The sequence below is a fragment of the Dyella mobilis genome, from assembly GCF_016904945.1.
GTDB classification, from domain to species: domain Bacteria; phylum Pseudomonadota; class Gammaproteobacteria; order Xanthomonadales; family Rhodanobacteraceae; genus Dyella_B; species Dyella_B mobilis.
The window spans coordinates 171583-219832 of record NZ_JADIKF010000036.1; the positions used below are offsets into that span (position 1 = coordinate 171583).

36 protein-coding genes and 1 pseudogene (1 of these 37 cut by a window edge) are annotated in these 48250 nt (G+C 57.5%); 20 read left to right on the forward strand and 17 right to left on the reverse strand.

The features are described 5' to 3' along the window. On the reverse strand, nt 1–61 hold the start of the coding sequence (locus tag ISS99_RS05755) for a DUF802 domain-containing protein (RefSeq protein WP_204630635.1). The gene continues 2036 nt to the left of window position 1, outside the view; the window shows 61 of its 2097 coding nt (coding positions 1–61); it begins with the start codon at nt 59–61; its stop codon lies off the left edge, out of view. A gap of 10 nt (nt 62–71) precedes the next feature. Next, nucleotides 72–806: a DUF3348 domain-containing protein gene (locus tag ISS99_RS05760; RefSeq protein WP_204630636.1), complete on the reverse strand. Its 735-nt coding sequence runs from the start codon at nt 804–806 to the stop codon at nt 72–74. Nucleotides 807–1200: 394 nt separating this feature from the next. Here ISS99_RS05760 and ISS99_RS05765 point away from each other — a divergent pair, with 394 nt between their 5' ends. Beyond that, the gene (locus tag ISS99_RS05765) at nt 1201–1563 is read left to right on the forward strand and encodes a hypothetical protein (protein ID WP_204630637.1); all 363 of its coding nucleotides are present in this window, start codon (nt 1201–1203) and stop codon (nt 1561–1563) included. 345 nt (nt 1564–1908) lie between these two features. On the opposite strand, the gene pyrC is transcribed toward ISS99_RS05765, so the two are convergent. Both pyrC and ISS99_RS05775 read right to left on the reverse strand, forming a co-directional pair. After that, the gene (gene pyrC / locus ISS99_RS05770) at nt 1909–2940 is read right to left on the reverse strand and encodes a dihydroorotase (protein WP_204630638.1); all 1032 of its coding nucleotides are present in this window, start codon (nt 2938–2940) and stop codon (nt 1909–1911) included. A 52-nt stretch (nt 2941–2992) separates the two neighbouring features. After that, a complete protein-coding gene (locus ISS99_RS05775) occupies nt 2993–3418 on the reverse strand; it encodes a winged helix-turn-helix transcriptional regulator (RefSeq protein WP_204630639.1) in 426 nt (141 codons plus the stop codon). Between the two features lie 186 nt (nt 3419–3604). Between ISS99_RS05775 and ISS99_RS05780 the strand changes: the two genes are divergently transcribed. Beyond that, complete coding sequence (locus tag ISS99_RS05780) at nt 3605–4906, forward strand: hypothetical protein (protein ID WP_204630640.1); 1302 nt, start codon at nt 3605–3607, stop codon at nt 4904–4906. A gap of 571 nt (nt 4907–5477) precedes the next feature. On the opposite strand, the gene ISS99_RS05785 is transcribed toward ISS99_RS05780, so the two are convergent. Together ISS99_RS05785 and ISS99_RS05790 are read right to left on the reverse strand one after the other, a co-directional pair. After that, nucleotides 5478–8318 carry a protein kinase domain-containing protein gene (locus ISS99_RS05785; RefSeq protein ID WP_204630641.1) on the reverse strand — a complete coding sequence of 947 codons (2841 nt, stop codon included), beginning with the start codon at nt 8316–8318 and terminating at the stop codon, nt 5478–5480. Between the two features lie 63 nt (nt 8319–8381). After that, nucleotides 8382–8918 carry an ECF-type sigma factor gene (locus ISS99_RS05790; protein ID WP_204630642.1) on the reverse strand — a complete coding sequence of 179 codons (537 nt, stop codon included), beginning with the start codon at nt 8916–8918 and terminating at the stop codon, nt 8382–8384. 147 nt (nt 8919–9065) lie between these two features. Between ISS99_RS05790 and ISS99_RS05795 the strand changes: the two genes are divergently transcribed. Further along, the gene (locus ISS99_RS05795; RefSeq protein ID WP_204630643.1) at nt 9066–10091 is read left to right on the forward strand and encodes a hypothetical protein; all 1026 of its coding nucleotides are present in this window, start codon (nt 9066–9068) and stop codon (nt 10089–10091) included. A 283-nt stretch (nt 10092–10374) separates the two neighbouring features. Here the strand turns inward: ISS99_RS05795 and agaR are convergent, their stop codons facing one another. Further along, nucleotides 10375–11181, reverse strand: coding sequence for a transcriptional repressor AgaR (agaR, locus tag ISS99_RS05800; protein ID WP_204630644.1), 807 nt, complete (start codon nt 11179–11181; stop codon nt 10375–10377). 989 nt (nt 11182–12170) lie between these two features. Between agaR and ISS99_RS05805 the strand changes: the two genes are divergently transcribed. The 6 genes from ISS99_RS05805 to ISS99_RS05830 all read left to right on the forward strand — a co-directional run bounded on the left by ISS99_RS05805 (nt 12171) and on the right by ISS99_RS05830 (nt 24612). Further along, nucleotides 12171–15008, forward strand: a complete 2838-nt coding sequence (locus ISS99_RS05805; RefSeq protein ID WP_204630645.1) for a TonB-dependent receptor — start codon at nt 12171–12173, stop codon at nt 15006–15008. A 110-nt stretch (nt 15009–15118) separates the two neighbouring features. Further along, the gene (locus tag ISS99_RS05810) at nt 15119–17497 is read left to right on the forward strand and encodes a hypothetical protein (RefSeq protein ID WP_204630646.1); all 2379 of its coding nucleotides are present in this window, start codon (nt 15119–15121) and stop codon (nt 17495–17497) included. Between the two features lie 268 nt (nt 17498–17765). Next, nucleotides 17766–20525 carry a DUF5107 domain-containing protein gene (locus ISS99_RS05815; RefSeq protein ID WP_204630647.1) on the forward strand — a complete coding sequence of 920 codons (2760 nt, stop codon included), beginning with the start codon at nt 17766–17768 and terminating at the stop codon, nt 20523–20525. Nucleotides 20526–20677: 152 nt separating this feature from the next. Continuing rightward, a complete protein-coding gene (locus ISS99_RS05820) occupies nt 20678–21394 on the forward strand; it encodes a FadR/GntR family transcriptional regulator (RefSeq protein WP_204630648.1) in 717 nt (238 codons plus the stop codon). Between the two features lie 911 nt (nt 21395–22305). Beyond that, entirely contained in the window at nt 22306–23190 is an 885-nt protein-coding gene (locus tag ISS99_RS05825) for a hypothetical protein (protein ID WP_284343824.1), read from the forward strand. Nucleotides 23191–23628: 438 nt separating this feature from the next. Continuing rightward, nucleotides 23629–24612, forward strand: a complete 984-nt coding sequence (locus ISS99_RS05830) for an NHL repeat-containing protein (RefSeq protein WP_204630649.1) — start codon at nt 23629–23631, stop codon at nt 24610–24612. A gap of 119 nt (nt 24613–24731) precedes the next feature. Here the strand turns inward: ISS99_RS05830 and pdxR are convergent, their stop codons facing one another. Beyond that, nucleotides 24732–26210 (reverse strand): MocR-like pyridoxine biosynthesis transcription factor PdxR, encoded by a 1479-nt coding sequence (gene pdxR, locus ISS99_RS05835; protein ID WP_204630650.1) that lies wholly within the window; start codon nt 26208–26210, stop codon nt 24732–24734. Nucleotides 26211–26314: 104 nt separating this feature from the next. Between pdxR and ISS99_RS05840 the strand changes: the two genes are divergently transcribed. Next, complete coding sequence (locus ISS99_RS05840) at nt 26315–26887, forward strand: hypothetical protein (RefSeq protein WP_204630651.1); 573 nt, start codon at nt 26315–26317, stop codon at nt 26885–26887. A 258-nt stretch (nt 26888–27145) separates the two neighbouring features. Here the strand turns inward: ISS99_RS05840 and ISS99_RS05845 are convergent. Continuing rightward, a pseudogene (locus ISS99_RS05845) lies at nt 27146–27649 on the reverse strand (integrase); the annotation flags it as partial. A 105-nt stretch (nt 27650–27754) separates the two neighbouring features. On the opposite strand from ISS99_RS05845, the gene ISS99_RS05850 reads away from it, so the two are divergent. Together ISS99_RS05850 and ISS99_RS05855 are read left to right on the forward strand one after the other, a co-directional pair. After that, nucleotides 27755–28633 carry a DNA-binding protein gene (locus ISS99_RS05850; RefSeq protein ID WP_204630652.1) on the forward strand — a complete coding sequence of 293 codons (879 nt, stop codon included), beginning with the start codon at nt 27755–27757 and terminating at the stop codon, nt 28631–28633. 592 nt (nt 28634–29225) lie between these two features. After that, entirely contained in the window at nt 29226–30368 is a 1143-nt protein-coding gene (locus ISS99_RS05855; protein ID WP_204630653.1) for an alpha/beta fold hydrolase, read from the forward strand. Nucleotides 30369–30440: 72 nt separating this feature from the next. On the opposite strand, the gene ISS99_RS05860 is transcribed toward ISS99_RS05855, so the two are convergent. Further along, on the reverse strand, nt 30441–30728 hold the full coding sequence (locus tag ISS99_RS05860; RefSeq protein WP_204630654.1) for a hypothetical protein: 288 nt from the start codon (nt 30726–30728) through the stop codon (nt 30441–30443). Nucleotides 30729–30864: 136 nt separating this feature from the next. Here ISS99_RS05860 and ISS99_RS05865 point away from each other — a divergent pair, with 136 nt between their 5' ends. Next, nucleotides 30865–31299 (forward strand): HisA/HisF-related TIM barrel protein, encoded by a 435-nt coding sequence (locus ISS99_RS05865; RefSeq protein WP_284343821.1) that lies wholly within the window; start codon nt 30865–30867, stop codon nt 31297–31299. 125 nt (nt 31300–31424) lie between these two features. Here the strand turns inward: ISS99_RS05865 and ISS99_RS05870 are convergent, their stop codons facing one another. Both ISS99_RS05870 and ISS99_RS05875 read right to left on the reverse strand, forming a co-directional pair. Continuing rightward, a complete protein-coding gene (locus tag ISS99_RS05870; RefSeq protein WP_204630655.1) occupies nt 31425–32615 on the reverse strand; it encodes an FAD-dependent monooxygenase in 1191 nt (396 codons plus the stop codon). A 4-nt stretch (nt 32616–32619) separates the two neighbouring features. Then, nucleotides 32620–33576 (reverse strand): CPBP family intramembrane glutamic endopeptidase, encoded by a 957-nt coding sequence (locus ISS99_RS05875; protein WP_204630656.1) that lies wholly within the window; start codon nt 33574–33576, stop codon nt 32620–32622. 474 nt (nt 33577–34050) lie between these two features. On the opposite strand from ISS99_RS05875, the gene ISS99_RS05880 reads away from it, so the two are divergent. Then, entirely contained in the window at nt 34051–34959 is a 909-nt protein-coding gene (locus ISS99_RS05880) for a DinB family protein (protein WP_204630657.1), read from the forward strand. A gap of 217 nt (nt 34960–35176) precedes the next feature. Further along, a complete protein-coding gene (locus ISS99_RS05885; protein WP_204630658.1) occupies nt 35177–35443 on the forward strand; it encodes a cupin domain-containing protein in 267 nt (88 codons plus the stop codon). 416 nt (nt 35444–35859) lie between these two features. On the opposite strand, the gene efeB is transcribed toward ISS99_RS05885, so the two are convergent. From efeB to ISS99_RS05900, 3 genes are read right to left on the reverse strand one after another with little or no spacing between them, the layout of a single operon-like run. Continuing rightward, on the reverse strand, nt 35860–37149 hold the full coding sequence (gene efeB, locus ISS99_RS05890) for an iron uptake transporter deferrochelatase/peroxidase subunit (RefSeq protein WP_204630659.1): 1290 nt from the start codon (nt 37147–37149) through the stop codon (nt 35860–35862). After that, nucleotides 37146–38309, reverse strand: a complete 1164-nt coding sequence (locus tag ISS99_RS05895) for a YncE family protein (RefSeq protein WP_204630660.1) — start codon at nt 38307–38309, stop codon at nt 37146–37148. Before ISS99_RS05895 ends, efeB begins: the two co-directional genes overlap by 4 nt. Before the next feature lie 10 nt (nt 38310–38319). Continuing rightward, on the reverse strand, nt 38320–39771 hold the full coding sequence (locus ISS99_RS05900; RefSeq protein WP_204630661.1) for a carbohydrate porin: 1452 nt from the start codon (nt 39769–39771) through the stop codon (nt 38320–38322). A gap of 350 nt (nt 39772–40121) precedes the next feature. Here ISS99_RS05900 and ISS99_RS05905 point away from each other — a divergent pair, with 350 nt between their 5' ends. Together ISS99_RS05905 and ISS99_RS05910 are read left to right on the forward strand one after the other, a co-directional pair. After that, nucleotides 40122–42236 (forward strand): TonB-dependent siderophore receptor, encoded by a 2115-nt coding sequence (locus ISS99_RS05905; protein ID WP_204630662.1) that lies wholly within the window; start codon nt 40122–40124, stop codon nt 42234–42236. Nucleotides 42237–42328: 92 nt separating this feature from the next. After that, a complete protein-coding gene (locus tag ISS99_RS05910; RefSeq protein ID WP_204630663.1) occupies nt 42329–43468 on the forward strand; it encodes a PepSY-associated TM helix domain-containing protein in 1140 nt (379 codons plus the stop codon). Between the two features lie 211 nt (nt 43469–43679). On the opposite strand, the gene ISS99_RS05915 is transcribed toward ISS99_RS05910, so the two are convergent. Continuing rightward, complete coding sequence (locus ISS99_RS05915) at nt 43680–44810, reverse strand: FAD-dependent oxidoreductase (RefSeq protein WP_204630664.1); 1131 nt, start codon at nt 44808–44810, stop codon at nt 43680–43682. 103 nt (nt 44811–44913) lie between these two features. Here ISS99_RS05915 and ISS99_RS05920 point away from each other — a divergent pair, with 103 nt between their 5' ends. Further along, nucleotides 44914–45504, forward strand: a complete 591-nt coding sequence (locus ISS99_RS05920; protein ID WP_204630665.1) for a TetR/AcrR family transcriptional regulator — start codon at nt 44914–44916, stop codon at nt 45502–45504. Nucleotides 45505–46219: 715 nt separating this feature from the next. On the opposite strand, the gene ISS99_RS05925 is transcribed toward ISS99_RS05920, so the two are convergent. Continuing rightward, nucleotides 46220–46921 (reverse strand): hypothetical protein, encoded by a 702-nt coding sequence (locus ISS99_RS05925; protein ID WP_204630666.1) that lies wholly within the window; start codon nt 46919–46921, stop codon nt 46220–46222. 279 nt (nt 46922–47200) lie between these two features. Between ISS99_RS05925 and ISS99_RS05930 the strand changes: the two genes are divergently transcribed. Together ISS99_RS05930 and ISS99_RS05935 are read left to right on the forward strand one after the other, a co-directional pair. Next, complete coding sequence (locus ISS99_RS05930) at nt 47201–47509, forward strand: hypothetical protein (protein ID WP_204630667.1); 309 nt, start codon at nt 47201–47203, stop codon at nt 47507–47509. A 93-nt stretch (nt 47510–47602) separates the two neighbouring features. Further along, the gene (locus ISS99_RS05935; RefSeq protein ID WP_204630668.1) at nt 47603–48061 is read left to right on the forward strand and encodes a hypothetical protein; all 459 of its coding nucleotides are present in this window, start codon (nt 47603–47605) and stop codon (nt 48059–48061) included. Nucleotides 48062–48250: the final 189 nt, after the last annotated feature.

Consider the following 48250-nt stretch of genomic DNA (forward strand, 5'->3'; position numbering starts at 1 on the left):
CCCAGCCGATGGCGGCGAGGCCCAGGAGGAAGGCGGCTGGAAGGACGAAATGTTTGAACATGCTGTTCTCGTTAGCGGGTGCGAAGTGCTGCAAGCAGCCCGTCGACCGGTTGAAAGCGAAGATCCAGTTCGGCCAGCAACACGCTCTGCATGTCGCGGCGAAATACATCCAGCCACGCTCCCGATGGGGTGGCTGGGTCCTGCGATGCAGGTTCGTCGGCCGGGGAGGAGTCGCCGGCCTGGCGCAATCGTTCGAAATGTTCGCCGAGCAGGGCTGGCACCGCGGCCAACAGGGTGTGCTCGCGCGGGCTCAAGGCGCGCTCCATGACCGCATCCACCTCGGCGAGGCGGACCATGTCGGCGGTTCCCTCAGCGAGCCTGTCGCGCAAGCGACCACGCAGCCTGCCGGCGACCGACTGCATCGAGCGCTGCATGGTTTGATAACGCTGGCGAAAAGGTGCGTAGTCGGCCTGGGCGTCGGCGCTGCCTTCAACGGCGGGCGCCGGCTTGGCTGCGGGAGCGCGTGCGCCAGGCCCGTCACCCTTGATGGCCTTGGCCAGGGCGGCACGCGCAAGCGCGCATTCCTCTTCCTCGACACTGGCCGACGGCAGCACCGACCCGACGCCCGCGGCCGGCTCACTGTCAAGCGCCGTGGAAAGGGCGATCGAATGCGTCCAGTCGAGCCACTGGCTCAGGCGCTGGGGTAGCGACTGCTGCGCGGGCGTGACGCCCACGTCGATCATGCGCGCAAGGTGGCGTATGAACTGCGGCCCACGAATCGCGGCGTTTTGTGCTGTTTGCACCATGCTTCTGGCTAAAAATCGGCCATTTTACCCAGTAAAGGGGGCGGACGGCTATCAAAGCGGCACGAAACTCATTGGAGGTACACATTTCCCAAGTCAGCGTCGCGCTGCGGTTGGCCAAAAGAGGGGGCTGTCTGATTGAATCCGATACGGACTGGGAGACAAACATTCGCAAATCGTTACGCCCCTACGTTCCGAAATGCAGAGTCGGGCGCAGTTTGTCTTCGGGAATGGAGCCAACCTCCGCCCAGTCTGGTCGCGCTAGTGGAAACCTTTCGCCAAGGTACTTACATTGCGATGCGTGGCGGATGCCTGGTGTGCTCAATCTCAATTCGAATGAGCGAATGATCAGATCACAAAAGCGATGTTTCTTAGCTTTAATCAAAGGAGAAGATCAATGCCTAAGGTTCAAAAGCTTGGTGCAAGCATGTTGCGTGGGAACGAAAACAATTTCTATATACGATGCAATGATGACCTCGACGATCAAGACTGCCACACAAACAGAGGAAACTTAGAATATCCGCACATTCACGTGAAGACCGATGGCCCCTATGCGCACAACGATATTCTATATATAGGAATTACTTTCGGGCCTTACGGAGGACGCAATATTGATATCTATGATAATGGGCAATACATGCTTGAGCGCCGCAGGTTGATGGAGCTCATGCAGAGACATTTAAAAGGCCTGTCACCCGACCGGCATGAGCCGCTTTCGCAATATCTGTTTGGCACACACGTGCATGATTCCAATCAATGATAGACGATTTATTGCCACATTGATGGTGAAGCTGAAGCGTCCTCGCTGATTCGAATTACTGGCAAGTAGAGGCATCACGATCAGGAATCGTTATCAGAGGCAGGTAAGCACTACTGCCCTGCCTGCTTACGCCACATCACGGCCCATGCCAGGTGATTGAGTCGATCAAGGTCGCTGGTGGTTTTTGCCTCGATCGCAGACTTTCGCTATCACGAAAAGCTCGCGTGACTTCGACCACTTTGTGTTTTTCTCGAAACCGTTTTCGACTCAAAAGCACGTGAGCTTTTCGCGCTTCTTGCGATGCTGCGCGCGCCATCCTTGGCACGTATTCCTCGCTGGGCAAGGCTATTGGAGGCGCCAGGCCAACGTTTCTCCGGCGAGAAAGGGCACAACGGGCTGACCGCCGACATCCACCACATCAGGCACCTGCCAGGGGCTGCGCGTCAGCGTGACCCTGCCTGGATTGAGGGGTAATCCATAGAAGCGGGGGCCGTATTCGGAGGCAAAGGCTTCGAGACGGTCGAGCGCACCTTCCTCATCGAACACGTGCGCATACACTTCGAGCGCAACCGGTGCATTGAATATCCCTGCGCAGCCACAGGCGGATTCCTTCATCGCGCGCGGATGCGGCGCAGAGTCCGTTCCGAGGAAAAATTGGGGCGAGTTGGAAGTCGCCGCTTTGCGCAGGGCGATGCGATGTCTTTCACGCTTCGCCACGGGCAAGCAGTAAGCATGCGGGCGTAGCCCGCGCTGGAACATCGCGTTGCGATTTATCACCAGGTGATGGGGCGTGATGGTTGCCGCGACCTGATTGCCGCTCTCCTTGATGAAATCGACCGCATCGGCCGTGGTGATGTGTTCCAGTACGACCTTGAGTCCGGGAAAGTCCCGTACGATCGAGGTAAGCACCTGCTCAATAAAGACAACCTCGCGATCGAACACATCCACATCTGCATCCGTCACCTCGCCATGGATGAGCAGCGGCATGCCGATCCTTTCCATCGTCGCCAGTACCGGATGAATTCGGCGAATGTCGGTTACGCCATGAGCCGCATTCGTGGTGGCGTTTGCCGGATAGAGCTTGCACGCGGCAAAGACGCCTCCTGCATAGCCCGCCGCCACTTCATCAGGGTCGATACCGTCGGTCAGATAGCAGGTCATCAACGGGTGGAATGAGCTGCCCGGCGGAATGACGGCGTTGATCCGATCACGGTATAGGCGAGCGGCCTCCACGGTACACACCGGTGGAACCAGATTCGGCATGACGATGGCGCGTGCGAAGCTGCGTGCCGTTGCCGCGACGGTCTGCGTGAGCTGAGCGCCATCGCGAAGATGAACGTGCCAATCATCCGGTGTGCGGATCGAAAACGTCGTCATTGATTGCAAATCTCTTGATTGATGTCTGTGAAACCGAGAGCAGCTCAGCCGCTCATTCTGATGCCGGAAGGTGTGCTTTCCGAAGTTCATCCATAAAGGCTGCGCGCAGTTCAGGCCCGCCTTCTTTCAAGGTGCGAGCCAGGCCCTGCAACTTGGAAGCGGGCAAATACTCCTCTCCCCATGCCGCCATTTCCAGCAGAAGAGGGACTAGCGCGATGCCTTTTTCCGTAAGGCTATAAATCGCCTTCTGTTTGTGGGTCGGGTCGTCGGACTTGGTAATGATCCCTTGCTGGACGAGCTTTCGAAGTCGGTCGGCAAGGATATTCGATGCGACACCTTCCAGGGATTGGGTCAGGAGTTCGCGAAAATGCCTTCGATTGACGAAAACGATGTCGCGGATGACGAGCAAAGTCCATTGATCGCCAAGCACTTCGAGCGTTTGGTTGATGACGCATTCGGATCTATGACTCGTGCGCACGCTGATTCCAACTCGAAAGGGAATGCCAGCGCCATTCTACGACAACAAAACCAGTTGCACTATAAAACCAGTTGTGATATTCAACCATCCGCCATGACGCGAGCGCCATCCAGCCCGCGCTCGCGCGGAAGGCTGCGTCGTCAGGAACCTGAGGGTTGGGACCGAAACTTCGTGGGAGGCAAAAACATGAATATGTTCAAGCAGCTGCGCAGTCTCTGGATGCCGAGCGCTACGATTTTTGCTCTGACTTGCTTTGGCAATGCCTTCGCCCAGGTGAGCTACCAAGTTACCGATCTGGGCGTTCCGAAGAATGACAATTATTCGATGGTCATGTCCGTCAACAGCGAGGGCTGGTCGGAGATCATGGCCGGGAACTTCCTGCCAGGGCAGGGGGATTCGCTATCCGGGGTGCCTCTAAACGGACGCGCACTGATAAACGTCGACGGATACTACGTCGATCTCGGCACGCTCGGCGGACCGAACAGCTGGATGAACTTTGGCGAGATCAACGACCTCGCGCAGGTAGTGGGCGATTCCGAAACAGCTGTCCCAGACCCGAACGGCGAAGACATCTGCGGATTCGGCACCCACCTTACGTGCCTTCCGTTTCTTTGGCAGCCCTTCCAGATGAGCGCCCTCCCAACCCTGGGCGGCAATAACGGGGAGGCGAGCGCGATCAATAACCGCGGGCAAATCGTCGGCATGGCAGAAAACGGTGCCATGGACCCCTCGTGTCAGGCCGGCACCATGAATAATCGGGTTCAGCTGCCGGTGTTGTGGGAAAACGGCAAGGCCAACGCCCTTCCTACGGTGGATAAAGATCCGGACGGCTTCGCATTTTGGATCAACGATCTTGGTCAAGCCGTAGGCTATTCGGGAAACTGCAGCGGCCCCATTCACGGCATCGTGTGGGAAAACCGCACGGCGTCTGCGCTTCCCGACCTCGGAACCGGCGGCTTCGGCGAGAACATCAACAACCAGGGCCAGATTGTTGGAACAGTCGGCAGTGCTGACGGCACCACCCAGACTGGCTCGATTTGGCAGATTGCCAAAGGCACAGGCACCCCAAAACTCACCACGGTGCTCGGACTGCTGCCGGGAGACGCCGCTGGCATAGCTTTCGGTAACAACATCGAGGGCCAGGTAGTGGGAGGCGAGTGGAACGCCAACGGCTACTGGTCGCATGCCTTCATCTGGCAGAGCGGCGTGATGACCGACCTCAACACACAGTTCCCCGCCAGTTCCAGCTTGTTCGCGACCTTCGCCGCCAAGATCAACAACCGCGGACAAATCGGCGGCATGGCCATCGTTTGCAGCGGGCCGCACCAGGGCGAAATGCACGCCTTTCTGGCAACCCCTGTGCAGCAAAGCGCGGGTGAGTCGATTGCACAAGCCGCGCCCAATTGCCTGCAATCCAATTTTCCCGCAGCGGACGCGGTTACACGACTTTTGAAGAAAACCGCACCTGGCGGTCGATTTGTGCGTTAACGAGCGTTTTCGAAGCGCAGTGGACCACCTCGGGAAGTTCGGAGGCTGCTTGGTGCATATCCGATCGGCACCGGCAGCCTTCGATGGCTGAGCCAGTCCGCCCAGGCCAACAGCGCTGCCCGGCGCAAAACGAAAAAGCCCCGACAGGGTCGGGGCTTTTGACACATCCTGTGCATGATGCCTCACTCGTCAAATCACTACATCCTGTGGTGACTGACATCCTTGTCGCCAGCCGATACGTCGGCCTGGACTTACGAGGCATGGCGCTATTCTCTATAACCGCAGGCGACTGGGCTATCAGGCGCCTCCTCTTTGTTATGTAGGCGGATTCCTACAAGCAGCCCAACCAAAACCCTGGCGCAGCTTGCGGTGCCGTTGGCGACGGAGGTGCAAATCCAGATGCCGCCCCCCAACCTGGTTACGGAGGCGCTGGAGCGCCATTTGCGCTACCCACACAGCGGGGAGGATCGCCTGGGTAAGCCATGCGCAAAGCCATTGTCGCAGTCTCACTAAATTGAGCTGCTGAAGCTATGTCATTTAAAAATCAATGAGTTGAAAAATTTTCCGCCGCTTACTGCCTGCTCGAGCGCGAGTGCGTTCGATTCAGAGGGGTTTCGCGGTTATCCGCGAGTATGTGGACCGTCGCATCGCACTCGCCATTCTTCTCTCCGCCCATTCCTGCGAGCAATCTCTCTGCCTCTGTGCGGAGGCGGTCGGCTGCAGATCGATCCCCCAACAAAGCTTCCGTGCCAGCAAGGTCGGCATCGATGTGCGCGATGAGCGAAGCCGGCTTCGGCGCAATCAGATTGGCCGCCGTGAGCGCGCTTTTAAATTCCCGCTTTGCTTCCGTGCTGCGACCGACCAACCCGAGCGTTTCACCGTACAGAACACGCGCCCTGATTGCGTTTTCCGAGCTTTGCTCCGCAAGTGCGTCATACATCGCGACAGCTTCGCCAGCGAAGGTGACGGCGCGTTCGCGGGCGCCGCGTGCTGCGGCAATCTCGGCCTCGACGGTAAGCGCGAAGGCGATATCCGGATGCGCCTCACGATGGTTTCGCCTTGATTCCGCAAGTGCCTGATTGGCAGCCAGTTCGGCATCGCCGATGCGCCCGCGCGCCACGAGAATTTCCGCCAAGCTCGCGCTATCGAGGCTTTGACCGTTATCGCCATAGTCCTCGCCAAGGAGACGCTGCTTCTGGTTGATGGCATCGCGGAGGTCTGTTTCCGCATCGGGGTAAGAACCCTCGCTAAAGCGGACATGCGCCAGATGGCCGAGTGTTATGGCTTCGCCGAGCGACGGCGTCGCTGCGAGCTTTCTATCCATTTCCAGTGATTTTTCATAGAACGCGCCTGCCTCCGCGAATTTGCCTTCGCGCACGAGGATATTCGCAAGATTGTTGAGGTCGCCGGCGACGTGGGCATTGGGGCCTGTGTATGCGCTTTCGTCGATGTCGAGGGCGGAACGCATGAGCACTTCGCTCTCGGCATAGCGGCCGAGTGGAAGCAGTGCCGTTGTAAGGAGCGTCATTGCATCAGCGACTTGCGGGTGCCCGGCACCAAATAGAGCGCGTTTGCGCGCGAGCGCTTCCCGCAGCAATGGCTCGGCCTGGCCGGGGTGGCCGGCGTCCATCCATATCCAGCCAAGGTTCGTTATGGCTTCGGTCAGCGCGTCACTGTCATCCGGAAGGATGCGATGCGCGAGCGCGACAGAAGTCGTGCCAATATCGATGGCCTTTTTTGACTCGCCCAGGCGCTCATCAAGGCCGGCAAGCCATGCAAGAGCCTGCACTTCTTCAGGCGAATTGCGGTTTGGCCCCGATTGAAACGCTTCGATGGCGTTCTGCAAACGCAATCTGCCGCTGCGAACGTGACCAAGCTCATCGGCTTCTTCCGCGAGCAGATATTCGACGTGCAAGGTGCGCCTGTCGGTAGCTCCAAACTGGGTTTGCGCCAGTGACGCCGCCTCTTCGAGCGGTTGTTGTGCACGATCCGCGTGACCACTGCGGCGCTCGAGGTCACCGATCAACGCGAGAATTTCAACGTGAAGCGCGGGTTGTTTTGCGAAATCTCGATCAGCGCGATCCCGGCCTTGCGCCAGCAGGACCTCCGCACTGGCTTCTTCTCCACGCGACACATTGTCGAACAGGCCCTCCATGAATGATTTGAGCGCATCCTCGCGCTGCACCTCACTTTTGGCCGCGAGTGCTTGCGCCTGTGCATCCTTGGCGGCATGGCGTGCCAAATGTGATTCGTATAAGCCGGCTGCTGTTGTGCCGGCGAGCAGCACTACCGCGACCATACTGGCCGAGACAGCCAGAGCATGCCGTTTTGTGAAAGTGAGCGTGCGATACGCAAAGGTATCCGCCCGGGCATGCAGCGGTTTGCCATCGAGGTAGCGCTCGACATCCTCACGCAGCGCTGCTGCGCTCGCATAGCGACGAATAGGGTCCGGCCGTATCGCTTCGTGCACGATCGCGTGGAGGTCGACACCCAGGCGTTGCCGCAACTGTCCATCGTCGAACACCGACGTCGCCGCACCGACGTATTGATCAAGCCTGCGTGGCTGGAGACCGGATAGAAGTTCCGCCAGCAAAACACCGAGTGCGTATACATCTACCGAGGTTGTCGTAGCGTCGCCGATAATTTGCTCCGGCGCCGCATATGCGCGCGTCAGGCGGCGTGCTTCAGTGCGTGTCTGCGCACCCTCACCGTCGCCGACGAGGAGCTTGGCGATGCCGAAATCGACGAGCTTTACGCAGCCATCCTCGTCAATGAGCACGTTGCTTGGCTTGAGATCGCGATGCACGATCAAGCTGCGATGTGCGTGCTCGACGGCCTTGGACACGTCTATAAACAGCGCAAGGCGTCCTCGCACGTCGATACCGTACTTCTCGCAATGTTGGACAAGGTTGCCGCCCGCAACAAATTCCAGTGCCAGAAACGGCGTGCCGGTCGGCGAGAACCCCGCGTCGAGCAATTGGGAAATGTGTGGATGCTGAAGTCGCACGAGAATGCTCTGTTCATGAAGAAAGCGCCGACGCTCTTCGACATCGTGAACATCGATACGTAACAGTTTGATGGCGACCTTCTGGGGGCCGCCCGGCAGTTCACGCTCCGCCTCGAATACGCTGGCCATGCCGCCGGCCCCCACGAACCGAAGCAGGCGGTAACCTGGAATGGTAGGCAGCTTATCGGCCGCGCGGCGGTCCGGCGTCGACATCCATTGCGACATGCCGCGCTCAAGAGCCTCCGCTACGGGCACGTGATTTAGGGCCTGCGTAACGAGTACCCGGAGTGCCGCGTCTTCGCAGTTTCGACGCAACCAATCGGCCTGCTCGGTAGCGGGCAACTCCAATAGACGGTCGAGCAGCGGCTCGGCCTCGTGCCATCGTTGGATAAAATCGACGCTCATCGGCAGCTTGGGGTCGGTTACGTGACTATATAGCGCAGTCGCGTGGCTATTACCGACATGACCTCACGTTTCCGGAGCCAGGCAGGCTGCCAGAAACGTGCGCGCCTTCAACCAGTCACGTTCGACAGTGCGTGCATTGACGCCGATGGTGTCGGCAATTTCCGGGCTCGAAAGCTCGGCGAACAATCGCAGCTCGGCAACTCGAGCAAGGCGCTCGTCCAACGCCGCGAGCTTTGTCAAAGCCTCGTCGAGCGCCAACACGTCAATGATGTTCGATTGCGCCACTCCCTCCGTCATCGCGGGCGCCTGGCGTTTCTGGGCCATCTTCCGCCTTGCACGGTCGATCAGGAGATGACGCATCGTGCGGCTCATGTACGCATACAGGTGTGCTTGATCCGCGAAGGCGATACCGCTGCCGTCGAGCAGCTTCAGGCAGGCCTCGTTGACCAACGCGGTCGTCTGGAGCGTATGTGCGGCTTCGTACGACCGTTGCCGGTGCGCAAGCTGCCGCAGCGTGGCATAGACCTGCGGGATCAACGCATCCAGTGCTACCGGATCGCCATCCGCAAGAATTTCGCTCATTCGAGGCTTGGTGGTCATGGACGCGATAGGCCTGTTGCCAGGAAATGGTCCGACCGTGTCGGAAGAGGCGAGCCATTTGCGCTGTAAGGAGGGATGGCGCCATTCCAGGCGACCGCAAGTTGTTGACGCGCCATCGCCCATCTCCTCAAAACAAGGATTGAAGTCATGTCAAGCCATCACTCTTCACGCAGCCGGCTCATCGTGGCGGCTGGTCTGTTCACCCTGGTCGTTGCCGGGTCCGGCAGCGTTGCGGCCAGCCCCGGGACCGATGCAACCCCCTCCGCACTCACCCCGATAGCGGCTGCCTGCGCCAACGCCCATGCCCGCATACAGGGTATCACCGCGACGACTCCCTGCCGGCATGGTATACCCGCCGCGAATTTAGCGAGTGGCCCGGGGACTTACAGCTATCAGACGATCGACTACCCCGGCGCCTCGCAGACGACCTTTTGGGGAATCAACGATCTGGACGAACTGAGTGGGCAATACTCGGTGGGCAGTGGCGTAGCCCACGCCATGGTTTATCGCCATGGACGCTTTGAGCCGCTGGATCCCTCGGTACTGGGCACCTATTTCAGCGCTTCCGGAGGGCCCACCGACCTCGGCACGACGTTTGGTGGCTATGCCGATGAAACGGGGCTGCAGCACGGCTTCCAGATTCAGCACGGACAGTTCTCCACCGTCGACTTTCCGGGTCACCTCAACTCGAACGTGGATCAAGTCAACCTGTTCGGAGCGATAGCCGGCGTGTACTGGGATGCCGACGGAGCCTTCCACGGCGTACTTCGTGAGGGAACGGGCCACGACACACCCATCGACGTAGCCGGCGCGCGCGAAACCTATCCCCTTGGCATCAACGACGAAGGCGAGATGGTCGGCTATTGGGATACGAATCCAGCCCAGACACACGGCTTCTATCGCAGTGCAGATGGGCAGTTCTCGACCATTGACGTGCCGGGCGCTGCAGCCACGGTCATCTTCGAGATCAACGATGCAGGGCAGGCCGTTGGCTATTACATAGACGCTTCCGGTAATACCCACGGTTTCATTGAAGCGCGAGGGCAATTTCAGAGCCTGGACATGCCCGGAGCGGCAGCAACCCTTGCGACTGCCATCAACAATCTCGGCGTGATCGCAGGGGAGTATTTTGACAATGCCGGCATGAGCCATGGGTTCGTTGCCACGCCCTAGCTCATCCCGTCTTGAAATCAACTCATGCATCTACCTCCTGCAAAGACAGGGGGAGGTAGATGCGATTGCCTCGTGGCGCAGGCGTCGCAGGGAAGCCGCGGCATCCGTCCGGCGGGCATGGGATCAGGCTACTAGCCCCACCGAACCCACCGCCTGATTGGCTACGTGTTTCCGGCGCAGGTCAGGAAGGCCACGCGGATCACTTCGCGCACCGGGGGCGGCGATGGTTGCAGACCGGTTTGGTTAGCTCTCGTTGCAAACAGGGCGCAGCTCAATGCGAGGTTTAGACCAGCACTACATTCACGCCAGCGTCGCGCAGGGCATCGACCATGTCGGACGGAGCGCTGTGATCGGTGATGACTTTGTGCAGGCCATGCACAGGTGTAATGACGGACAAACTGCGTTGGCCTAGCTTGCTGGCATCGAACACTGCAATCGTCTCGCGAGATACGCGAATCATCAACGCATTGAGCGACGCTTCCAAGGGTTCGGGGGTGGTGACGCCAACTGCTGGATCGATACCGTCCACACCGAGGAATAGCCGGTCGGCGTAGATGCGAGAGAGAATTTGTTCGGCATCCGGACCAACCAGCGAATAAGACGAATGCCGCAGTAGGCCGCCCAGCATCACCACGCGGATATTGGGTAGTCCGGAAAGTTCCATGGCTATATTCAGTGCATTGGTCACCACGGTCAGCGATTCAAACCTCATTTGCCGAATCTGCCGGGCAATCTCCACGGTCGTAGAGCCGGAATCGAGAATGATGGTCTCGCCATTCTGGATGATCCTGGCTGCGGCTTGACCAATGTGCAGCTTTTGCGAATGTGAGCGGTGTTCTTTAATGTTTAGCGGAATATCGTTGACGGCTGTCTGCATGATGGGCAACGCGCCGCCATGCGAACGCGCGATCATGGCATTGCGCGACAACGACTCCAGATCGTTGCGTATGGTGACAGCCGAAGCGCCGAAAAGATGGGCCAGTTCTTCAACGGTGGCCCTGCCATGACGCTCAATGTATTCAACGATCAGGCGTCGACGCTCCTCCACGAGAAGGCGTTGGGGAGGAGCCGTTGTGTGGTCTTCACTCATGGGTAGGCCTCAAGACTCTGGCGGAATGTGTGATGGCACGTGCTGCATTGCACCGTGTATCTGCCAGGACCAGGCCCCGGATCGACCAACGGCCACGTATCGGGCGCACCGAGAGTTGCCTGCTCCGTCGCTCACGAATCGCCTCGCCTATAGCGTGGGCATTTCTCGCACATCTGCGCAGCGGGATAAAAAACCGCAATAGCGGCGCTGGCGCATCAGAAGAAGAGCGTGTCGTTGCGAGGGCAGAGCAGGTTGTTTCTCTGATCAGACGCACCTGAATAGCCCCGCAGATTTGTGCAGTGCGGAAAATTGGGCGTGCCTTAAACCCTTTCGAAAAATTCATATTGAAAGCACTTGAAAGTTTCATTTATTTATTATTATTGTAATACCATAGACCAAGACAAGCGTCTTCTATCGTTTTCTTTCTTAATGCTGACACCTGTTTCCACCACTGCGTCCTCTAAGGAGCCTGATCTGCTCTGTAGCTCATCGACCTTTGCCGCGCTCATCTGGGCAAAGGGTATGTCGTGCGCAGAGTGAGTTATCGAACGGGGATTTGATAACGGGTCTTTGGCATCTCTGGATGAAAAAGGAGCCGTGGATGCGTGTTGCTTCGTTATCTGTCGTAGTGCAGCTGCACCTTGAATCAAGAGATGAAGTGCGAAGGAAGTGAGCGGCTTGAAGCGTTGCTTGGAAAGCGTACGCGCGGGAGGAAGGAGCCAACACGATGAACCATGTCGTGAGGCGCGCTCAAAAAAATGAATGGGTCTCGTTGAAAAGATGGGCATGCGCCCATTGGCGCAGGTGGGAATGTTTATGCACTTCCAGTGCGATACGTGTAGCTGAATACGTGAGGCAACTAATTGAGGCGATAAAGCCAAAAGAAAAGGGGAGATAGCGTTATGCAAGCGAGTGTGAACCGTTGTCCGGCTCGTTGGAATGCCCGTCAATGTGAACGTGGAAGAGATTTCGCCATACGACGCACAGCCTTGTCGATCGCACTAGGTCTGAGCTTTTTGATGCCGCTTGAAGCTGTGTCGGCCCAGTCCGTCCAGGCTGCCAACGCAGGCACGCAAGGTGCGGCCGCCGGCACAACCGGTGCACCGGCTGCTCAATCGAAGAATGCTTCTGAGGCACCTAAAAATTCCTCCAATGGCGGGAAAAAAAACGCAAATAGCAAAGGCAATCCGACCGAGCTTAGTGCGGTAACTGTCACCGGAATCTTAGGAAGCATCGACAGAACCATCGATGTAAAGCGCGAGGAGACGGCGATCGTCGACGCCATCTCCGCCGAAGATGTCGGCAAATTTCCCGACACAAACCTCGCGGAGTCCTTGCAGCACATAACCGGTGTTGAAATCACTCGCGATAACAACGGCGAGGGGCAGTACGTCACCGTACGCGGCTTACCTACGGATTTCACCTTGGCGACGTTCAACGGCTTGTCCGCGACAAGTGTCGATCTTGGCGTACGCACATTCGACTATAACCTCGTATCGCCAGACTTCGTTTCCACACTCAAAGTCTACAAGACGTCTCGCGCCGATCTTGATGAAGGCGGCATTGGCGCCAATGTCGACATGGAAACTGTCACGCCATTTGGTATTGGCAAAGAAAGCGCCACTATCACCGCCAAGGGGCAGGGGTCGCCAGGTGAGCCAGACAATCGCTATTACCCCAACCTTACAGGTCTTTTCAGCGATGTGTTCGATGGCGGAAAGTTTGGCGCAACGTTCGGTTTCGATTGGAATAAGCGCGCCTTTTTGAATCAGTCGTCAGATCCGTCGCCTTTTTACGGCGTCACCCTCAACGGCAAGGGACCTTATTACGCATATTCCGAAACCGGCTACAGCAACATGGAGTCGAAAGTCGATACGAGGACGGTATATACATCGTTGCAATGGAAGCCGCTCGATTCCACCACTGCCACGTTGACCGGTTTCTACGCGCATAGAGACAGTTTCTACGTAACCGCCGACAATGGCGTGGTTCCCCTTGAACCGTTTGGTGCGCCTTCCTACAACGGCCCAGGCGCGAGTTATGCGGTCGATCAGAACGGAGTGCTCAGTCGACTCTCTGTGCCTGTCGTTGCCTACACGTTCTACAACACGTATTCCGACGATCGCGCAACCATGAAGAACCTCAGGTTGAACGTCGACACCAATGTCGGGAGCTGGGAGTTCAGCGAAACGGCTCAATACAGCAAGTCAGGCGATACGCTGGAATGGATGCGACCGTTGTTGATCAACTCTACGGTTGGCGGCCAGACCCCAACGACGGGATCTCCCGTCTATGGCGGTTACCAAATCTATCCTGGGGCGCCAATCCAAGGTTACGTCTTGGATCCCTCATTCAATGTCTCCGATCCCTCGCAGTGGGCCAACCAGCAATTCAAGGATGTCACTGAAACCGGCAACGACACCATCAAGTCATTGCAGTTCGACGTTACCCGTTATTTCGACGATGGCATTCTCGATTCAATCAAGTTCGGCGCCAAGGCTTATGATCGCCCGCGCTCTTACGATTATAACTACTGGACTTACGCTTTTCAGCCGGGCCAAACGAGCGATTCGCTCGCTACGGCGGTGCAATCCCCATCCTGGGCCACGAATGTCCTGAGCGGCTACAGCGGGCCGGGCACGCGACCGTCGCAACTGTTTTTCATCAATCCGAACCTGTGGCTCAATCAATATTTCGGCGGCTCGCTAAACAATTTTAGAAGCAATCCGCAGACTGTTTATTACAACAATCCCGGAAATAACTGGGACATGGTCGAGCGCGGTCGCGACGCCTATGCCATGGCGAATTTCAAATTCGACGGAAGCGTACCCATCTCCGGGAATGTCGGCTTGCGCTACGTCAATACCTTCGAGGAGTTTCTCTACGACTCCTACAATATCGCCGACATCACTTTTCCTTCGTGCCACATTGGCATAGCGGGCTGCGAAGGCGCCATCTTTCCACCCATAAGCCGGCAGGATACGCGCGGTGCAAGCCACGTGTTGTTGCCGAGTTTGAACGCGTCCGCCGACCTGACGGACAACATGGTCTTACGGTTTGGTGCCAGTAAGACCATTTCACTTCCCACGATCGATAGCATGGTTCCCGTGCCAACCATTACCGTCGATTCCTTCCAGATTGCCGAGGGCAACGCCAACCTCAAGCCGTTCTCGTCGATCAATTACGACTTGTCGTGGGAGTGGTATTTCCGCCCATCATCGGTCCTTTCCTTGGCCGGTTATGACAAGCAGATTCATGGGTTCATCCAACAAGGATCAACGACGCAGAATATCGGCGGTTACACCTTCTACGTCACCTATCCGGTGAATGCCAGTGACGGATATGTGCGTGGGTTGGAGGCCGATTACAAACAGGCGCTGGATTTCCTGCCGTCATTCTGGTCCGGGCTTGGGTTTGAAATTAACGGGACGATTTCAGATGGCCAAACGGACGCCGCACCTCAATACAACGTCATAGCCACGCAATTTCCTGGCTTGAGCAAAAAAATATTCAATGCCACGGTGTTCTACGAAAAATACGGGTTCAGCGGCATGATGACGCTGAATCATCGCAGCCAGTATGTTTTCGATCCCAACTTGTGGGGCTACAACACAACCGAACAGATCGCCAACGGGCGCAATCAGGTGGATATGCACCTGCAATACGCCTTTACTCCGCACCTGACGGTGTTCGTCGATAGCAAGAATTTGCTCAACACCCCCATTGTGTATAGCGAAAAACTCAGGAACGGACCTTCGACTGAGTATCCAGGGGAGTGGCTGCTCAATGGCCGTACCGTGATGTTGGGAGCCACGCTGAAGTTCTGACCTTGTGTTCCGAGGTCGTTGGCTGGCGGTAGCAGGAAGAGCCGGGGAGGCGGATTCGTTGCCTAGGCATCCCGCTATCGCCATTTCATCAACGTAACTGGAGTACGCAAATGAAGACGCTTTATTGTCGCGTCATGGCATCGTTCTATTCGCGGATGCTGATGGCCTTTCTCATTGTTCTTCTTGTCGGCACTGGATCGGTCGATGCGAAATCGCTATCCGCGTCAGCACCGAAAGCCGTCACGTCGAGTTGCGCCGCACAGCCCATCACGCCTTACATATGGACGTCAGCGGGTGGGTGGCAAAACATATCCACGATTGTCGTATCAGCAGGCACGGCGGTCGATCTTGGTCCACAACCCCAGGGAGGGACGTGGAGCTGGACCGGGCCGAACGGTTATACGTCGTCGGCCAGAGAGATCGACAATATTTCTCTCGGCAACGGCGCTAATGACTACTACGCGACTTATACGGATTCCAACGGCTGCACCAGCTCACAAACCTTTGAGGTGGCGGCCACGCAGAATTGCACCGCTCAGATTACGCCATACATATGGACGCAGTCCCAGGGATGGCAAAATATTTCCAGTGCAGCTGTCTCTGTCGGTGCCGTCGTGGACCTTGGTCCACAGCCCCATGGAGGCACCTGGATTTGGAGCGGTCCGAATGGCTTTTCGTCGAGCGAGCGCGAAATCGACGGTATCCCGCTGAGCACCGGGCCTAACTCATATACGGCCACTTACATCGATGGGTCGGGCTGTACCGGTACGCAAGCGTTTGTAGTCACCGTCAACACGGCTACCTCATCGAGCATGAGCTTTACGGCAACGGGAAGCGTGGTGGCTTCATCGCCTTCCAATGACACTCCCAATTACCCGTTCATTGACTCGAACGGGACTTTTTTCCTGCAAAACGCCTACAGTCAATACGACCAGGTTCCTGGCGACCACGTGTGGGACTTCTACACAGGAAGCAACGCGAATGCGTCGCTTACCTTGTCAACGACCAACTCCCAATACAACACCCAGACTTTGTGCGCCAGTCAAAACCCCGTATACACCGAGTTTTACCAAGGGACTGGAGACAGCCCCGGGTCGGGCGCGTACTCCGATGGAGATTTTTGCGATGTGATAGGAATCTGGGTCGATCCGGATACGGGGAACTGGTACGGACTCGTACACAACGAGATCTACCCGAACAACCCGCGCATAGATGCGATTTCGTATGCCATATCTACCGATAAGGGCAATACGTGGTCACAGCAGGTTCCCCTGTTCACCTCTCCCTATGGTGTTGGCGACAACAACGAGGACTACTACTATTACGGAGATGGCGATCCACGCATGATCGTCGATACGGCTTCAGGTTATTTCTACGTCTATTACTTCAGCCGCATCATGACACCCGCCGGGGACGGATTCGGCAATCACACCTGGGAACACGTTGCACGGGCGCCAATCAGTCAGAAGATGGCGGCGGGATCCTGGCAAAAATACTACAACGGAAATTGGAGTCAGACGCCCGGGATCAGCTGGACGTGTGACCCGTACACCTCGGCCTGCGGCCAAGGCAATGCGGCGGCCTCAATGGAAAGCAATGTCGGCGCGGATAACGACCCGGTCATCAAACAGAGCATGGTTTGGCCTGTTGCTGCCCAATCGCCCAATGACCTGCTCACCTACGGCAGCAGTTCCCTCACCAATACCAATGTTGCCTGGAACGTTTATCTGCAGAAATACCTGGCAGAGGTCATCGGCAACAACCAGATTCTGTTCTATGCGTCCAGCGACCTTTCCGGCCAGCAATGGACCTATGCGGGCAGTATTCCCTACACCAACAGCGGCGCCTGGTATTGGTGGATGATGGATGGAGGGAGTCTCACGTCATCGAACAACCTGGGCAGTTCCTTCCTGGCTTACTGCACCATTGATTGCAGCACGTACGGCTCGGAATATCAGGCGATCAATGTCGGGTTCAATCCTGGTGTCAGCTTGCCCGTTTACTACACGGGTGTGAATGGCCAAAGTAGTCCGACAAACACCTACGTGATCGAGCATCCGAATGGATCGTCTGTTTCCGGCACGGACAGCAATCGCTGGACGTTCGTCCCCGCAGGAGATGGCTTCTTCTATGTCGCTCAGGGGACGAACTATTTGCAGGTTGCCGATGGCAATGGCGGACGCGCCTGGGGGGCACAAGCAAGCCTGGCTGCGCCAATGGCATCTTCGACAGCATCCAGCGAACGGGCACGCCAACAATGGCGTTTCGAGCGGATTACCGCGATCGGCGGTGTAGCGCCTTCCACGCCGGAATATCGCCTGGTCAACCGCTATAGCGGATTGGCACTGAGCTTTGCGTCCGCCGCATTCGATTCCTCGCAGGATGGTCAGTCGGTGACTGCCCCCATTCGCGATTGGGATGCAAACACAAGTGGTTCAGTATCGGTGTGGCCGATGGCTGATCAGATCCTGGTATTTGCGCCGCAGTGAACGAGCCCTAGCTCTGGAGCACGTTAGGCGCTACTTGTGATGTTGTGAAAAGGCAACTCCCATCCTGGCGAAAGCCAGGGCGGGGGGCTGCCGAGAGGATTGGATCAATGGGGGGCGGCTGAACGCTGCTTGGACGCCGCCTTGATCTGCGATCTACACCTTGTCTCCCCGTCACTACGTCCATGGATGGAGAGAGAGGCAGGGTAGGGAGCTGCGTTCCCAGGAAACGCACTGGGTACGAGAAAACCAGAAAGCTGAGGACTCAAAAATGCGTCTCGCGGCAACGATCTTGATATTGCTTCTCCTGCCATCGCCATGGCTGCACGCCCAGACTCGCGTGTGGCAGGGCGAGTTGCCACTTGCGACGTCCGACGAAGGTCCGCCGAATGAGAACCCTCCCTTCGACATCTTTGCAACGGATCGATTCGTCTATCCCTATAGCATGCGCGAAGATGTGCGCAGCTCGGAGACGGTTCACAACTGGCGTGCAGTCTTCCTGGAAAACGAGTACATCAAGTGCACCGTTCTTCCCGATCTAGGCGGGCACATCTATACGTGCATCGACAAGCTCAACGGCCAGCCGATGTTCTATGCCAATCCGACATTGAAAAAAGCTTTGATCGGATATCGGGGAGCATGGTCCGCGTTTGGCGTCGAATTCAATTTCCCCGTGTCTCACAACTGGGTTTCGCTTTCTCCGGTTGACTACGCCTTTTCCTCGGCAGCCGACGGCAGTGCCTCGGTCACGGTGGGCAATCGCGATCGTGTCTATGGCATGGAGTGGACCGTGCAGCTGATATTGCGACCGGGCAGTACGGTTCTGGAAGAGCGAGTCACGCTAACCAATCGCAGTGACCTCAGGCATCGATTTTATTGGTGGAACAATGCCGGTGTTCAAGTGTGGGACGATTCAAAAATCTGGTATCCCACGCCATTTACGGCCGCCCATGGGTTTGCCGACGTGGACACCTGGCCGGTCAACGCCAAGGGAGTCGACCTCAGCTTGGTGGCCAATCACAAGGATGGGCCTGTTTCCCGCTTTGTGTATGGCAGCCGTGAACCCTTCATGGGCATCTACCATCCCCACACGGATGCCGGGGTGGTGCATTATGCGAACTACAGCGATCTGCCGGCAAAAAAGATATGGAGCTGGGGCGAGGATGCAGCCGGTCTTGCATGGCGCAAGGCACTTTCCGACAACGACAGCGCTTATGCGGAAGTGCAGGCAGGATTGTTTCGAAATCAGGAAACCTACGGTTTTCTGGAGCCGCAACAGGTCATCCGATTTTCCGAATACTGGATGCCGGTGAGGCATATCGGCGGCATTTCATCCGGCAATTTGAATGGCGTTGTGTATCTGTCAAGAAAGGCGGATGCCAACGGAAAGATTGCGCTTACCGCGGCGTTCAATACCAATCGAAAAGTGCAGCACGCCCGCATCGCGATTTTGGATGGCGGCAAGGCCGTTTTTGAAGAAGTCGCCTCGCTCGATCCTGCAAAAACGTGGTCGCATACCTTGAACGATCTTCCATCCGATCGCTCTTACACATTTTTGCTTGAGGACGACAACAAGGCGGTTCTTCTTAAACATACGGAAGGCGTCTATGACTGGACGCCACGCGACGAGGTGAAAACCGGACCGCAAGTTGCTCACAAGCCCGACCTGGATACCGCCGCCGGCCTGCTTGAGCAAGGCACCAACGAGGAATTGCAGGGAAATCTGCTGGCAGCCCGGAAAACCTACCAGCGAGGTCTTGCCGCATATCCGGTGAGTTTGGAATTTTTGAAAGCGGAAGGGCGTCTCGACGTCAATCTATTTCGATTCGAAGAAGCGTCAAATTTCCTAAAGCAGGTGGAAGATCGAGCGACGTGGGATGGGGAGACCCGCTATTACCGTGGTATCGCCGAACGGGCGCTTGGTCATCCACGTGAAGCGCGAACTGAATTCGAAGCAGCCTACCGTGATCCATCTTACCGCGTCGCGGGCGGCCTGATGCTGGCAGAGCTGCTTGCACAGCAGCATGATGTGCACGGCGCACTGGAAGTGCTTGCAAAAGCATGCCCCGAGGCTTCCATCGCATCAAGTTCGCAACGCTGTTCGGAAGACATCGTGGCGCTGAAACGTTCTGCAGGTCAAACCGACGAGGCGAGGAGCCTGGCCGGGACCTTGCTCGAAACCTATCCCACTGACGCCTTCCTGCAGCATGAACTTGTCCGGCTTGGATCCCCCAATCCGGGGCTCGACCGGTATCTGGGCAGCGATGTCGATCGGATACTGGCACTGGTTGTTCAATATGATCGGCTCGGGCTCTATGCTGATTCGCTTGCATTGCTCTCGCGTCACTATCCCGCCGCGTCTGCGGATGAAACAGAGCCAGATGCCGTGCCGCCGTCCCAGAATCCGCTACTAGCCTATTACAGGGGCTATTGCCGCGAGCAGCTTGGCGAGTCCGGGCGAGCCGATTATCAGGCGGCGTCCAAGATGTCGCTGCGCTACAGCTTTCCCAGCCGTGCTGAAACGATTCCCGTTTTGCGCGCCGCACTCGCCAGCAATGCTGCCGACGCATCGGCGCATTTTTTGCTCGGGTCGCTGTGGTTTTCCAAGGGAATCATTGAGCCTGCGGAGGATGAGTGGCGCCGTGCCGCCGCGCTCCGTGCTGATATTCCGACCCTTGATGCCAGTCTTGGGCGCGCGCTCTTGCAAATCAATCAACAACCCGCCGAGGCTGCAGCGGTATTCCGACATGGCTTCCAGGTCGATGCATCGAACCCGGCGCTTTACATCGGCATGGATAAGGCCATGCAGCAGATGGGCAAGCCTGCAACGCAACGAGTGGCCATGCTTGAGCGTTTTCCAAAACACGTCGACATGCCAGCCGAACTGGTGCGTGCGCTTGTCGATGCCTTACGCGAAAACGGCCAATCCGACCAGGCTGACGCATTGTTGGCAGAACACTTTCTTCCCCGCAAGGAAGGCGCTCCACCGCTTGAGCCAAAGGCCAACGCCAAACCAAAAAAAGCTGATTAGGAGATTCAGGCAGGTTGTTTCCCATTTTTCAACTTCCAAGGATACGGGTATGAATCATCGTCGATTCGGTCAGGCCGGGTTGGTGGCTGTTTCGAAGAGCGTCGTCACGCTGAAGATTCAGTTCGCCACTTAAAAACAGCCCGATCTCATCCATGAGAGCTGCGGTCACCCGAAACCTGCACGGACACGTCACACGAGATATTGGCGTGCGCATCGTTAGTGGTGAGCTGCGTCCGGGTGATGTGCTTCCGCCTGAAGAGGTGTTGGCAAAGCACATGGCGGTAAGCCGTGGAGCGCTGCGCGAAGCCATGCGCGCACTTTCCGCCAAGGGGTTGGTCGAGACAAAGACGAGAACCGGAACTCGCGTACGTAAAGAGGAGCATTGGCAACAATTCGATAGTGAGGTGCTAGCGTGGCGCTGCGCTTCCATGCCGACCGCGGATTTCGTAAAAAATTTGGCGGAAATGTGCGGAATATTCGAACCGGCTGCCGCTGCGTTAGCGTCACGCCGATGCACCGCACACCAGTTCAAACGCATCGAATCCGCCTACAAGGCCATGGAGTCCGCCCGCAGCAGCAATGAATGGGCAGCCGCCGACTTCGCCTTCCACGAGGCCATATTGCGCGCCACTGACAACGAGTTGATGATTTCCCTGCTTCCTGCCGTGGAGGCCTCGCTCGGCTTCTATTTCTCGCTTCCCGCTCATAAAGACGGCAATTTCAAGCATTTGCTTCCTTATTACTACAAGCTTTGCGAAGCCATTTGGTCGCGCAACCCAACACTGTCACGCCAGGCCATGCAGGATGTGATTTCAATTTTTCGCGCTTTTATTGTCGAAAATTCGCAAAAGCAGGGGAGGTGTGCGTGATCCAGTGGATGCGATACCGGCCAGGACTTGGGTGCCAGGCAAATGGTGCCAACGCTGAACCGTACCCCACTCAGGACCTCGCAACTGGTCGGCGTGAGCACCTCATCCGCGTTTTGGAGGTAGGCCGATAGCACGGCGGCCGTGAAAGCCAACCCGCATTGAGCCTCCAGGCAGGTGTTGGTTTCCAGGGTGCGAAAGTCGGTGACCCAACAAACGCAAAAGGGATGACCAACGATGAAAAACCTCAAGCACAGCATGCTGCTCGTTCTTTGTGCTCTGATACTTGCCGCATTGAGCGGTTGTGTCGAAGACGCCAGGACGGGATTGATTTGTCCCCCAGGCACGCATCCGGGCCCTCATGGGCACCAGTGTTTCGCCGATTGATCCGTTGGATAGGCGCCTGGGGGAAGATTAGCGACGGTTATCGAGGGTAGGGTGGGCGCCTGCTTTCGCCCATAGTTGCCATTGCCCGGCGAGAAGAAGCAAGCTGAGGTTATCGATCCACAGATTTAAGGACACACTCGTTTACGAGCTTCTGATCGAGGCATTAAAACTTGGCAAGCATGAAGGCTGCGGGATTTGCTCCCGTGGCCCATGCGTGCTGATCGCAAATCAAAACGAATGGCGAATGCGTGGCGCATTGGACTTAGCCAGATGGGCCCTGATTTCGTTATAACCGTTTATTCGAGGAACCTCGGTCAACGTGGCCGGTCTATCGGGCTGGCATGCAATACATGCGTGGATATTAGCGTTAGTGTTGTGTGGGCAATCAGCTTGAATGAGGCTGGGTTATCGAAGCTCCCGGACAGGATCGCAATCAAGCACGTGCGCAAGACGCTGCGCGTGGCAAGATTGATACGTACAAAAATCAGGCGCCCCGGGCCACGCGATCCTTGAATCCGCGAGTGAGGGTGCTGGTGCTGGCCGTAGTGTTGGCTCTACACGCGCTTTTCGCCCTGATGCTCTGGAACGCGATGCGATCGCCCTCGGAAGATAGAGAGCAGTCGCTAAGCGTGCGTTTGATCCACGTAGCAACACCAGCGAAACAGTCGCCCTCGCCCACGGCACCCGTCATGGTGTCTCTTGCACCGGCGCCGCCTGTGAAACCCAAGCCGACTGAAAAGCCGCATAGAGAGTTGAACGACTCGTCGGCTACAAAGCCCGCGCCAACGTCGGCTCCACCTGGCAACAAACCGGACGCCAGCCAAGTATTTTCCGCCGACGGCTCGATCCGCCTGCCACCCGAACACATCCAGTACTCGGCCAACACACCTTCCGAGGTAAAGACGAGCAAGCCGAAGGATGACCGCAAGATCATGGAGCATACCGACTTCACGCATTACCAGCCGACGCGCTTCAACAAATATTTCCCGCCGCCGAACGAAACCCTTGGTGGCGCGGTAGGCCGGCACATTGACGACGCGATCAAGGAAATAGCCAAGAACATGTGCGACCCGGAAAAGCGCAGCACGGCTACTAATCTTCTGTGTGGTGCGCCACCGATCCCGCCTGATCCGAAGGACACCGACGAGCGCCTCGATCTGCCGCCACCGGCGTTGGTTGGAGGCGGCTCGCCAACCCAGTCGGTGCCGCTTTCAACCTGTATCGATGAGTACGGCCAAGGCAAGGGCCTGTCGCAAGGCTGTCCGGTCAATACGCCTGACATTATTTTCCAGGCTCAAATGCGCGAGTGCATCGATCTCTATCGGGCTGGCAAACGCCTCAAGAGCTGGTGTCCGACTGATACTCCCAAGCGCGCAGCGGCGGAGGCGCCGGCAAACGCCGATTCGCATTGATAACCCTGAAGCTCACAATGCAAGAGCGGCCCTTCGCTTCCGAGCGGTAGCCAGTATGAGGGCAGGGCGATCAACCAGTGTTATCACCTACGGCTCTGCAGGTCGATGCCAGGCTGTCTTCGTAAGGCGGTAGGTAGAAGCGCGCCTCCAGATACATGTCCAGTCCCATGCCATGCACTGATCCACCTTGAAGGAAGAGTACTTGCAGAACCATTTGGATCGTGACAAATTCCTGCAAAGCTGTCATAGAGACTTCATCGACGAGATCCGTCACGCGATTCAATGCGCAGTGCACTGAAGCACCCTCGTTGCTTCGAGTCGCTCAGAAGCGGAGGTGGGGTGTCAATTGAACACTGGGAAAATCCTATAGATCCCTGCTGCCTGCTGCCTGCTGGACTGGGCAAAAGGTCACCTTCCTGAAGAGGCTGCGTATTTATAATGAAAATTGTCTTGGGGACGCTCTTCGCGCTTTTTTATGCAAGCACAGTCCTTGCAGCATCGCCAAAGTTCGCGATAGATAGCCACTTTCTTCAATCGCCCGCTGATCCAGGCGCCATTGGTGACAGTCACGGTGACATTGCCGTAGCGCCGAATGGGGACATCTATCTCAGTGTGCAGGGTGGCAGCAGATCTGGCGTACAAGTTTATGCGGCGAATGGTCGATACATCCGCAATCTACCCAATGCACCAACCGACTTCCACGGCTTCATTATTACAAACGCTGGCGGCCAATCTTTTTACCTTTTGGGTGTGCGCCTGGAAGGGCAGCAAATTATCAAGCTGGATCTGGACGGCAAGCCGCTCTTGCACATCGACGCTTCGGCGATTCCCGATCAATACAAAACTGAGGCCAAAGGCGGCCAACTTGTCGTATCCCTGACAGGAGTTGCCGCCGCGCCAAATGGGGATATTTACGCTGTAGATGGCTACGGGCGAGACTTCATCCATCACTTCGATGCAACCGGCCGCTACCTCGGAACGTTCGGAGGTGATGGTGCTCCCTGGAACTTCCATCAATGCCACAAGATCGCCATCGATCCGCGATTTCAGCCCGTCCGACTCCTCTGCACTGATCGTCTGCACGACCGCATAGTAGCCATGGGCCTCGACGGCCACGTGATAGGCACCGTCGCCACCGGACTTCGCTGGCCCAGTGCGCTCGCTTTCCATGGCAGCGAAATGGCTGTAGCGGAGTTAGGCGGCCGTGTGACAGTCCTTGGCATCCATGGCGAGGTGCTAGCCGAACTTGGGACCAACGATAACGCCGCTCAAGTCAAGACAAATGAAGTCCCGCCAAGTCAGTGGAAAGATGGCGTCTTCTATGCTCCGCATGGGATCGCCTATGATCACCACGGAAACATTTTAGTGAGTGAATGGAGTAAGTGGGGGCGAGTGGATTTCCTCCGCAGGGTAGGCGATTGATGATCTTTCCCCTGAGTCGTATCTATGGTTCGCAATAACGCTCATTCCTTCCCCTCATCCGCACTAGGATCGACGTCATTCCGGCCTTCGCCGGAATGACGATTTGCTCTGAAACAGTATTACTGCGAACTTTTGTTCCGGCTGGAATGACGCATCGTCTGCGCAGCGAACACCAACTGCTCAACACCAGCGCGAATGGCAGAAATGCTGAGCCCACCAAAACGCAGCAGCAAACCATCGCCGCCGGCAGATTCATGCCGATAAGAACTCAATAAATGAAGCGCCAGTCCGCTCGCCTCTGCCGTGCGCTGCACTTCTTGCGCATCCGGATGGCGCAACAGTATTTGCAAACCCGCCGTGCCTTTTTCCCAGCTCCACCCATGGTTGGCGAGCGGCATCAAGCCTTCCGCCAGCACGGCGGCTTTCTCGGCATACACATTGCGCATGTGTCGCACGTGCGTGGAAAAATGACCTTCATCCATGAACCGGCTCATGGCCAGCTGTATTAATGGCGCACCAAACGCATCGAGTTGGGTGCGGATGTTGGCGAGCTGCTCCACCATCGCCTCCGGCACCACGGCAAAAGCCAGCCTCAGCGACACGAACATGGACTTGCTGAGCGTGCCGAGATAAAGCACGCGTGCATGGCGGTCAAGCGAATGCAGCGGCGTCGCCGGTTGGCGCGCGTGACCGAACTCGCCGTCATAGTCATCTTCCAGTATCCACGTGTCTTGCCTGTGCGCCCATTCCAGCAACGCAGTCCGTCGCTCCGCGCTCATCACGAAGCCGCTGGGAAACTGGTGTGATGGCGTTACGCAAGCCAGCCGAGCATGCGGCGCGCGTCGTAGTCCTTCTTCAACCTGCAAGCCCTGTTGGTCGACAGGCACGGGCACGATGGTGGTTCCCGCAAGCTCCAGTGCTGCGCGCGCACCGGGATAGCAGGGGTCTTCCACCCATGCCGCATCACCCGGATTCGTGAGCAGCAACGCCAACAAGTACGACGCTTGCTGGATGCTGTTGAAGACGACTACCTGATCCGGCGCGCAGCGCACGCCACGCAGTTGCGCAAGATGGTGCGCGAGCGACCGGCGTAGCGCAGGAACGCCACGCGGATCGGTAAAGTTCATGTCGGCGCGCCGAAGGTCCCGCACGGCACGCGCCTGGATACGCTGCCATATCTGCCAGGGAAACGCCGTCGTATCGGCCACGCCGGCGTTGAAAGGTTTGAACTGGCGCATGATGCGACAAGCGACGTTGCCTGCAAGCTTATGCCCGCGGGTCGATACCGATGACACGCCCTGTATGGTTTCTTCATGCCGGTCTGGATCTGTCGGCTTCGTTGCGCGCTTGGCAATGAATGTGCCGCGCCCAACAATGCGCTCCAGCAGGCCTTCCTCCACGAGTTGACTATAAACCTCCTCCATCAAGCCACGCGACACACCGTAGTCGATCGCGGCTTTGCGACTGGATGGCACGTTCTCGCCAGGAGCAAGTGTTCCTTGCAGTACGGCATCGCGCAAGGCGAGGTAGACATCGGTGCGCCGGGGACGGCTGCCAGTTACCGGCGGAAGTAATACTCCTCGGGAGCTGCGTGGCATAAGTCCCCTGATATCGGTCCGATTTAGCCATTCAATACGGTACTGGAACACTGTTCACGCCACAGTAGCATGGCTTCGACTCCCCAACTCCCACGAGGTGCCGAATGTCTTTCAAAACGTCTGCTGCATGCACGCTGGCTTTGGCGGTGATGTGCGGTGTGATGGTCGCCGTGCAACCACTGCGGGCAATTGCCGACACGCCTGCAGAACAAGACGCGCAACACGATTTCGACTTCCATCTGGGTAGCTGGAAAAGCGACATCTCAAAGCTGCAGCATCCACTGACGGGCTCCACCACGTGGATCAGTTGCCAAGGCAAGCTGGTGGCGCGCAAGGTGTGGGATGGACGCGCGCAAATGGAAGAATTGGAAGCCGATTGCCCAACTGGCCACATGGAAGACTTGCTGCTGTTTCTCTACAACCCGGACACGCATCAGTGGAGCCTCAATGCGGCCGCCGTCGGTGACGGTGTCATAGGCAAGCCCATGTTCGGGGAATTCAAGAACGGACGCGGCGAATTTTATGACCAGGAGACCTACAAGGGCCGAACCATCCTGGTTCGACAGGTCTGGGAGGACATCACCCCGACATCACATCATTTTGAACAGTCGTTCTCGGATAATGGCGGCAAGACGTGGGAGCCCAATTTCAGGGCGACGCTTACCCGGATGCAGTGAGGGGGGCGGTCTTGGGCGGCCCAGTGATGTCACTGGGCCTTGCAAGATGCGTTTCAAAGGAACAAACCGCATCCATTACTGTAGGCGTTAGCAATTTGCTCAACCCGTTTCGCCCAACCCATCGCGGCAGGTCGTGCTGAGGGCCGCAAGGAAAAAAAAGACGGCCAAACCGGCCGCCCCTTTACCGCCAAAAAGCATCCCGCTACTCAAGGCGGGGGCGCTGCCCCCAAGCACCGTCTAACTACCGTGGAGCCCGTGTTTTGGGGCCTCCCCTCGGTCAGGCCTATGTGCTTTATCACCGGGCAGGGAGGTCGCTTCCCTACGCACCGCAGGTTGCTCGCATGGATTGATCACGTGCTTCAGCCGGTGCGCGGTCGACAGCACGGCCACCCGATGACGGACCGTTGCCAAGGTCCACGAACCCAGCTTGGCCTTGAGGCCGGCATCGACCAATGCATGGTCGACGGCCGGCGGCAATTCCCACGCCAATTCACCCTCGGCTGCGCGCCGCACCACGTGATCCACCACGAACTGCAGCACCGTGGCCTCGGCCACCGTCAGCGCCAACTCAATGCCGTAGCGCGCTGCGTGTCAGCCGGCCCAGTAGCGCAGGGCGCTGGAATAGCTGCGAGTGGTGTTGGCGGCAGCCGCTTCGGCCAGCAGTTTGCGCACCGCGTCGGCGGCCTGCTGGGCTTGCTGGATGGGCAGTGCCAGGCTGAAAGCCGGTTGGGCGAGGACGGGAATAGTGGAATTTTCTTTCATATTATGTAGTTTATATTATGAAATAGGGTGCCTAGCCACGATAGTCATCACTTATCGCGAGTACGCCAAAGTAAGGGTAGGGCACCGATCGAGGAGACGCTGGAAATGCGCAAAGGCATCACCCAAGAGCAGGTTAGCGCCGCCGCGGATGCACTCGTTGCTGCCGGTGATAAACCGACGGTCGAGAAGATTCGCCAGGCCTTGGGCACCGGCTCGCCCAATACTGTGACGCGCATGCTGGATGCTTGGCGTGGCACGTTGGCGCAGCGTCTGCAGGAAGTGATCAAGCTGCCGGAGGTGCCGCCGGAAGCAGGGCAGGCGTTTGCCGAGGTGTGGCGCCTGGCCATCGCACATGCTGACGTCCTCGCCCAGGCAGCTCTTACCGAAGAGCGGAATACCCTCTTTGCTTCGCAATCCGACCTGGCCCAGGAACGCAAGGTGTGGGAGATTGCGCTGGCCGAGGCACAAGCCAACGTGACCGAGCATGCCGCTCAGCGGGTACAGGCCGAGACGCAACTCCGCGAACGCCAAGTGCTGGTGGATCAAATGGAAGCGCAACGAGTCGACCTGGTGCAACAACGGGATCGTTTACAGGCGCAGATCGACCAGCAACAGCTGGAACTCCATACCTTACGAAGCGAGCGGGCGACCGCGCTTGACCAGGTGCGTAGCCTGGAAGATCGAGCACATCAGCAGATCGATCACACCCGTCAGGAGGTCAAGGGGCTGCAACAACTACTGGAGCGATCGCAGCGCGAGCACATCAAGGCTGTGGCGCAACTCAACACTCAGCAGGATTCGTTACGGGCGGCCTTACGTACAGCCGAGCAGGCGGCCGCACATCAGGCTGGCCGGGTGGCGGCATTGGAAGTCACACTCAGTCAATGGCGTAGCCAGGTATCACCGTCTAAACGGCAATCGCTCAAAGCGACGCCAGTGGACAAAAGCAAGCCGCGAAATCGAGCAAAAAAGACCCCACCATAGTTACGTGGACCCAGCTGGGCCGGCATTTCCATTTTGCGTCAAGGGGAAGAAAGGAAAATGGATAAGAGGCAAAGCATCCTGGAGGTAGCCACCCTTTGGGGCATGAGTGGACTATTCGCGTTACCGTTCGTTTACTGCTTACGTGGCGCACTTCGCGGTGAAATAGAAATAGGTCGCCTATCACGTAGCCCCGACCTTGAGGGCTATCTTCACGGGCCGAGAGCCTGGCTGCTCACCGCGTGTGCGTTCGCTTTTTCAGCGTCCTTGTTATTGATAACGATAGTGGGCACTTGGAGACTCCTATCGCTACTCTTGAACAAAAACATCGAACCCACTAAGACGCAGAGCGGGTTGATCGCTTGTTCATTGGGGATCATCGCCTTGTCCAGCCTTATTGCAGTAACGGACATGTATCTCATCGGGAGCTAGCGACCTTATCGAAGTCGCCCTCGACGATGTGGGTATGGTTGTTCCCTGTGGCCTGCAAATTCCCGACAAGCCGATATCCAGGGGATGTGCGTATCCTTGGGCACATTGACTACACGTGTAGTTACGAGTTAGCGTGACTACACGTGTAGTCACGGAGCGTGAGATGTCGACAATATGCAGGGCGTGGGCGGCTGTCATCCTTGGCATGGTCTCCATGCATGCGGCTTCAGGGGCCACAGCTTGTTCGGCTACCGGCTCGACTTTCCAGGCGGAAAGCATCAGCTACCACCGTCAATTTGTTCCATTGGCAGATGGAGTCCGGCTGGAAGTGCTCGATTGGGGCGGAACCGGGCGGCCACTGGTGCTCTTGCCGGGACTTGGCAATACGGCGCACGTATTCGATTCGATTGCTCCGGAACTTGCGCACCATTTTCACGTTTATGGCATCACTGGCCGCGGTTTCGGAGCATCGTCCGTGCCCAAGAGCGGCTATGGCGCGAACCGGTTGGCTGATGACGTCATGGCCGTCGTCAAAGCACTCGACATTCATCGCCCCATCCTCGCCGGTCATTCCATCGCCGGTGAGGAATTAAGCGCGATAGGGACCCATTATCAAGACAAAATTGCCGGATTGATCTACCTCGATGCCGCGCACGAATACGCGATCTACGATCAGGAACGCGGAGCCTATCTTCCTGACTTGAGTCATCTGGCCACGCAGATATCGCGCATGCATGATGACCCGACAGACAAGTCGCAGATGACTCAGCTGTTGAACGAAGTCTCCGCGCTGCAGCGAAGTCTTGGAAGCGAGCTTGCGGCGATAGCCACGGATGACGCAAGTACAGCCGGGGCTGCGCCTTCTGAACCTACGCCCAAAGATCTGGCCAGTTTCCCCGCGTTTCGTTGTTTCGTCTCTGCGCAACTCGGAGGAGCGATTCCGGAAGATGAGATACGTCAGACGTTTGCGACAAGCGCCTCCGGTGGCGTCGGAGAACAGAAAGCACCGGCGTTCGTTTACAACGGCATCCTTGAAGGCGAGGAGCGCTTCCACGCACCCTACGTGCCCATACTCTCCATCGTCCCCGTCCCACGTGCGTCAGATATTCCGGTCGGCAGTGATGCGGCGAAGCGCCAGGCAGCGGATGCGATGCACACTCGAATGCAGGAGCAAGAGATCGCTACGCTTCAGCGTCAACAACCATCAGCAAAGATCGTGCGGATACCGCACGGCCATCACTTTGTGTTCCTGTCCAATCCGAGGGATGGCAGGGAAACGTCCAAAATCCGGCAGTTTGCCCCGTAACTATTTAATACTAAAGGTTAATTTTACGGGATTGGCGAAGGCTTTGATGGTTCCAGTCTATGTCGTTACTGACTATTCGCAGATGCCATTTTTACGCCCCCTACCGCATGCGACTTCATAGTTCCCATAGCGGCTCGGTCCTTGATCAGTTGGACTGGGGGCGCGCACCCAGGGAAGCATCGCGCGCAAGCGTGCGATCGGCGCCTGCATCAGGAGTTGGACATTGCTGGTCCGGTAGTAGAAGTTCGGTGCCCAGGTCGCGCCGACACGGGAAGCGACCTGCTGCTTGGGGATCCGCCGAAAGAAATCGATGTTGCCAGCGGCCGGGTCACGCTCGACCTCGTCCAGGTTCGGATTCATCCGGAACCGGTCGTAGTAACCCCCTTCAAGTACGGGGACCGAGTGGGAACCAAAGTGGATCTGGGTGAACCGCAAAGCGCCGGCCATGCAAGGGCAAGCGCGTGATGGCCGAACGCTGGCGAGAGAAGCGTATTTTGTGGAATTCGCGCGGGACATTCAGACAGTGGCGAACATGCCGGTGATGGTCACCGGCGGCATTCGACGTCGACAGGTGGCCGAGCAAGTCATCCAAAGTGGCGTGGACATGGTCGGCATTGGCACCGCGTTGGCGATCGATCCCTATTTGCCGGCCGATTGGCGCATGGGCATCGACAACACACCGGAATTGCTACCCATCACCTGGAAGAACAAGCCACTGGCATCCTTGGCCAACATGGCGGCGGTGCGCTTCCAGATGCGAAAGCTCAGTCACGGAAAAACACCGAACCCAAAGGTATCGCCGTTGCGCGCGTTGATCGAGCAGCAAGCCGCCATGGTGTGGCGCACGCAGCAGTATCGAAAGTGGACCATGCGACGTTCCGAAGACCCGAGTGGGAAGCGATCCTTGTCGGCTCCTACCGCCATTTGGTAGCAAATGCCAAAAATATAAATGGTTGATTTTGATAAATATTTCGACAAGCAAAAACAAAAGGGCCGCCCATTTAGGCGGCCCTTTTGTTTTCTATGCGCAAGGAAGTTGAGCCTCAGCGATTGGCCTTATGTGTAATCCCTGAGTGGAGCGATGCTGGCGACTTTGTTGGGCTGGTCGATCATCAATTCTTTCAGGGTGGCCTTCGGCATCCAGGACCAGAGCTTGCGACTGAACCAGAGCCTGAGACGGCTTCGCGGGACGAACCATTCCACAGATCCCTGTCCCATTTTCTGGGCCTGGGCGACGAAGGGACGCAGGGTCGCCTCGTAGTTCGCAAAGGCCGTGGCGTAGTCGTCGCCCGCTTTCTTCAGCTCACCAGCAAGCGTATAGGCACCCGTGATGGCGATGCTGGTACCCATGCCGGCCAGTGGCGAGGCGCAGCAGGCAGCGTCACCGAGTAAGACGATGCGCCCATCTGACCAGCGGTCCATGCGGATCTGGCTGAGGGAGTCGAAGTAAAGATCGGACGCTTGATCGAGGTGCGCGAGCAACCGCGGTGCCTCCCATTTCACATCGGAAAAGATGTCGCGAAGCAACTGCTTCTGTGCGGCGGGATCGCGACGAAGCGGGTCACTGTCGGTACGGTCGAGGTAACTCGAAGCAAAATAGAAGGACGCCTTGGCACTGCCGTCGTTCTTGCTGCCGAAGTAACCGACGCGCTTGCCAAGCTGCGTGTAGTAGCGGCCTTGGTCGTGAAGACCAAGGTAGTCGGGCACCGTGAAGATGGCCAGGTAGTAGCCCATCTCGTGGAGAATCTCCGCCTCGTTGCGAAAGGCCAGCGCGCGGGTATTGGAGTGAAGACCATCGGCGCCGACCACGAGATCGAAGCGGCCACGTTTGCCGCTGGTAAAGGTGACATCGACACCCTCGGATGTTTGCGTCAGGGCGCTGATGGAATCGCCGAAGACGTAGGCAACGTCTTCGCGCGTTGCGTCATAGAGCAGCTTGACGAGATCGCCGCGGAGAATCTCGATATCGCCGCTGGTGAAGCCGTCGGGCAACTGGGCAAGTGTGTCCCCGCGCTCGTCCACCATCGCGATGGCACCCGTCCGTGTTTCGCACTGTTTCACGGCGGCGGTCAGGCCCATGCAATCCAGCACGTGCGTGGCGGTGCCACGAAAGTCGACCGCATAGCCGCCAGGGCGGATGGTCGGCGCGCGCTCGACGACGGTGACGTCGAAACCGTAGCGATGCAACCAGAAAGCCAACGCCGGCCCCGCCACACTGGCGCCCGAGATGAGGATTCGCTTGGGCATGGAATTAGCCATTCAATCCTGCCTGATCTTGCGCTGGCATGTCGCGGTAAGTTGCGGCATCACGCACTCTCGCACGAGGTTTTTTCGATACGACGGACGTGATCCAGACCGCCATCAGGGCAAGGAGCGGCAAGGCGATCAGACTGCCTTCCGGTCCGGCAGACCCGCCGCTGAGCCACGTCGGCCCTACCGAGTAGGTCGTCAGCAAGTGCCCCTCCATGACGTTGCCACTGTCGGCGGCGCCGAACAGGAAGGATTCACTCCAGTCCCAGGCTGCGTGGAATCCCCACGCCCACCACAGAGAGCCGGTGCGCCATACGGACAGGCACATCACCAAACTGAACGCGATCACTTGCAGAATGCCCGCAACGTTCTCGCCATGGTTGCCCAGATGGGCGATGCCGAATGCCAAAGACATGGTGATGGCCGCGAAGCGTGGGCCACCCCGTTTGGCCAGGAGAAAAAACAGGTAGCCGCGGAATACTGTTTCCTCGGTCAATGCCACCAGGGCGAAGCCAAGAACCCATGCAGCGCCTGATGCCAGTAGGGACCCATTGCCGCCGTCGTAATGAATTCGGGCGCCATGCGTGACCACGAGCGCGCCCATGAGAAGTGCCATCAGTACGCAGCCGGCCAGCACACCATGACCGAACAGCCCGGCACGACCCGGCCCCCTCCAGCCATAATCGAGCCACGACCTGTGCTCGATCCTGCCCATGGCCACGGTGGCTATCAGCACCGAGAAAACGAGCGCTGATTCGGTAAAAATCAGACGGCCTGGCGTCATCGCCAATCGCATGGGCAGTGGATGGTGAAGCATGAAGGCCACGTGCCCGATCACCGCTAGCACGGCCGCGGTGACTACCATGAACAGCAGTACCGACCAGCTGGTGTACAAGCCGTCGGAGTCTCGAAAAATCGCCCTGAGGCGGGAGCGCGCGGCGGTAGTTGGGATAGCCATGCTGCCAGTGTGCAGGTTCTGCGCGTGACGCCGACAGTGATGGTCGCAAGCGAAGTGAGCTGACATTTGTCATGCCCCAGCCTGCGATCAACGTGGAGCGAATGGCTCGATGGAGCTGGTGGCCGTCTTGATCTGGCTGGCTGAGCCACAAAGTGCGCATTGGGCCTGGCGATTAGCTGTCGGAGGGTGGTGCGATGCTTACGCCCGCCAAGCGAGCGATCTTATTTGTGCTTGTACGTTCGCGGACCTCTTTCACCAGAATGTGAGCGGTAGCGCCGAGGAGTGCTCTGAGCGCGCGACGCGCTTGCTCTCGATTCGAATATTTCCTCGATGTAGTGCGCGATTTCGAAAGCCATCGATGCCTCTATCGAATGCGAGTACACAAAGCGAGTCATGACTCGTATTATTTTTTGATGGCACCAATGTGCAAGCGTTCGCCACCACTGCTACCCACGGGCAACATGCGGGATGGATATGTTGGATACCAAGACATTGCAGCGTCTTTTCAAGTACAAGCTTTGTGCGAATGAAGAAATACTGGCGGCTATAGAGAAGCTGGATAGTCTCTCTCCGGCGCGAGAAGTTGCCATCAGAACGCTCAGCCACGCCTATGTCGTCGATCAAATCTTTGCGGCGAACATGGAGCGTCGCCCGCATGCGTATGCATCGTCTAATGACGATCTGGCGCCGAGCCTGGAAGAATTGTTCAGAGATACGAAGGCGAGTGATCAATGGTATGTCGATTACGTATCGGCACTTGACCGCCGGCAACTAGAGGAGGTTATCGATTTTACGTTTACAGATGGTGCGCCTGGCCGGATGTCACGTGAAGAAATGCTCATGCACGTGAGCCTCCATGGCGCTTATCACCGGGGACAGGTGAGTTGGATGTTGGCGCTCAACGCCGTGGATCCGCCGGTGGATGGGCTGACGAGTTATCTGCACAAAGCCGAGGCCTCAAGCCGCCGCCGGCCCGAAGTCACTACGGAGCTTTTCTCGCTCGATCTGGCCAAGCACGATGTAGCCGAAACCGTATCGAGCAATCGCGTTCTGAACGACGGAGCGGCAGAAGCCCCGACATGTCTCGCAGAAATGACGGAGCGCGTGAAAATCGCAGTGGGCAACGATGCCGGACTCGGAAAGACCTTGAAGTTCGACCTGCGTGGCGAAGGCTTCATTCTCATCGATGGAAGCTCGGTCACGAATGAAGATAAGCCCGCGGACCTCACGTTGAGTGCCACCATCGATGACCTGCGCGCTATCGGCCAGGGGCGCTTGGCACCTATGGCCGCTGTCATGACGGGGCGGCTCGGCCTGTCCAGCATGAGCGTCGCAATGGGTCTTCGAAGCAAGATGCAAGAACTGTTCGTCAAAATGCGATAGCACGCCTCGCATATCGAGGAACACGTGAACCCATTTGTTTTTTCGTAACTCAGGAGCGATCAGAATGACCGTACAAGACAGTCACATCGATCAGGGGGCCGTGAGTCTCCAAGATCACTGCATTTATCTGGCAGGGGGTGGACGCATGCGTTCCTATCCAAGGACTGTCGAATTTCTCAGGAACACGAGGCAAGATCCCTCGTTGGTGGGAGGTCGCATGCTCACGCTCTTTCATGCGAGTTGTTCTGAGGATGTGCACTACCCTACGTGGGAGATGCATCCTCATGGTGATGAACTCCTGATCCTTCTATCGGGCTCTCTTTCCGTCGAGTTCCGTGACAGCGGCCGGGTGGAGGCAAGCCTGTTGCAGCCACAAGCCGCATTTATCGTCCCATCCGGTGATTGGCATCGACTGATTGTCCACGAGTCGTCGACGCTTATTGCAATCACACTGGGTCACCAGACCGTTCACGAAGCTGATTGATGGTCAGTGGTTAGACCCGAACGAAGGGGTTGGTGTCATTCGCCAGCTTGGTGCTCAACATCCATTGTTGCAACCGTTCGGCGCCGTCTGCTTCATCGAGATCACGGGTCCCCCGCAATCCTCTGGGACTGCTTTTTGCAAGCGTTCGCCCGATGGCATTCACCGGAGTCGAGGGCGTACTGAGAGCACGATATCAATATCGACTAGCCTGTGTTGTCGAGGGCGGAGTGGGAGGCGGCGTGAGGGTGCGATAAGAGATGCATAGCGTCTGGACCCCGTGCGAGTCCATGCCTTCAGGCTAAGACGGACTGTGATTGAGGCAGAAAAGATCAACGTAGGCGTGGCAGACACGACCAAGCACCCCGTCGCCTCAACGAGGCTTCTCGTCCAAGGCGACGTGCTGCACTTTCCCACGATCAAGCGATATCGAAGAGGGCTTGCCCCACGTAGCCACCTTCTTTCGCACCTGGCGGGCAGGCAAACACCCCACCACCAATGTGAGTGACAAACTGATTCAACATGTCGAACTTGGACATATTGTCGAATATCTTGATGAAGCCCGTGCGTGGGTCGCTCTGGTAACACAGGAAAAGTAAACCTGCGTCGAACTCCATCGCCTGGCGCCATGGTGGCCAGCGTTCGGCCGTAAAGCTCAGGCCGTTATCGTAGGAATAGGATCGACGCAGTATTTGGGCCCCATCGTTAACGGTGGGAGCACCCAAGCGCACGTGCGAGTTGTCGGGAATGATGGGGTTGCCATCGGCATCGTTGGCGTCGAGATCCAAAGCATCTTTTTCGTGCTTGCCACCCAGCGGCGCACCGGTGTTCTTGTGACGCCCCATGACTTGTTCCTGGAAGCCGAGCTTCATGCGGTCCCAGTGCTCGAGCGCAATGCGGATGGGGCGCGCAACCAGGTAACTGCCGTGATTCATCCAGCCTGCGTCGTCACCAGCCCAAACATAGCGATCCAGTGTCGCCGAGCTGTTGATCGGCGGGTTCATCGTGCCGTCCTTGAAGCCCATCAGATTGCGCGGCGTGCCCTTGTCCTTCTGTGCGGCCAGGAAGCCCGGCTGCGCCCAGCGCATTTTCGCGGCGTCGTAGGCGAGCCGAGCGAGTTGGCGCACAGCGTGGAATGCCACCTGAGGATCGTTCGAACAAGCCTGGATACACAAATCACCACCGGTGCGCTCAGGCACCAGTTGGTCACCGTTGAACCGTGGGAGGTCTACCAATGCTTCGGGACGATGTTTGTTGAGGCCGTAACGATCTTTTCCATCCGAGGTCGCGAACAGGCCCGGACCGAAGCCGAACGTGACCGTGAGGCGGCTTGGGGTGAGACCCACCGCTTCGCCGGAATCAACCGGAGGATTGGCCACGTCATCGGTCAATGGCGCTACCGTTTGCCCTTGCGTGAGCCGAGCAGACACCTCTGTCCAACGACGCAACAGAGCGATCACATCGTCACGCTTGTCGGTCACCAGATCGAATGCCGCGAAATAGACGAACCCTTGTTGAGGAGTGGCGATGCCCGCTTGGTGGCTCCCCCAGAAGGGAATGATGTCCGCCTCGGAACTTGCCGTTCCCGATGTCTTCGCCAAAACGTGCGGCGCCGCCGCGGTAGACGTGGCGGCGATGGTGACCGCCGTGGCAGTGGAAGTCAGGAAGCGGCGTCGGCTTAAACGATCGGGATCGTTGGTGTCGTTCATTTACCACCCCGCATCAGGGTATTCATGTCGTCTTCGACATAGTAGAAACCTTGGCCATCCGGCATGAGTGCAATGCCAAACAAATCACCGTTACCGGGCGGTGATTGGGCCTGATCGGAATCGATCCACTGGCTATAGATCTGCTTGCCGGCGACGGGGTCGACTTCCACCAACTGCCCATCTTTGCCGTTGCATACCAAGAGGTGTCCGGCTGGGGTATAGACCATTGCTAACGGCCAGCTCAGGAGGCCGCCTTGCGTCACGACCTTGCCCGTGCCCGCACTGTCGGTGCGCGACAAGGCATTGGGAATGGCTGTGATGACATTGTCCAACCCATCGGTCACGTACAGCGTGTTATCCGAACCCAGCGCCAAACCGGTAGGACCCAACAAGAAGTTGTCGCGGTCTGCGCGCGCCGAAAAGCCGTTGCCAATCACGGTCTGATCGATCAAGACGGGCGGTTTGCCATCAGGAATTTGAATGTTGAGGCGTAGCACGGTGGCCTTGTGCAGAACCACCGGAAAACCCGTGGCCTTGTCGATCACATCCGGGCTGGGTAGGCCAAACCCCGCCATGCTGATGAATAGCGTGGCGGTCGAGCCGTTGTCGACCACGGCCATGTCGCCCCACGGGTCATTGATGGTCGGTCCCGACCAGGCAGCAACCATCTTGCCACTGGGATCGAGCACGATGAGGCAACCGTCGCCCTTGGTGGCGGTCGTACCGTCGGTGCTTGGGGTGCTACCCACGATGACCCAACCGGTCTTGAGCATGGTCATCGCTGTGGTGAGACCTACGCCGCCTGGACACTGCGGCAATTTCTGCGGCAGCTTGGCAAATAACGTGGTCTTCTTGGTCGATGGGCGGTAGTCGATGATGGTCGTGCCGGTACCCTGGAGGTTAGATAGGTTGTTGAAATTGTCGACCAGCACATCGCCGGCTTGGATGGTTCCAGCCGCGACCGGTGCGATCACCACTGCATAGGGATTGAGATCGCCGTTATCGGCCACGGACGAGGTCAGCAGTACGTGCCGATGGATCGTTTCCAACATGCCCTTGGGTTCGCCCGCGATGGCGTTCGCGGAAAAGATCAATACGGTTGCCGCCCATGCGGCGACCGTGCGCGACAGACTCATGCGACGAAGAACGGAAGTAGTCATCCTGGAAACCTCAGAACAGAATGTTGGTGCGCAAACCGACGACCAGCTCGTTGCCGATCCGATGGGTGGGATTGCTTGGGTTAACGACGCCACCGCCGGGGTTGAAGACGTACTGCAGGTCTGGCTGGAGCTGCCACCAAGGACGCATCTGATACTGATAGGTCAGCTCCACATAAGTCTCCGAGCTGCGAATCAAGTTGAAACTGTTCGGATCGACCGCCTCGGCATAATGCGCGGCATCGGCGTCGTATCCGGAGAGGGAGCTCGATACCCGTACGTAGCCCATACCTACACCAAAGGTGTCGTCAGGACGATTTCGGAAAGGCTCGTGTTCGACCACGCCGGCATTCATGCTGTACTTGATGAAATTGCGGTCGCTTTGGGGCGTCCCCATGGCGCGGGCGAAGGCATTCCAGGTGTGGTTGGGATCATCATGGCTCCGCCACAGCATCTGATCGGCGACTGCATATATCGAGAAATTGCCCTTGTGCTGCAGTGGAGCGCCATTGCTCAGCGGGCTGGCAAGCGGCATGCCGTTTACGTCATAGCGTTGGTCGGCAAAGCTTTCCGTGTCATACCACGCGCCCAAGCGATAGGTTCGCGCCAGCGGCGCCGATTCGCCGGGATACACCATGCTGCCCAACGCCGGGTAGGCATATTGGATCTCGGCCATGATCAATCGTCCGCCACCCAGCGGAAAGCTGGTACCGGAAGGATCGGTTTGTTGAGGGTCGCCCTGGTTATTGCTCGTGGGGCTGCCATTGAATACGCCGACGAGAATGTTGACCGGGTCGATGGGACGGTAGCGAAAGCGCACGCCAAGTGCGGACAACGGATAGGCGGGGCCGCCACCGGGCATGTTGTAGGAGGGGAGTGCGGGCCAGCCAAACATCGTGTTCACGAAGTAGGACGCGTTCTGGCTGACGATGAATTCCTGGTCAACGCTTTGTTGGCCAACCTTGATGTCGAGGCGATCTTCCTCGAGGAATTTTTGGTCGTACCACATTTCCCACAGACGCGTCGCCCGATCAGCCTCGATACCGCTTGCGGTTTGGATCGTGTCCAAATTATCTGCGCTCAGATTCTGACCGTGGATCTGCAGTGCGCTGATGTTGAACAGGCCGCCGTACCATCCAAACCCGCGATGGGTGTCCAGCTGCATCACCATCTGGGTCAAACCGTCGTACTGTGCGCCGCGACGCGTACCGCCGGTGACATTGCCAAGCACCTCGCTGGTTTCCTGGACGGCGAGCGAGATGCCGTATTTGCTTAGCCAGGTGCGCAGGCCGAACATGTCGCCGAGCATGAAATTGCTGCGCTTGAGGTTTTCCAGAAAGCTGGCGAAGTCTGCCGGTTGACCGTTGGCACCTTGTGTCGCGCTAATCGGCGCCGAGATCGGTGGCGGTCCGGCTAGCGCCGACGCGCTAGCCAGCAGCGTAATGGTGACTGCCGCGGCCACCATTCTGGCTTTGTACGCTCGCGCCCACGTGTCGGCCTTTCGGGCCGAGCTTCCCCGGATCACCATTGCACTGCCCCTTCTGGAAGTTGATGGCTTACCCGGAACAGGGCGGCTAACAGCTCGAAAGATTAGCGCGAATAATTCTCATTAACAACATTCGGCGGGCGCCGGTCAAATTGGGGGAACGACGCTCGACGGTCAGTCCGCAGCCATGCTGGCTAAGGCGCTGCCGGCGTGACATACGCTGCCGCAGGGCAAAGAGTTGACTGACAAATGAGAATCATTACCATATCCGTTGCCTAGTGGCGCAAGGTGCGCCCGCCAAACAGTCCTCCCCTACAGGGTCAACGGAAATGCCTCCCTCCTTCTCCAGAAGTGCGCTTCTGGTTGCGATCACGTTTGCGCTTGTCGCCCCCGCTTTTGCCACCGACCAAGCGCCCCAGACGGCGCCCGCGTCTTCCAGCGGCACGAACAAAGCTGACGCGAAGAACACCACTACCCTCAGCGCGGTCAAGGTCGTTTATTCCACGACCAAGACCGCTACGCTGGCGGTGAATATTCCGCAGTCGGTGAGCGTCATCACGCCGGATCGCATGGCACTGTATGGCATGCAGGGTTTGGACGAGGCTGTGCGTTACACCGCCGGTGTCGTCGGTGGTGCCTACGGTGCTGATCCACGCAGCGACTGGATGCTGGTGCGTGGCTACGATCCTGCGAAGTTCCTCGACGGCCTGCCACTACCCGATGGCTCGTGGACGGCCGATTCGCGCATCGAGCCATACGGCTTGGAGCGCATCGAACTGGACAAGGGACCTTCGTCGGCCATGTACGGCCAGCAGCCTCCGGGTGGCATGATCGACATGATCAGCAAGCGCCCGAGCCTGGATGCTCCGCACGAAATCGTCGCCACGGTAGGCAGCTTCGGCCAGAAGCAATTGGCTGCCGACACTGGTGGCGAATTTGGCGAAGAGGGGCACTGGCTGTGGCGTGTAGTGGCGCTGGCGCGCAAGGGTGATTCCAATATCAAGCACTCGACGGATGACCGCTATTACTTCGCCCCCAGCCTCACGTGGCAGCCAGACGAGGACACCTCGCTCACGTTGCTGCCGCGCTACCAGCGCGCCGTCTCCGACGGTGTGGGCGGCTTTCTACCGGAAATCGGTACGCTGCTTCCGAATCCTTACGGCCAGATCCCGAGCAACGTCAATCCCGGCGAGCCGGGGTACGACCACTACCTAAAAACCGACGAATCGTTTGGCTACGCCTTCAACCACCGCTTTAACGACGTGTGGTCGTTCCGTCAGGATCTTCGCCTGCAGAACGACAAGGTGGATCATCGCGGCATCTTCGCTTTGGATCTGGAGCCCGACTTCTACACCCTCGATCGCTACAACTATCCACTGGTGGATCACAACAACGTGTTCGCCGTCGATAACCAACTGGCGGCGAAATTCGATCAGGGAAGCGTGCAGCAGGATGTGCTGATGGGCGTGGATTACCAGCACAACCATGAAGACTACAAGTCGGGCTTTTGCTCGGCCCCGTCCATCAACATCTTCGATCCGGTCTATGGCCAAGCTTTAGCCCCGTGTCCGTACACGTACCACACCGACAGCACTCTCGAGCAGTTGGGTGCCTATGTGCAGGACCAGATCACCCTTGGCAAGTGGGGCATCACCGCCAGCGGTCGCGAAGACTGGGTGACCAACCACGTCGACGACCTCATCGGCGATACGCAACAGCGGCAGGACAACGATGCCTTCTCAGGTCGGCTCGGCGTCAACTACACCACGGACATCGGACTGGTGCCGTATGTCGCATATTCGCACTCGTTCAAGACTACGGTAGGTACCACGTTCGACGGCAGCGCTTACAAGCCCATCACTGGCGACCAATACGAAGCCGGGTTGAAATACCAGACGCCCGACGGTCATACGCTCATCACGGGCGCCGTGTACCAGCTCACGGAGCAGAATGCGCTCACCGTGGATCCCGACCATCTCTTCTTTGAGTTGCAGCAGGGCCAGGTGCGTACGCGCGGCGCTGAGCTGGAAGCAAACGTGGCGGTCACTGACCACCTAAATCTGACGGCGTCCTATGCCTATACCGATGCCAGGGTGACACGCGCCAACGATGCCTCACTGGGCAAGCAGGTGCCGTTGGTACCCAAGCAGCAGGCCTCGTTATCGGCCGACTATGATATGCACGAAGGGATGCTGGCCGGTTTCGGCTTCGGTGGCGGCGTGCGCTTCATCGGCGAGCATTACGGCGATACTTTCAACCAGTTCCGCACCGGCGGCTATACACTGTTTGATGCCCACGCACATTACGACATACAAAACTGGCGCTTCCAGATCACGGCGGCTAACCTGTTCAATCGCGGCTATATCTCGGCTTGCCAGAGCGCCGCATGGTGCTATTACGGCTATCCGCGCGAAATCACGGTTTCCGCTCGCTATCGCTGGTGAGGCGTTTGCGCAGAAGTTCGCGCTTTCCGCCGCAGTCGCCTAGTCGGCAGCGCTCGAACAAGAACGCCGCCTGCTGCACGTGAGGGGCCGACATGGGATACATCAAACAGCCGCATACACTGTGGTGGCGCAGGGCACTTTTTCAGGTACATCTCTGGCTAGGCATCGTCATTGGCCTCTATGTCATTGCCATTTGCCTCAGCGGCAGCGTATTGGTGTTCGAGCAAAACCTGCTCAATGACAGGCCGCCGCTTTCAGAGTCATCCGTCCGTGGACCTGCCACGTGGGGCCAGTTGGCCAACGTAGCGTTGCGGGCGAACCCGGGTGGCAGGCTTGCCAACATCGACATGCGCTCGGCCGAGCGGCGTGTAGTACCCATCGGCGTCACCTTTAATGGGAATACGGTCGTCGTCTACGTCGATTCCTTTACCAAAGGCATCGTGAAGCAAGTAGTCCTTGAGAAGGAGCACTGGTTCGTAGAGTCCATGTTGGCGCTTCACACCAACCTGGTTCTTGGCGCGGGTGGGGCAGTGGCTGTCGGCATAGGGGGTGTGCTGCTGTTCGTGATGGCGGTCATCGGCCTCATACTGTGGTGGCCGGGGATTCGCAGTTGGAGACGAGCCTTGTGGATCAGTTGGCGCAGCCGTTGGAAAGTCATTGCCTTCGATTTGCATAGGACTTTCGGGTTCTGGTGCTTTGTCCTCGTGGCAATGTGGGGAATTACGGGCGCATATTTCATTTTCCCGAAGCCCGTTCACCATGCGATACGCTCGCTGTCGCCCATGCCGAGCCTTGAGCAACGCCCCTCGGACTGGCATCAGGGCGATGCAATCCTTCCCTTAGATGATTTCATCGGCCTAGCGCAGCGCATGTATCCGCTGGACAAACTTGCATATGTATTCATGGATGTTGATCGACCCCATGGAGAGGTACAGGTTTACATGTCGCCGCGACCGTCGGTGCCCATGGAACAGCTCGAAGATGAAGTCGTGTTTCAGCCAGCCACTGGTGCAATGCTGATGAACACCTCAAGCGTGCACTGGACCGCGGGCGAGCGGCTTTCGCTTGCTCTTTATTCAGTGCATTTTGGCGACTTCGGCGGTTGGTGGCTGCAGATCATATGGGCATTGCTTGGCCTGGTGCCTATTGTCCTGGTAATCACGGGATATGCGATGTGGTGGAACCGCACGCTCAAGAAGAAGTGGGACAAACTAACGAAGCGCGGGCAATAGCCACTATCACGCCGCCAATAACCTTCTATCCCACCGTGCAGAAGCAGTTGCTTCGCGACATCTTTTTCGATGTGAAATGGAAGGTGCCGCGCGACGACGACCACTGGCTCCGCGACCCGCTAACGAATGGAAGTCGTCTACCTCGCCCCCTACTTACCCGCGTCTGCTTGGGGTCGGAAGCGGGCCTTAACCGCAACCAACTGGTTGGCGTTCATTGCGCATCCGCGTTGCTGACGTGAGCACGGAGTAAATGCTCTGCGGCCCCCTCCAACATGCGCGCAATTTCGATGGAACGCGGCAGCATCAAGTCCTCATAGCAGGAAACGGCCTCGCTGATCGTGTTGGACGTGGATAGCGCGCATGCAAGGTCACTTGCATCCAACATGGCTAGATTCACACCGACACCCAAGGGTGGCATGAGGTGTGCTGCATCGCCCAACAACGTTGCGGTCGGCACGTGCTCCCACTTGTGAGGAACCGGCAGCACAAATAACGGGCGGCTGACATAGGGGCCATCGTTGTCGGTAATCAGCCGCTTCATCCGCGGTGACCAATCCCGAAACTCATCCAGAAGGTATGCACGAATCGCGTTTGTATCCGTGATAAAAAGACCCGCATCTTCCATCCAATTTAGCGGCAGGCGTCGCACGACATAGGCACGCATACGACTCGCGCTGCTACGTTGTGCAACCAAGCATCGTTCGCCGTCCGCCGCGAAAGCCGTGCCTTGGCCGATGAGCGCAGCCAACTCCCCATGACGCTGATCGATGTCGTGAAACCACGCTTCCAAGAACGTGACTCCGCTGTAGTACGGAACGACTTCGGACACTGCCGATCGCACTTTAGAAAACGCACCATCGGCACCGATGACCAAATCCACTTCGGCACTGGAACCATCTTCAAAACGAAGCCATCGAGGACCGTAGGATGGACCCTCGATGTACGCAAGCGATTTACCCCATTGAACGGTTTCCGGACGCAATGAGGCCAGGAGGAGATCGCGCAACTGACCACGATCAATCTCTGGCTTGAATAGGTTCCCTTCCTCGGGCAACTCGTCATCAAGGACGTGGCCCAAGGAATTAAGTTTGCGCATCTGCTGACCCTCAGGCCGCGCCAAGCGAAAGAACTCCTCTAGCAGCCCGGCCTCTCGCAAAGCAATCTGACCGTTATCTTCATGCAGATCCAGGCTGCCGCCCTGATCTCTGATCTCCGCGGTCAAGTCTCGCTCGTAAACGGTCGCATTTAGACCCCGCCGCTGCAAAATCCGAGCGCAAGTCAGACCACCCGGTCCTCCCCCAATAATGGCGATGCGGGCCTTCGCTAAGGCTGGCGTGGTCATGGGCGGGCTCTAGAGGGTTATGGGGCGGCAATAAAATCATATTGACTACATAAGTGAAATAATTACACTTATTGTATGCTTACTAGATTGAGTTAGCTTTGAGATGACGACCGAAAACCTTGGCCGCCGAGAGCGCAAGAAGGCCGCGACCCGGCAAGCGATCGCCGACGCGGCGTTGACCTTATTTCTTGAGCGCGGCTACGACGCCGTGAGCATCAAAGACGTGGCTGATGCCGCAGACGTCTCGGTGACAACGGTGTTCAAACATTTTTCGGGCAAAGAAGCGCTGGTCTTTGATTTGGATCAGGAGATGGAAACTGGATTTGTCGAAGCCGTTCAAACCCGTCCATCGGACCAAAGCGTTGTGGACGCCCTGCACGACCACATTCTTGCGCTATGGCGAGCGTTTGAAGGTCACAGTCAGCGAAATCAGTTCGTTGCGTTGATCGATTCAACACCGGTGCTGCGCGCGTATGCTGATCGCATGTGGACTCGCCACACCAAAACACTGGGCACTGCGTTGGCAAAGGAGCTGGGACAGGATGCAAATGACCCGACTTGCCGCGCAGCCGCGCGCTTGATCCTAGACATCCCTGCTCTGACGCGAGATGGCGCCGATTCGGAAGCGGCGATCCGTGCGGTGTTTTCACTACTTCGCGATGGATGGAGTGACGGCAACCGACGCTTCAATTAACGTCAAGGTGTAACCTGTGGTACTCCGACGCGTCGATATGAAGGTGGATCCATGAAATGCAGTGAATGTTATGCAAGATGCGGATTCCGGTTTGAGTGAACACCAGTTCCGGCGACCACTGAACACCTCGCTGGTGCTGACGATGGGGGCGTGGGTCGCTTATGGCTATATTCTGGAAAGGTCCGCTTCCGACCCAGAGCGGACACTTCAATAGCGTTGGTGGCCATTACATCTCTGAGGGGGAGAAAGATGCCTAAGGTCATAGGATTGCTTCTTCTTTTGGCTCCAAGTTTGGCGTTCTCACAAAGCAATCTACTGCAATCACTGACAGATAAGTGATTGCAGTTTGCCGCTCGAATGTCCGCTATCGGCCCAAACGGGGCATGTCAGGGTTAGCAGGATGAGCGCGATAAAAGGGAGGTTTGATGTTCGCTGCAGTTCTAGTCGGTGTAGTTTTGATGGTTTTACCGTCTCGATAACCGCACGGGCTTCCTCGGACGGGTAGTAATCGATGCGCGGATAGGCGTCATCGAAATGCCGGTGGTAGTGGCCAATCGGGACGATCCTGATACGCACTTCCTTCTGGACGGCCTTCTACGCGTCGAGGCCCTGAAAGACCGAGGCGAGACGGAAATCGAGTGTCTTGTCTCAACGGATGACGAAGCGTTCACCTACAACAAACGCGTCAATCGTCTCGCCGCCAACCCCGGCAAGATCATTCAGAGGACATCGTGCATTCAGTCTGATCGGCAACCTGACCTGTCCACCGCGCCCCGAATAGTCCGGAATAGATTCCCATGCATAAGGGATCGCCGATGTTTGTGCGATTATATTGGTCGTAGTCGACCGCTATTCTGTCGCCATGAATGCCCGGTCCCCAATCGCCAACCTGTAGGTAATAGGACGTGCTCCTGCGATCTTCCACGTATTTCTGCGTAACCTGACTTGGATAGGTTTGCGGTGAGTGGTAGTCCAATAGGCGATTGAACAGCGCAGCCGTTGAGCCGCCATAGATCAGGCACAGGACGCCCAACGCCAACATTTCACCGAGCTTCGGCCTGTCAGCAACGGCCATGCGCGTTGCAGCAACATAAAATGCGAGCCATAGCAAAATGCCCACTATTGCGGCGGGCAACAGGATGTCGCCAGGGTGCAAAAGATCTGCCAGCACATTTGCCCCGACCCCAAGAAAAAGGAGGGCGGCCACCAACGGTACGAGCACGGGATCTTTGCGCTTCGGTCTCAGGAACGTCATCCGCCCGCTGCGAAAACTCCCAACTACATAGCACCATGGAATAAGAGCAACGCCGGTAAATAGCGCAGCTTGGCCGTTAAAGCATACGGCGACCAGCGCGATCAATAATAAAGCCGAGATGATCCAAACCGTCGAGGACTTGCTTGCTTCTTGGGTATCCATCGCTCCCCCGGGCGCTGTGTCCATATTTTTGCGATAGAGGAGGACGCCACTTTCCACGACGTCCCTGCCGTTCTCGCGAAGAGGGCTCATTCTATCCGTTGGATAGCTATCTTGGTCAAACTGGAGGTGCGGGCGTCATTCCAACTATCCAGTTGCGGATTCCGGTCTGACTGAACACCAATTCTGGTGGCCGTTGAACACCCCGCTGATGCTGACCATGGGCGTCAGGATCGCTTACGGCTATATTCTGGAAAGGTCCGCTATCGACCCGAAGCGGACATGTCCACCGAAACAATTGGGCAACTTGCAGGAGGTTCGTCGATGTCAAGGGAACTCACGAAACCGGAAGCCAAGGCGTATGCCAGTTCCTACATCTTGCTGAGTCTTTTGCAGCGAATGGACCAGAAGGAACCTGGGCTGATCGATGAGCTTCTGGCGGGAGCCAAAGGTGACTTTGCGGCATCGCAGGCGAACGCCGATTTGCCTCCCGCCGTTCCGCAAATATTTGAGGAAACGATTGCCTTCCTGGAGCGCGCTGCCGCCTACAAGCTAAACGAGAAAGCGCAGCCCGACGGCGAGTCGCCGTGATCGAGCAACAATGTCCGCTTTCGACCCAAAGCAGACATAGAAAAATGAGATGGCAGTAAGTGACTTTGGCGATCGAGCTAAGGAGTCAACGACATGTTTCATCGCATTAGCGGCTGTCTGTTTATTATCCTTGGTCTAAGCGTGGGTGCATTTGGTCTGAACGATTGGCTGAAAACCGATGCCTTGGTCCATACGTACGAACTTCTTTTTCGGGCGAGCACATTGCAATCAGGAGTGTTTAAACCCGAGCAGTGGTCGAGTCATTGGCGTTTTATCAATCTCATACTGATGGTTTTTGGTTGCTTGATTGCATATTCCGGCGTACTCGTATTGCTGAAAAAGTCGCTCGGATATCTGCTTTTGTCCTGTTCGCTGATTGGCATGGGCATCGTCCCGATCATTCTCCGTGTCATTGGCTATTCTCGATACAAATGGGACGGTGGAGGTCTTTGGGGCGAATTACCTTACTTTGCAGTGGGGCTTGCGGCCCTTTTGGCATACATGATGGTGAAACGGAAAAGCAGATCCGCGATTGGTCAGCGCGCTATCTAATAGCGGTGACATATTGAAGGTCTGCTTTCGACCCACGGCGGACGTTTCAAAACGGGGCAGGGGCACTTTCTCAAGCGACAGCGTACTCACCCTTGCGGATAGCCGGACGGATCGGCAGCGTGAGGTCGCCGGCGATGAGCTGCAGTTCGCCGTCCTGGATCAGGCATTGCAGGCGCATGCTGCGCTCGC

Bases quoted from the DNA above. Each gene is read 5' to 3' on its own strand.
- ISS99_RS05760 (WP_204630636.1), bottom strand. From the start codon at position 806: ATGGTGCAAACAGCACAAAACGCCGCGATTCGTGGGCCGCAGTTCATA.
- ISS99_RS05765 (WP_204630637.1), top strand. From the start codon at position 1,201: ATGCCTAAGGTTCAAAAGCTTGGTGCAAGCATGTTGCGTGGGAACGAA.
- pyrC (WP_204630638.1), bottom strand. From the start codon at position 2,940: ATGACGACGTTTTCGATCCGCACACCGGATGATTGGCACGTTCATCTT.
- ISS99_RS05780 (WP_204630640.1), top strand. From the start codon at position 3,605: ATGAATATGTTCAAGCAGCTGCGCAGTCTCTGGATGCCGAGCGCTACG.
- ISS99_RS05785 (WP_204630641.1), bottom strand. From the start codon at position 8,318: ATGAGCGTCGATTTTATCCAACGATGGCACGAGGCCGAGCCGCTGCTC.
- ISS99_RS05790 (WP_204630642.1), bottom strand. From the start codon at position 8,918: ATGACCACCAAGCCTCGAATGAGCGAAATTCTTGCGGATGGCGATCCG.
- ISS99_RS05795 (WP_204630643.1), top strand. From the start codon at position 9,066: ATGTCAAGCCATCACTCTTCACGCAGCCGGCTCATCGTGGCGGCTGGT.
- agaR (WP_204630644.1), bottom strand. From the start codon at position 11,181: ATGAGTGAAGACCACACAACGGCTCCTCCCCAACGCCTTCTCGTGGAG.
- ISS99_RS05810 (WP_204630646.1), top strand. From the start codon at position 15,119: ATGAAGACGCTTTATTGTCGCGTCATGGCATCGTTCTATTCGCGGATG.
- ISS99_RS05815 (WP_204630647.1), top strand. From the start codon at position 17,766: ATGCGTCTCGCGGCAACGATCTTGATATTGCTTCTCCTGCCATCGCCA.
- ISS99_RS05820 (WP_204630648.1), top strand. From the start codon at position 20,678: ATGAGAGCTGCGGTCACCCGAAACCTGCACGGACACGTCACACGAGAT.
- ISS99_RS05830 (WP_204630649.1), top strand. From the start codon at position 23,629: ATGAAAATTGTCTTGGGGACGCTCTTCGCGCTTTTTTATGCAAGCACA.
- pdxR (WP_204630650.1), bottom strand. From the start codon at position 26,210: ATGCCACGCAGCTCCCGAGGAGTATTACTTCCGCCGGTAACTGGCAGC.
- ISS99_RS05840 (WP_204630651.1), top strand. From the start codon at position 26,315: ATGTCTTTCAAAACGTCTGCTGCATGCACGCTGGCTTTGGCGGTGATG.
- ISS99_RS05850 (WP_204630652.1), top strand. From the start codon at position 27,755: ATGCGCAAAGGCATCACCCAAGAGCAGGTTAGCGCCGCCGCGGATGCA.
- ISS99_RS05855 (WP_204630653.1), top strand. From the start codon at position 29,226: ATGTCGACAATATGCAGGGCGTGGGCGGCTGTCATCCTTGGCATGGTC.
- ISS99_RS05860 (WP_204630654.1), bottom strand. From the start codon at position 30,728: ATGAATCCGAACCTGGACGAGGTCGAGCGTGACCCGGCCGCTGGCAAC.
- ISS99_RS05870 (WP_204630655.1), bottom strand. From the start codon at position 32,615: ATGCCCAAGCGAATCCTCATCTCGGGCGCCAGTGTGGCGGGGCCGGCG.
- ISS99_RS05875 (WP_204630656.1), bottom strand. From the start codon at position 33,576: ATGGCTATCCCAACTACCGCCGCGCGCTCCCGCCTCAGGGCGATTTTT.
- ISS99_RS05880 (WP_204630657.1), top strand. From the start codon at position 34,051: ATGTTGGATACCAAGACATTGCAGCGTCTTTTCAAGTACAAGCTTTGT.
- ISS99_RS05885 (WP_204630658.1), top strand. From the start codon at position 35,177: ATGCTCACGCTCTTTCATGCGAGTTGTTCTGAGGATGTGCACTACCCT.
- efeB (WP_204630659.1), bottom strand. From the start codon at position 37,149: ATGAACGACACCAACGATCCCGATCGTTTAAGCCGACGCCGCTTCCTG.
- ISS99_RS05895 (WP_204630660.1), bottom strand. From the start codon at position 38,309: ATGACTACTTCCGTTCTTCGTCGCATGAGTCTGTCGCGCACGGTCGCC.
- ISS99_RS05900 (WP_204630661.1), bottom strand. From the start codon at position 39,771: ATGGTGGCCGCGGCAGTCACCATTACGCTGCTGGCTAGCGCGTCGGCG.
- ISS99_RS05905 (WP_204630662.1), top strand. From the start codon at position 40,122: ATGCCTCCCTCCTTCTCCAGAAGTGCGCTTCTGGTTGCGATCACGTTT.
- ISS99_RS05910 (WP_204630663.1), top strand. From the start codon at position 42,329: ATGGGATACATCAAACAGCCGCATACACTGTGGTGGCGCAGGGCACTT.
- ISS99_RS05915 (WP_204630664.1), bottom strand. From the start codon at position 44,810: ATGACCACGCCAGCCTTAGCGAAGGCCCGCATCGCCATTATTGGGGGA.
- ISS99_RS05920 (WP_204630665.1), top strand. From the start codon at position 44,914: ATGACGACCGAAAACCTTGGCCGCCGAGAGCGCAAGAAGGCCGCGACC.
- ISS99_RS05925 (WP_204630666.1), bottom strand. From the start codon at position 46,921: ATGGATACCCAAGAAGCAAGCAAGTCCTCGACGGTTTGGATCATCTCG.
- ISS99_RS05930 (WP_204630667.1), top strand. From the start codon at position 47,201: ATGTCCACCGAAACAATTGGGCAACTTGCAGGAGGTTCGTCGATGTCA.
- ISS99_RS05935 (WP_204630668.1), top strand. From the start codon at position 47,603: ATGTTTCATCGCATTAGCGGCTGTCTGTTTATTATCCTTGGTCTAAGC.